Source organism: Virgisporangium ochraceum, assembly GCF_016863655.1.
GTDB lineage: Bacteria > Actinomycetota > Actinomycetes > Mycobacteriales > Micromonosporaceae > Virgisporangium > Virgisporangium ochraceum.
On record NZ_BOPH01000012.1, the window covers coordinates 1 to 43270 of the forward strand.

Sequence of the window (43270 nt, forward strand, 5' to 3'; positions counted from 1 at the left end):
GCAGAGCGCCCTAACGCACGGTGACACCCATGACTGCGTACGAATCAACGACTCGGGACGCTAGTGGTGCTCTGTCGGGTCCCAGAGATGCCGTGTCCCGATCTTGCACTTGTGGCCGCCCTCAAAACATGACATTTCCGCAAATAGAGGCGGCCACAACTGCAAGATCGGCGTGCATCCTCGACAACGGCGCGGCGGCCGCGGAGCGGCCGTAGGCTGCCGGCGGGGTCGCCAGGAAACGGCGGAAGTGCCGGGTCAGGTGTGACTGGTCGTAGAAGCCCACAGCCGTGGCGGCCTCGGCCGGGCGCATGCCGGCGAGCAGCAGGGCGCGGGCACGCTCGACGCGGCGGCCGGTCAGGTACGCGTGCGGGGGCAGGCCGTACGCCCGGCGGAACGCGCGGACCAGGTGCGTCGGGTGGGCGTGCAGCACGGTGGCGGCTTCGGCCAGGCTCACGCCGGTCACCGTTCGCTCGTCCAACAGGTCACGGAACGCGGCGGCCAGGCCGCGGGCGGCCTCGACCCCGGCGGGCGCCCGCCGAAGGTGCGACCGCAGCCGCTCGCCGACGAACGCCAACCGGCTCTCGGCCTCGAACGTGTCGGCGGGGTGCGCCAGCGCCGCGTGCAGCGCCGACACGCGGGTACGCAGCGTCCCGTCGCGCAGCGTGGGCGTGTCGACGGCCGCTCCGGCCAGGGCCGGGTCGAGCACCGACGGCTCCAGGTACAGCACCCGCTTGCGGAACCCGTGCGGGGTGGCCGACCGACCGTCGTGCGCCACGCCGGGTGGCAGCAGCGTCACGGCGGTCTCGACCGCGCCGTGGTGGTTACCCGATTTGTCCAGGTCATACCTGATAGCGCCGTCGTCGACGATCAGGAGGGCCCACGCGTCGTGCGTGTGCATGGGGTACGCGTGGTCGACGTACCGGGCGTGCAGCACCTCGCTGATCCCGGCCACCGCTGGGCGCCAGGCCGTCACGGGGCTCACGCTCAGAACGTACAAGACCATCGTGGACCGGCGGGAGCACGCTCTTTTCCGTGACGCGCTTCGATACCAAGATCGCCGTGCTGCTCCGGGACGACCTGGCCACCTGGCAGCGGCTGAACGTGACCGCCTTCCTGGTGAGCGGCATCGCCTCGCCGTCGCTCCTCGGCGAGCCCTACCTCGACGCCGACGACACCCGCTACCTGCCGATGTTCGGGCAGCCGGTGCTGGTCTTCGAAGGGTCCCCGGAGGTGCTGACCCTGGCCCACCAGCGGGCCCTGGGCCGGGGAATGATGATGTCGATCTTCACGTCGGAGCTGTTCGCGACCGGCAACGACGTCGACAACCGGGCGGCGGTGCGGGCGGTGCCGCGCGACAAGCTCGACCTCGTCGGGCTGGCCGTGCACGGGCAACGCAACGCCGTCGACAAGGTTCTGAAGGGTGCCGCGCTGCACCGGTGAGCCAGTTCGCGCCCGGTGGCCTTCGCGCGGGCTCGGGCCCGCTCCGGCCGTGTCAGACTTCTCCGCGTGCCGCGACCGATCACGTTCGTAGACGTCTTCACCGACACGCCGTACCGGGGCAACCCGGTTGCCGTGGTCCACGACGCCACCGGCCTGTCGACCGACGACATGCAGCGCGTCGCGCAGTGGACGAACCTCTCCGAGACGACGTTCCTGCTGCCGCCCACCGAGCCCGGCGCCGACTACCTCCTGCGGATCTTCACGCCGGCGGCCGAACTGCCGTTCGCCGGGCATCCGACGCTCGGCTCCTGCCACGCGTGGCTGGCCCGCGGCGGCACTCCGGCCGGTGAGCAGGTGGTGCAGCAGTGCGGCGCCGGCCTGGTGAAGATCCGGCGGGGCGAGGTGCTCGCGTTCGCGGCTCCGCCGCTGGTGCGGTCGGGGCCGGTGTCGGATGAGCTGCTGGCCGACGTGGTCGCCGCGCTGGGCGTTTCGCCGTCAGCGGTGGTCGACTCGGCGTGGGTCGACAACGGGCCGGGGTGGCTCGCCGTCCAGCTGGGTAGCGCCGAGGAGGTGCTCGCCGTGCGGCCCTCGTTCATCGACCAGGACATCGGGCTGGTCGGCCCGTACCCGCCCGGGTCGCCGTCGGCGTACGAGGTGCGGGCGTTCTTCCCGGTCGGCGCCGAGATGCGGGAGGACCCGGTGACCGGCAGCCTGAACGCGTCGGTGGCCCAGTGGATGCTGGGCGACGGACGCGTGTCGGCCCCGTACGTGGCGAGCCAGGGGACGGTGCTCGGCCGGGCCGGCCGGGCCCACATCAGCCGCGACGACGACGGCACCATCTGGGTCGGCGGCGGCACGGTCACCTGTGTCTCGGGTGAGGTTCAGCTTTAGGCACCTGGCGTTCCGGCTGATCAATTGGCACAGTGTGTGATCGATGCCAACAGCCGCCAACTCGTGGGCCCGCCGCCGCACCGTCCTGCTGGCCCTGGTCCTTCTCCTGGGTGCCGTCTCGGCCGTTCTCGCGGTGCGCTCACGCGCCGGTGAGCCGGCCCGCACCGCCGAGGTCGGCTCCGGCGCGGCGCCGGCCGAGGCGCCCGGTGCACCACCGGCGGTCGCCGGGCTCGGTGCGGTGTCGGCCAGCCCGTCGGTGTCCGTCGGTGCGAGCGCGCCGGCTTCGGCCGGCTCCCCGTCCAGTTCGCCGCGCGGCAGCCGGATGGGCGGCAAGAAGGGCGTGAGCACGTACGAGTGGAGCGGCAACCGCGCCGCCCTCGCCGACGTGCGGGCGTCCTGGTACTACAACTGGTCGCCGCGGCGCGAGAGCACGCCCGGCCCGGCGACCGTCGAGTTCGTCCCGATGATCTGGGGCGCGTCGTCGGTGACCGACGGCAACCTGGCCCAGGCCCGACAGGACGGCAACGTGCTTCTCGGCTTCAACGAGCCCGACCTCGGCGAGCAGGCCAACATGTCGGTCGAGCAGGCCCTCGACCTGTGGCCGCGCCTGGAGGACACCGGCATGCGGCTGGGTAGCCCCGTGGTCGCCTTCGGCGGCGACAAGGCCGGGGGCTGGCTCGACCGGTTCATGTCCGGTGCGCGTGCGCGCGGCTACCGCGTCGACTTCATCGCCCTGCACTGGTACGGCAGCGACTTCCGGGCCGACGCGGCGACCGGCCATTTGCGCGGCTACCTGCAGGCGGTGTACCAGCGGTACCGGCTGCCGATCTGGCTCACCGAGTACTCCCTGATCAACTTCTCCGGCAGCCCGAAGTTCCCCAGCGGGGCGGAGCAGGCCGCGTTCGTCCGCGCCTCGACGGCGATGCTGGGCAACCTGTCGTTCGTGGAGCGGTACGCGTGGTTCGCGCTGCCGTCGACGCGGGGCGCCGGCACGGGGCTGTACCGGGACAACGGCACCCCGACGGAGGCGGGCGCGGCCTACCGGTCGGCGTAGGGCTCCGCGCCGCCGGCCTCGTCGCGGGCTGTGTCGCGGGCTGTGTCGCGGGCTGTGTCGGGAGCCTGGTCGCGGGCTGTGCGGGTCTCCGCGAGCGGGCGCCGGTGGGTGACCAGCGCGACCGCCGCGACCAGGCCGATCACGGCGAGCGCCTGGGCGGCGAACGCGGCGGTCCGGTAGCCGACCGCGCCGTCGGCCCACGCCGCGAACAGGCTCGCGTCGGCCCCGGCGACCGCGACGCCGATCGCCGCCGCGAACACCACCGGCACCGTGCGGGCCGCCCGCCGCAGGGCCGCGATCGTGAGGACGCCGGACGCGCCCACCAGCGCGGCCGCCAGCCCCAGCACCAGGACCAGCACGGGCAGGGTGGCGTTGGTGTCCCGCCAGCCGAAGCCGCCGGCGAGGGCGAGCAGTCCACCGATGCCGAGCAGGGCGGCGGCGCCACCGACCGACCATCGGACGACCCGCCATGCCGCCGCCGACCCGGCGACCGCCATCACGGCGAGGCCGGCCAGCAGCCCGGCGACCATCTGCGGTGCGGCGTCGCGGGCCGACTGCTCCTCGATCGGCGGTGCCGGCCTGACCTTGCTCCGGGCCCGGCCGGACGGGTCGATGGTGGTGCCGAAGCCGGTGCGGGTCCAGGTGCCGTCGGGGGCGCGCACCGCGTACCCGTCCCGGCCGTTGGCGACGACCACCGAGTGACCACCGTCGACGGCGACCACCGCCAGCGCCCGCGACGCCAGGTGCTCGGCCGGTTCGCCGAGGTTCTCGTAGCAGCGGGCGAGACGGCGCCGCTCGTCGTCGGGCACCGACCAGGCGATCCACCAGGAGTGGCCGCCGTTGAGTGACTCCTCGACGCGCAGGTGGCCGGGGACGATCCGGTAGCAGTGGCTTGGCTGGTCGGGCGCACAGGCCTGGGTGGGCAGGACGACGTCTTCGGTGAGTCCGAGCTCGTCGCGGCTGGTCGGCCGCCAGGTGAGGCCGCCGTCGGCACTGATGCGCCACTGGGCCCGGCCGGCGCCGGACCCGCTCTCGGCGGCGACGATCTGGGCCCGCCACTCCACCACCGAGACCGCCTCGGGGTACCGCTTGTCGCTGGCCGCGTCGACCCCGAGCAGGGCGACCGGAGCGAGGAAGAACACCGCCAGGGCCACGACCGCGAGCGGATGCGCCAGCCACGGTCTTCGCCGCGCGCCGGAGGACCCTGTCTCGCTCATGTTCAACACCGTGGCATCGGGCCATCACGACCTGGCCTCGATCCGGTGACGAGTATTGTGCATTGGCCCGATTTGCGAACCAGATCGTCTCGACGGCTTGCGGTGCCCAAGATCGAGGCTCCGGGTGAAACCGACCGCCGAGCGGATAGCCTGGCGATCATGGCCATGAAAGTAGTTGAAGTGCGGGAATGCGACCGGTGCGGGAAGGAGCCCGCCCATACGTGGGTGATCACCGGCCCGGAGGGCGCCACCCGAGAGATCGAGTTGTGCGACCGTCACGCCGCCGCGGTCGCGAACGCGTTCGCCCTCGGACGGGCCGTTGCTGCACGCGCCACGCGGGGGCGTCCGGCTCGGCGTGCCACGACCACCCGCACCGGGCCCGCCAGCCCCAACGGTTCCGCGAGCCCCAACGGCAAGGCGAAGGCTGCGCCGCCCGAGCCGGAGCCGATCTGGCGCTGATTGTGCTGGCCCCGGCACGGCGCGGGATCACCGATCAACGACCGTGGGGCGTGGAACGCCGACGACCTGGGCCTGTGCATCCGGGCGTCATGGGACGAGGCGCCACGAGTTACCGATGACGGATCGCGTGGCCGCGGAATGCCATTCGTCACGGGTTGGCGAGACCACGACCCATCCCCGGGCACGCGGTTGGCGGTAATCGGACCCGTGACCCTGTGTCCACCCACCGGCCGGCCAACAAGCTCCGATCTTGGACTTCTGTGCACCGTATGCGGTGTGGAAGTATCCAAGATCGCCGGCCCTGGGGATGCCGAGACGCCGAAGCAGCAGCCGGAAGGACCCTGACTCCGAAATGCCTCTGGCGGCCGAGCAACCGCAATCGACCAACGCAATCGAGCAACGGCCCGGCCCTGGGCTTCGAGTTGGCCGCCTCTGGCGCCGGCCGCAGTTCCGGGGAAGTGCCGCGGGAAGTGCCGACATGCCGCGGTAGTGAGGTCGGCGGCCCGGTAGCACGGGGGCGTGGTGTGGGCGCTTACTCACGGTTCGCGGGTAGAGATGATCGAGGAAGAAAGGGATGGCTGGAACCGGCCGGATCTTCCTCGATCAACTGCGTGGGTCACGGTCTGTGCGCTAATCCGGCCGTGGCCAGGTTGTAGTGACGGCGACCCCTGGGCGGCAGGCCGGCAGCGTGGGGTCACGCGTTCGACCACCCGCCCCAGGGCGGGGTTGTGGCGGGTCAGGCGGTTGTGGTGACCGGGACCGGTTGTTCGAACTGGGTGCGGTAGAGCTCCTCGTACCGACCGCCCCTCGCCAGGAGGTCGGCGTGGGTGCCGCGTTCGAGTATGCGGCCGTCCTCGATGACGAGGATCTGGTCGGCCGCCCGCACGGTGGACAGGCGGTGGGCGATCACCAGGGCCGTGCGTCCCGACAGGGCTTCGCCCAGGGCTGCCTGGACAGCCGCCTCGGAGGTCGAGTCGAGGTGGGCGGTGGCCTCGTCGAGGATTACGACCTTCGGCCTGGCCAGCAGCAGTCGGGCGATCGTCAGGCGTTGGCGCTCGCCGCCCGAGAGGCGGTAGCCGCGTTCGCCCACCACGGTGTCGAGGCCGTCGGGGAGGGACTTGATCAGCGTGTCGAGCCTCGCCCGGCGTAGTGCATGCCACAGCTCGTCGTCGGTGGCGTCGGGACGGGCGAACAGCAGGTTGTAGCGCACCGACTCGTGGAACAGGTGGCCGTCCTGGGTGACCATGCCCAGCGTGGCGCGGATCGAGTCGCCCGTGAGATCGCGCACGTCGACGCCGGCCAGGCGGACCGCACCGGCCTCCGCGTCGTAGAGCCTCGGCACCAGGGACGCGATCGTCGACTTGCCCGCGCCGGACGAGCCGACCAGCGCCACCAGCTGACCCGGGTCGACCCGGAACGACACGTCGTGCAGCACCGGAGCGCCGCCCCGCCCGTCGAGGACGGCGACCTCCTCCAGCGAGGCCAGGGACACCTTGTCGGCCGCCGGGTAGCTGAAGGAGACGTCGTCGAACTCGATCGACACGGGCTCGTCGGGCACCGCACCCGCGTCGGGCCGCTCCTCGATGAGCGGCTTGAGGTCGAGGATCTCGAAGACCCGGTCGAAGCTGACCAGCGCGCTCATCACCTCGACCCGGGCGCTCGCCAACGCGGTGAGCGGCGCGTACAGCCGGGTGAGCAGCAGCGCCAGGGCCACCACGGACCCGGCGTCGAGCTGACCGCGCAGCGCGAACCAGCCGCCCAGCCCGTAGACGAGCGCGAGCGCCAGCGCCGACACCAGGGTCAACGCGGTGATGAAGATCCACTGAACCATCGCGGTGCGCACCCCGATGTCGCGGACCCGCCGGGCACGCGCCGCGAACTCCGCGGACTCCTGCGCCGGCCGGCCGTACAGCTTGACCAGCGTGGCGCCGGGCGCCGAGAACCGCTCGGTCATCTGCGTGCCCATGGTGGCGTTGTGGTCGGCCGCCTCGCGCTCGAGCCGGGCCAGCCGCGACCCCATGCGCCGCGCCGGCAGCACGAACACCGGCAGCAGCACCAGCGCGAGCAGCGTGATCTGCCACGAGATGCGCAGCATGACCGCCAGCGTGAGCGTGAGCATCACGAGGTTGCCGACGACGCCGCTCAACGTGTCGCTGAACGCCCGCTGCGCGCCGATCACGTCGTTGTTGAGCCGGCTGACCAACGCACCCGTGCGCGTGCGTGTGAAGAACGCCACCGGCATGCGCTGCACATGGTCGAAGACCGTGGTGCGCAGGTCGAGGATCAGCCCTTCACCGATGGTCGCCGACAGCCACCGGGTGGCGATGCTGCCGGCGGCCTCGGCGACCGCGATCACCGCGATGACCGACGCGAGAAGGATGACGGTGTCGCTGGACGCGCCACCGACGATCTCGTCGACCACCCGGCCGGCGAGCACGGGCGTGGCCACGGCCAGCAGCGCGCCGACGACGCTGAGCAGGAGGAACAGCACGAGGTGACGCCGGTGCGGCCGCGCGAACGACGCGATGCGCTTCAGCGTGGCGCGGGAGAACGGACGTTTCTCCTCCTGCGCCGTCATCGCGCTGTAGAGCGAGTTCCACGCGGCCATCTCCATGCTCATGACAACGTCCTATCAGTCGGCTACGACAAAAACGATGCAAGCTCAACAGAGGTTGAGGTCAACCGGCGTGATAGGAACTACAACCGTGAACATCGTTTCGCCGGGGTTCTCGGGGCGGCGCAGGTCGGCCGACACCCGACTCCCTCCGGGCCAGTACCTCACACACGACTTCCCGGTGCTGTCCGCGGGGCCCACGCCCCGCGTGAGCACCAGCGAGTGGGAGTTCACGATCACCACCGAGGCCGGGCAGGCCCACCGGTGGTCGTGGTCGGACCTGATGAACCTCACCAACGAGGAGATCACCACCGACATCCACTGCGTCACCAAATGGTCCAAGCTGGGAACGACCTGGCGCGGCGTCCCGCTCGACACGTTCTTCGAGGACATCGACACCGCCGCCGACTACGCGTTGGCCTACTCCTACGGCGGCTACACCACGAACCTCCCGCTCGACGACCTGCTCGAGCACCGCGCGTGGATCACATGGGAGTTCGACGGCGAGCCGCTGGCCCCCGAGCACGGCGGCCCGGCGCGGCTGCTGGTCCCGCATCTGTACTTCTGGAAATCGGCGAAGTGGGTCCGCGGCATCCGGCTGTCGTTCGAGGAGGACCTCGGCTTCTGGGAAACCGTCGGCTACCACGAGTACGGCGACCCGTGGCGCGAGCAGAGGTACCAGGGCGATTGAGAGCCAGGATCACGTGGCGGATCGGCACGCTGGTGTCGGTCCACCGCGAAACTGACACCGCGCGGACGCTCGTGCTGAACGTTCCCGACTGGCCCGGCCACGACGCGGGCCAGCACATCGACGTGCGACTCACCGCACCCGACGGCTACCGCGCGCAGCGCAGCTACTCGCTCGCCGCACCGGCCGACGGCGACCGCGTCGAGATCACCGTGCAGCACGTCGACGACGGTGAGGTGAGCGACTACCTCACGCAGACGTTCACGCCGGGCGACGCGGTGGAGATCAGGGGCCCGGTCGGCGGCTGGTTCGTGTGGCGACCGGCGCAGACCGAACCGGTGCTGCTGGTCGCGGGCGGATCGGGGATCGTACCGCTGATGGCGATGGTCCGGGCGCGCAAGGCCGCGGGCAGCCGCACCCCGTTCCGCCTGATCTATTCGGCGCGCTCGCCGAAGGAGACCATCTACGGAGACGAGCTGCGCACGCGCGCCCGCGACGATTTCGGGCTCGATGTGTCCTATGTGTACACCCGCGAACCGGTGCGGAGACGGATCTCCCTCGCCGACGTGAACACCCACGGCTGGCCGCCCGACCTCAACCCGACCTGCTTCGTCTGCGGGCCAACGGGTTTCGTCGAGACCGTGGCCGACATGCTGGTGGCCCTCGGCCACGATCCCCGACGGGTCAAGACCGAAAGGTTCGGATGATGGCCGATCACCTCGACGGCAACGACATGCTGGGCGCGCTGGCCGAGATCTTCGCGGTCGACGTGAGCACCGCGGTGGCGCCGTGCACGAACTGCCGGCAGCGGAACGTGGTGGCCGCACTGCGGGTCTACGGCGGGCCGAACGCGCCCGGACTGGTGGCGCGCTGCCCCGGCTGCGAGCACGTGGTGCTGCGGCTGGTGCGCGGACCCGAGTCGGCGTGGCTCGAAGTCAGCGGCACATTACGCATATCGATGGGATGACCTACTCGGAACCTTCCTCAAGGGGTGCGCGCGCGGATACCGTACGCGCACCCCGTGCATTGAGGAGGTTCCATGAAGCTTCCCAGACTCCTGGCCGCCGTCGGTCTGGCGGTCGCGACGACCACCGTCGTCGCGGCATCCCCGGCATACGCCGCGCCACCTGACATCTCGCTCACCGCGGTCAAAGCGCACCTCACGCAGTTGCAGAGCATCGCGACCGCCAACGGCGGCAACCGCGCGCACGGCCGGCCCGGTTACCTCGCGTCGGTCAACTACATCAAGGGCCAGTTGGACGCCGTGGGCTACAGCACGGTCATCCAGTCCTTCACCTACAACGGGGCCACGGGCTACAACCTGATCGCCGACTGGCCCGGCGGCGACCCGAACCAGGTGCTGATGACCGGTGCGCACCTCGACAGCGTCACGGCGGGTCCCGGCATCAACGACAACGGATCCGGCTCGGCGGCCATCCTCGAGGTGGCGAAAGCCGTTGCGTCCACCGGCTACCAGCCCGGCAAGCATCTGCGGTTCGGCTGGTGGGGCGCCGAGGAGCTGGGTCTGCGCGGGTCGCAGTTCTACGTCAACAACCTGCCGTCGAGCGAACGCACGAAGATCAAGGGCTACCTGAACTTCGACATGGTCGGCTCGCCGAACGCCGGCTACTTCGTGTACGACGGCGACAACTCGGCCGGCACCGGCGCGGGTCCCGGACCCGCCGGATCGACGCAGATCGAACAGGTCATCCGGGCGAAGTTCACGTCGTACGGCATCACGATGGACGACACCGACTTCGACGGCCGCTCCGACTACGGTCCCTTCATCGCGGTCGGCATCCCGGCCGGCGGCACGTTCACCGGTGCCGAGGGCACGAAGTCGAGCTCGCAGGCCTCGCGCTGGGGCGGCACGGCGGGGCAGGCGTTCGACGTCTGCTACCACCGGTCCTGCGACACCACGTCGAACATCAACGACACGGCCCTGGACCGCAACGCCGACGCGATCGCCCACGCCGTGTGGACGCTCAGCGAGGTGCCACCGACCGGGACGACGCTCTGGTCGGACACCTTCGAGACGGCCACCGGCTGGACCGTGAACCCCGCCGGCACCGACACCGCCACCACCGGCGCGTGGGAGCGCGGCAACCCCGCCGGTACGTCGTCGAGCGGCGTCACCACGCAGCTCGACGCCACGGTGAGCGGGGTCAATGCCCTGGTGACGGGCGCCGCGGCCGGAGCCTCGGCCGGCGCGAACGACCTCGACGGCGGCACGACCACGGCGCAGAGCCCGACGATCGCCCTCCCGTCGGGTGCGACGCTGCGCCTGACGTTCCAGTACTACCTGGCGCACCTGAACAACGCGACGAGCGCCGACCTCCTGCGGGTGCGCGTCGTCGGCACGACGTCGACGACGGTGCTGACGGTCACCGGAGCCGCGTCGAACCGCGCCGCGGCGTGGGCATCGTCCAGTGTGGACATTTCGGCCTTCGCCGGCCAGACGGTACGGATCGTCGTGGAAGCCGCTGACGCCTCGACCGCGAGCCTCGTGGAGGCCGCGATCGACGACGTCGTGATCGCCCGGCTGTAGATCGAGCTGCCCGGTTACCCACCGGCTCGCGGCGGGTAACCGGGCAGAATGGCGAAGTATCACCTCAACGAGGCCGCTGTGGCCAAGGCGCGGCGCCTGATCGACGCCCGGCAGTACGTGTTGAAGAGCGACTGGGGTGACGTGCAGCCCAACGCCGAGGCGCAGAACGCGTACCTGAAGAACCATTCGTGGGACGAGTACGCCGAGTGGCACCTCGGCCTGACCGACGGTGCCACCGACGAGACGAAGGCCCGGTACGCGTTCGTGTACGGCGACCTGCGTCGCATCCATCGCACGGGGCTGATCGCGTGCGTGTACCGCGCGTCGGAGTGGCACCACAAGGATGTCGAGCTCGCTGCCCACGACCTGCTCCAGTACCTGGACCAGAAGACCGCCTAGCGCGGTTCACCACCAACCAACGTGGTGCTAGCCGAGCCGGTCGGCGCGGATCGCAGCTATCAGGGCGCGCCAGGACTCGTGGGAGAAGCGCAGAACCGAAACGGGATTCTTCGAGTCCCGGACCGTGACCGCATCCGAGCCGCGGGCGATCTCGACACAGTGTCCATTTGCACCACTGCGAGTGGATTTCGTGAACACCGTGTCTCCCGAACGCGTCTGTGACACAGTGCCCCCCTCGCTGTCGACAGTCTGGGCGCAGCATATTAGGCCCCCCGCTACCCCTTTCGGCAGCGTACCTGGATCACTCCTCTGACGGGGAGATACTGTCCTCGGCGCCATCGGGCGACGGCACCGGCGGCGCCAGCACACCCGCGATCTCCCGCACCAACGGCACCGCGACCATCCCGGGTGATCGCGTTCGTGCTTGATGCTCATCGGCAAGTGCGTTCGACCGCGGCAGCAGAACGCCTTCCACCACCGCGAGCGGACCGTCTCCTCCCGCCGGCAGGTGGCCGGTCCGGATACGTACCGCAGCACAGGTCGGCAGCGTGACCGACGGCGATGGCCGCACCGGGTACATGATGCCGCATCAACCTACGCCCATGCGGCCTCGTCGACCGGTGACAGCAGCGGCTCCCACCACGACCGGTGCGACGCGTACCAGGCGACGGTCGCCGCCAGCCCCGACGCGAAGTCGACCGTCGGCGCCCAGCCGAGCTCGCGCCGGAGCCGGCCCGAGTCGAGGAGGTAGCGGCGGTCGTGGCCGGGGCGGTCCGGCACCGTCTCGATCATCGTCGGTGGCAGGCCGAGTTCGGCGAGGATGAGCCCGGCCAGGTCGGCGGCGCTCACCTCGACGCCGGAGCCGACGTTGTACGTCGCACCGACGGTGCCGGCGTCCAGCACCCGCTCGATGGCGGCGCAGTGGTCGGTGACGTGCAGCCACTCCCGCCGGTTGGCGCTCGACCGGTACAGCGGCAACGGCTGCCCGCGCAGCGCCCGCGTGGTGAAGAGCGGGATCACCTTCTCCGGGAACTGGTACGGCCCGTAGTTGTTGGCGCAGTTGGTGATCGTGACGGGCAGCCCGAACGTCTCGTGGTACGCGCGGACGGCATGGTCGGCGCCCGCCTTGCTGGCGTTGTACGGCGTTCGCGGCCGGTACGGCGACTCCTCGGTGAACGTCTCATCGGAGTCCAGCGGGAGGTCGCCGTACACCTCACACGTCGACACGTGGTGGAACCGGGCCAGCCCGACGCGTCGGGCGGCCTCCAGCAACCGCTGGGTGCCCAGCACGTTGGTCTCGAAGAAGCGGCCCGGGTCGAGCACGGCCAGGCTGTTGTGCGACTCGGCCGCGAAGTTCACCACGACGTCGACGCGGTGCTCGCGCAGCAGCTGCTCCATTGTGGACAGTTCGCGGATGTCGGCGTGCACGAAGACACAGTCGACGCCGTCGAGGGTCGACCGGTTGCCGGCGTAGGTGAGCGCGTCGACCGCGACGACGCGGTCGCCCGGACGACGTAGACGCCAGTAACGCACGAAGTTCGCGCCGATGAACCCGGCGGCGCCGGTGACGAGCAGATTCATGAAATCTCCATCACTCCGGGCGGATCGGAACCCGGCCCGCCGCGGAACTCGACCTCGAGCCGGAACCGGTGCCCGAGATACCGGTGTTCGGACAGCGCGAGCGGACGTCCGTCGGGCAAAAGCGCCAACCGCCGGATCAACAGCAACGGGACGCCGGCGGCCGTGTCGAGAAGCTCGGCCACGGCCGCGGAGGCCGCCGCCGCGGCGATGGTCTGCCGCACGACCTCGATCTCGTGGCCCTTGCGCCGCAACGTCTCCCACACGCCGGGGTCCTCGGCATCGGCCCGGCTCACCGGCGCCGCGAAGGACAGGGACACCCATTCGGTGACCACGTCGAGCGGCAACTGTCCGGCCCGCCGCACCGCACGAACCCGCAGCACCTCGGCCCCGTCGGCGACGCCGAGCACCTGCGCGACGTCGGCCGGAGCGGGCCGGTACTCGTAGCCGGTGACCCGGCGCACCAGTGCCATGCCCGCCTCGGTGACCGCCGACCGGGCGTGCTGGAAGCTGCCGAGCGCCAGCGTCTGCCCGAACGAGGCACCCGAGACGACGTACCACCCCGAGCCCTTGCGGGCCGCGACCAGCCCCTCGGCCCGCAGCTGCTCCAGGGCCCGCCGGACGGTCACCCGGCTGACGCCGTACCGCCGGCCGAGCTCGGCCTCGCTCTCCAGCGCACCCGACCGCGCGTAGTCGCCCATCGCGACGCGTTCCCGCAGCTCAGCGGCGAGAACCTCGAAGCGTGGACCTGTCATAAATCTGTATGCTACAGGACCATACGAAAAATGAGGGGGAACTCTTCGGCCCCTTTTGCCGACTTCGTTAGGAAACGGGCACCCAGGAATATCGAGGAGAACTGATGCGTACGCGGACCGCACTGCGAGTGGCCCTCGCGGTCGCCATCGGCGCGCTGTCGACCGCCGTCACCGGCGTCGGAACGGCCTCGGCGCACGTCACGGTCAACCCGAAGGACGCGACGCAGGGCGGGTACGCCAAACTCGCGTTCCGGGTGCCGAACGAGAAGGACGCCGCGTCGACCACCAGGCTCGAGATCGTCATCCCGACCGACCTGGCGCCGATCGCGTCCGTGTCGACGCGCCCTGTACCGGGCTGGACCGTCGCGGTCGAGAAGACGACGCTCGCGACGCCGTTGAAGGTCCACGACAGCGAGGTCACCGAGGTGGTGTCGAAGCTCGTCTGGACCGCCGACGGCGACGCCACCCAGATCAAGCCGCACACGTTCCAGGAGTTCGAGGTGTCGGCCGGGCCGCTGCCCGAGGTCGACCAGATCGCGTTCAAGGCCCTGCAGACCTACTCCGACGGCGAGGTCGTCCGCTGGATCGACGAGGGCGCCGACGCCGACCGGCCCGCCCCGATCCTGAAGCTGTCCAAGGCGACCGCCGCTCCGGCGGCCCCCGCCCCGGTGAACGCGGCCGCCACCGAGGAGACCGGCGACGACGCGGAGTCCGGCCTCGCGCTCACGCTCGGGATCGCCGGTCTGGTCGCCGGCGTCGCGGCGTTGGTGGTGGCCCTGCTCGCGTACCGCCGCCGCGCAGCGGCTTAGCATCAAACGGATGGACCGGATCGGCGCGCTCGTCGAACAGGGCTGGGGAGTGGCCGTCGCGGCGGTGCGGCGGCTCGACGGCGGCCTCGACCGGAACGCGACGACCTACGAGGCGACCGGTCTCGACGGCCGGCGCTACTTCGTCAAGCTGCGCACGGGGCCGGCCGAGGTCGCCGTGCCCCAGCACCTGCACCGCACCGGGGTAACCGCGGTGGTGGCGCCGACCGGTGCGCCCCTCCTGGCCGACGACGGCACCCAGGTGCTGCTCTATCCGTTCGTCGACGGCCACGGCTGCTGGACCACCGGCTTCACCGACGAGCAGTACGTTGCCTACGGGCGCATCATCGCCGCGGTTCACGCCGCCACCGTGCCGCCGGGGGTTCCGGTGGAGACGTTCGATCCGTCGTCGGTCGCGCTGCTGCGGTCACTGGCCGGGCGGGCGGAGGAGAACGACGAACTCGCGGCCCTCTGGCGCGCTCACGCCGGTCCCATAGAGCTTTTGTGTGACCGCGCGGAGGCGTTGCGGGCCGCGGCCCGTGCCACCCAACCCGTGCTGTGCCACGGCGACATCCACACCGGAAACGTTCTCGCCGGGCCCGACGGGAAACTATCCATTGTGGACTGGGATGCGCCGCTGCACGCCCCACGCGAGCGCGACCTCGTGTTCGTGCTCGCCGGGCCGTGGGGCGAACAGGTGGTGACCGAGCGGCGCAGAGCCTTGTTCTTCCAGGGATACGGCCGGTACGAGGTGCACCGGCCGACCCTCGACTACTACCACGCCGAACGCGTCGTCGACGACCTCGGGCAGTTCGCGCTGAGCGTTCTCGACCCGGCCAGCGACGAGGAGACCCGGCGCACGGCGCTGCACTGGATGCGCCGCAACCTCGGCTAATTAAGAAAGGCGCTTCTGGATGCGGCGCAGCGCGAGATACAGCAGCGCCACCGACAGAACCACGTAGATGCTCGACTCCACCCACTGGAACAGCCAGAACCGGCCACCGGGCTGGTAGGTCCAGTGGTTGAACGCGTTCGGGTCCATGCCGTTGCAGGTGCCGTCGCCGCCGCCGGTAACGCAGTAGCCGGTGCTGCCGTCCTGCAGCACACGTCCGTCACCCGTGCGGATGCTGGTCTCGGTGATCCAGTTGCCCACGGCCGGATTCGGCATGACGTGCTCGGTGCCGGCCACCAGGCCGGTCCTCGTCTCGGAGGCCCGGATGTTCGGCCGCACGAAGACGGCGATGGCGATCCTGGCGAACAGGAACGCCACCAACGTGGTCGCCATCGCCGGAAGCACCCTCGGCACCACGGTGCCGGCGAAGATGCCCACGGCCACGGCGAACACCGTGTACGCGACCGGCACCACACCCTGCTGGTCGAAGAAGATGTACGAGAACCGGACCGCGATCGTGTCGTTGAGCGGCTCCATCCACCAGGTGACGAGCGTCGAGTACACGGCCGCCAGCACGACGACGGTCGCGCCGACGAGCCCGACCTTCGTGAGCGCCCACTGCCGCCGCGTGATCCCCTGTGTCCACACCAGACGGTGGGTACCGTGCTCGACCTCGCGGGCCACCAGAGGCGCACCCCAGAACAGCCCGACGAGCAGGGGCAGGACCAGGAGCAGGATGCCGGCGTACGCCCACGACTCGTGGGTGGCACCGAACGACTCGGCGAGGACGTCGCACTTCTCGCCGGCCGCGAGCGGGACGAAGTCGGCGGTACCCAGCGCGTCGACGCACCTCGAGTAGGCGGCGATCGCCTTGTGCGTCGAGAGGCCGGTGGGAACGAGCGCGAGGGCCAGCACCGCCAGCCCGATCAACGCGGCGAACAACTGCCTGCGGTGCTGCCGCCAGACCAGCCAGATCACGGCCGCACCCCCACCGGACCGGGCAGGGCATCGGCCGCACCGTTGGCGAGATAGGCGAGCACGAGGTCCTCCAGGCTCACGTCGTGGACCGTCCACTGTGGATCGATGTGGGTGACGGTCGGGTCGTAACCGCGCACGAGCAGGCTCGCCTGCCGGTCGGTGCGGCGCTCCTGCACCACGGTGAGGCCGTGCGGCGCCAGGTCGGCCGCACCCACCAGCAACCGGTGGTCGGCCACCAGTTCCTCGACGCCGCCGAGCACCTGCACCCGGCCGGCGTTGAGCACGATGAGGTGGTCGCAGACCCGCTCCAGGTCACCGAGCAGATGTGAAGAAAGGAGCACCGTAGTGCCCTCGTCGGCCACCCCGCCCATCAGCGCCTGCAGGAACTCCCTGCGCGCCAACGGATCCAGGCTCGCGACCGGCTCGTCGAGCAGCAGCAGCCGCGGCCGCTTCGCCAGTGCGAGCGTCAACGCGACCTGAGCCCGCTGGCCGCCCGACATCTTGCCGACCGCGCGGTCGGCGGCGATCCCGAGTTGGTCGAGCCGGTCCCTCGCCAGGCCGACGTCGAAGGCGCGATTGAGCCGGCGACCCATCTCGATCAGCTCGGCGGGCGTGAAGTCGCGGTACAGCGGTGTGTCCTGCGCGACGAACCCGATGCGGTCGAGTACCTCGCGGCTGCCCGGCGCCTGGCCGAACACGGTGACGCTGCCCGCCGACGGCTGGCTCAGCCCGACGAGCAGGTGCAGCAGCGTGCTCTTGCCGGCGCCGTTCGGCCCGACGAGCGCGGCGATCCGCCCGGCCGGCAGCCGCAGCGAGCAGTCGCGTAGCGCCCAGTTCTTCCCGTACCTCCGGCCGAGGCCGGTGGTCTCCACGGCGGTGTCGGTCACGCTATCTCCCTTCCGGTGCCCGGCTGTTCGTCGGTTTCGGCTTCCTGTTGTTGAAACGTGGCCCGCATCGTCGTCTCCACGATCGCGACGATGTCCTCGCGGCCGAGCCCGGCGGTGCGCGCTTTGCGCAGCCACGACTCCAAGCCGCGCCGCAGGGCGGCCTGGTTCGCGAGCGACGGCCCGGCGAGCGTGCGGGTCACGAACGTGCCGACCCCGGGTCGACCCTCCACGAGCCCTTCGATCTCCAGCTGGCGGTAGGCCTTCAGCACCGTGTTCGGGTTGATCGCCAGCGACTCCGAGACCTCACGCACCTTCGGGAGCTGGTCGCCGGGGCCGAGCACCCCGGTGCGCAACGACTGTTTGACCTGCTGCACGAGCTGCATGTAGGTGGCGACCTTCGAGTGGCCGTCCAAGTGGAACTCGATCAACCCCACTCCTCTATTTATCTACGACAGTAAGACAATGGAGAAAGGGTGCGCCGCGGCACGGGCTGTGTCAACCCCTCAGCGGTGAAGCCAGGCGAGAAGGTCCGGCGCGGCCAGCTCCCGGGTACGCCGGTCGTACGCCGCGAGCCCGGCCTCACCGAGCGCCTCACGTCCCGCACCGGAGGAACCGCGCCGGAAGAAGGCCCGCGGGCTCTTCAGTACGCCCTGCGCGTTGGGGGCCAGTTCGGTGGCGCGCACCCGCATCCGCTCGAAGGTGGCCGCCTCGACCAGGTCGGGCGTCGGCGGGTCGAGGTGCAGCCGCGCCGCCAGTTCGGCCATCCGGCCGGCGAGGTCGGCCCGGAGGTCGTCGTAGTGGACGAGCACCACGTTGGGCTCGTGCCGCCGGTGCCACGCGTCGGTGAGGTGCGCCAGGACGCCGGGCAGCGAGTCGAGGTAGCCGCTGTCACGGGTCACCCAGCGCGGTAGCCACTCGTCCAGAGGGGGCAGCACCCGCGCCTCCCCGGCACCGGTGAGCTCGCGCAGCCGTTCACGGTCGATGTTCGCGCTCTGGTGGTACATCGACACGGCCATGTCGAGCGGATGCCTCGCGACCACGACGTAGGTGGCGCGGGCGTCGACCGGCACGCCGTCGAGCGGGGTGTGGGTCTTGATGACGCGCCGGAACGGCTGAGCCTCCAGTGCCGCCACCACCTCGTCACGCGGACGGATCAGGTGGTCGAGCCACGGCGAAAGCTCCGACAGCGGTGCCGGCAGGTCGGGCGTGCGGTGCACGAGCAGCGCGCAGATCATCTGCATCCACGTGGTGCCGCTCTTCGACCGGGTGCTGATCACGATGTCGCCGGCCCGGAACGGGAAGCCCTCCCAGCGGGAGCTGTCTTCGTCGTCCGACCGGTAGGTCCGCACGGCGGCAGCCTACTGTTGGCCGATGGGACGGCGCACGCGCAATTCACCCGGGGTCACCGAACGGGTCGACTCCGGCGACGCCACGCTCGCGCCCGATCCCGACCACCCGGTCTGCTGGACCCTCGCCGTCGACGGGCTGCCACAGTCCTATGTGGACACCGCGAATCCGCGGAACCTCCGCTACCGCTACATGCGCCGCCTCGCCGACGTCGTCGACGCCGCCGCGCCGGCGGACCTCCTGCACCTCGGCGGCGGCGCGCTGACCCTGCCGCGATACGTCGCCGCGACGCGGCCGAGCGCCCGCCAGCGGGTCGTGGAGAAGGACGCCGCCCTCACCGATCTCGTGCGCCGGGTGCTGCCGCTGCCGCGTGGTGCCCACGTCCGGGTCCGCGCCGCCGACGCCCGCGCGGCGGTCGAGGCCACCGGGGACGCGCGCTTCGACCTCGTCGTCGCCGACGTGTACAGCGCCGCCCGGGTACCGGCCAGCCTGGGGACCGTGGAGGCCGCCGCCCACATCGCCCGGGTCCTCCGCCCCCACGGCTGGTACGCGACGAACCTGGCCGACGGCCGCGACCTCGCCTACACCCGCGGGCAGGTGGCCACGCTGAAACGGGTGTTCGCCGACCTGTGCCTGATCGCCGAGCCGGGCGTGCTGAAGGGCCGCTATTTCGGGAACCTGGTGGCCGTCGCCGGGCCGGAACTCCCCGTGGCGGACCTCGCCACGAACGCGGCCGCGGACCAGTTCCCGTGCCGCCTCCTGCACGGTGCCGACCTCGACAACTTCGTGGCCGGCGCCCGCCCCGTCACCGACGCGGACGCCCGCGAGTCACCGGCACCGCCGGCGAGCCTTTTCCGCTGAATTGCGGTGGTCTGCGGCGCACCAAGCGGTGCACAAATGGGGCTTTCTCGCGAAGGGGGAGCGATATGCCGCAGTCAGGTTGCGCGCCCGCTGATGGACCAGTATTCCGCAAGTCCACCCGAAGCACGGTCAACGGAAACTGCATCGAGGTCGGCATCGACGAAGATCACGTTCAGGTGCGCGACTCGAAGCTCGCCGGCAGCCCGGTACTGACTTTCACCCGGGCAGCCTGGTCGGACCTTCTTTCTGATCTCCGGTGCTGCGGGATCAGCTGAATGCGCTACTCGACCACGCCCGCGAGCCACACATCGACCTCAGCGTGATTCCAACAAACATAGACGGATACCCCGGTGTGTCATTCGGCTTTGTGATCTTGGAGTTCGCCGACCGTCGCGACTCACCGATCGTCTTCCACGACCAGCACGGAAGCCACGTCGCAGCGGAGTCACCCGACGAGGTGAAGCGCTATTTCAAGAGCTTTGACCAGATCCGTTCTCTGGGCCTGCACGGTGCCGACGCCATTGCTGCCATCAAGGCCGCCCGCGACAAGGCCGTATGACTCGATGTTGCCCGAGATCGGGGGGCGACGTTCAGCCGGCGGCCACCTTTCCGCTCATTTCCCGGGCCCGGATCAGGGCTCGGGCCACTTTGCGGATGGTCGACTCGTCGTTGCCGCAGTACAGTTCGACGTCGACTCCGCGATAGCTGGCCCTTAGCGAATATCTCGGCGGCCAGCGGAATGCGCAGAACGTGGCCGCCGCGGCCGGCACCACAACCGCCATCCCACCGATCGCGAGCGGTGCCGACGACTGTGCCAGGGCAGCGACGGCGATCACCCCGATCCCCGTGGTGGCGGCGGTGACCAGCGATACCAGCACCGGCGTGCGGTGCTCCTCTTGCCTCTACCAGGTGGCCCAGTTCAGCCACCGGATAGCGCCTACCCTCAGCGGCGACGACCCAGGCCGTCGTCACCGTTACCTCGTCGTCCTGATAGAGGCGCACAATGCGCCTCGGCCCAGGTCTTCCATCCGTCATGACCCCTCCCCAAAGCCGACGGTGATGGTACTTCGGAGACAGCGGGCCAGCAGGGGCGTCAATACCTCGGCGGATCGTGTCACCAATGACCGTCTTACTCAGTGTCACGGGAGGGGTTGCTTGATTCGCAAGAGTCAAGTTGCCTCTTGCAGGATGCATGGTACCGCCTGGTACATGCTGCAAAGAACCGACCTCGCACAGCACTTGCAAACCTGGCCCCGGCTGGACGGGATACCTTGCAGCCATGAGGGTGGTCTCGCTGGTTCCGTCGTTGACCGAGGCGATCGCCGTCACCCTGCCCGGGCTGCTCGTCGGTGCCACCGACTTCTGCACCCACCCCGCGGACCTCGATGTTGCCCGCGTCGGTGGCAGCAAGTACCCACGCCTCGACGAGGTGTTGGCCCTGAAGCCCGACGTCGTGGTGATGAACATGGAGGAGAACCGGCGCACCGACGCCGACGCGCTGGCGGACAAGGGCATCCGCGTCCACGTCACCTATCCGCGTACCGTGGGCGCGGCGCTCGACGAGCTGGGCGTGATGCTCCAGGCGTTGGGCGCTGACGGCGAGCCGCAGTGGCTGCGGCAGGCCCGCACCGCTTGGGCGCGACCCGCACCGGAACAGACAACAACGGCGATCGTCCCCGTGTGGAGGCGGCCGTGGATCGTCGTCGGTGGGGACACGTTCGCGTCTGATGTGCTCGGGCGGCTCGGGGTCCGCAACCTCTACGACGACCCGGACGAACGGTACCCGCGACCGAGCCTGGAGGAGCTGCGGGGCAAGCAGCCCGACCTCGTCGTCCTGCCCGACGAGCCGTACCTGTTCACCGCGGACGACGGACCGGAGGCGTTCCCGGAGCAGAGGTGCGTGCTCGTCTCCGGACGCGACCTCACCTGGTACGGCCCGTCGCTCGCGGGAGCGCGCGAACGGCTCGAACAGCAGCTTCACGGCGCGTAGCGGTAGCCCATCCCCGGCTCGGTGAGCAGGTGGCGCGGATGCGCCGGGTCGTCCTCCAGCTTCGCCCGCAGCCGGGCCATGTACTGGCGCAGGTAGTTCGTCTCCGTGGAATACTGCGGGCCCCACACCTCGTGCAGCAGCTGGCGTTGGCTGACCAGCTTGCCGGGGTTGCGCAGCAACAGTTCCAGCAGCTGCCACTCGGTCGGGGTCAGGCGCACGGCACCGCCGTCGACGGAGTGGGCGGCCAGATCGACCGTGTACCGGCCGACGCGGCACGACGGCGACTCGGGTGCCGGCGCCGAACGGCGGGACACCGCACGGATGCGGGCCAGCAACTCGTCGATGCCGAACGGCTTGACGACGTAGTCGTCGGCGCCGGCGTCCAGCGCTCCCACCTTGTCGGAGCTGTCGGCCCGGCCGGACAGGACGATGATCGGCACCGCGGTCCAGCCGCGGAGGCCGCGGATCACCTCGACGCCGTCGAGGTCGGGCAGGCCGAGGTCGAGCACGACCAGGTCGGGGCGGAACGACGCGGCCAGCCGCAGCGCGGTGGCACCGTCGGCGGCGACCTCGACCTCGTACGAGCGGGCCTTCAGGTTGATGCGCAACGCCCGCAGGATCTGCGGTTCGTCGTCGACGACCAGGACGCGGGTCATGAGGCCGAAGGCAGAGTCAGGACCATCGTCAGGCCGCCGCCCGGTGTCGCCTCGGGGCGCAGCGTGCCGCCCATCGCCTCGGCCAGGCCGCGCGACAGTGCGAGCCCGAGCCCGACGCCGTTGTCATTGTCGCGGTCGCCGAGGCGTTGGAACGGCTGGAACATCCCGTCCCACAGCTCCTCGGGCACCCCCGGGCCGTGGTCGATCACGCGAAGCTCCACAGTGGACCCCAGTGCCGAACCGGTGACCATCACCCGGGAACTGACGCGCAACGCGTTGCCGATCACGTTGACCAGTACGCGTTCGAGCAGGCCGGGGTCCGCGCGGACGGCGGCCAGGTCGGGAGGAATCCTCACGGTGACCGAACGCGCGCGCAGTTCGTCGAGGGCGCGCGGAACGACGTCCTCCAGCCCGAGCGCGACCGGGGTCATCCCGAGCGCGCCGGCCTGCAACCGGCTCATGTCGAGGAGGTTCGCCACCAGGCCGGCCAGCCGGTCGAGCGACTCGTCGGCGGTCGCCAGCAGCTCGGCCCGGTCGGCCTCGTCGAAGTCCACGTCGGCGCTCCGCAACGACGTCACCGCCGCCTTCGCCGACGCCAACGGCGTCCGCAGGTCGTGGCTCACCGCGGCGAGCAGCGCGGTCCGCATCCGGTCGGCGGCCGCGAGGGGACGCGCGGTCGCGGCCTCGTCGGCCAGCCGCTCCTGCCGCAGCGCGAGCGCCGCCTGCGCCGCGAACGCCTCGATGATCCGCCGGTCGCCGGCCTCCAGGCGGCGCCCGCGCAACGCGACGGTCAGGGTGTCGTCGGCGGTCACCTCGGCGTCGGCCTCGCCGGGCGCGGCGCACGGCGGGTCGCCGACGGACGTCACCACCCGCCACGGGCCGTCGGGAGTGCGTTCCAGGAGCGTCACCGACGCCAGCGCGAACGTCTCCCGGAGCCTTTCCAGAAGGGCTTCGAGGGGACGCGCACCGCGCAGCACGCTGCCCGCGACCGTCGCCAGCGTCTGGGCGTCGGCGCTGGCCCGCGCCGCCTGCCGGGTGCGCCGGGCGGCGAGGTCCACCACGGCCGACACCGCGACCGCGACCAGAACGAACACGCCCAACGCCAACAGGTTCTCGGCCTCGGCGATCGTGAACGTGCGCGTCGGCGGCGTGAAGAAGTAGTTCAGCAGCAGCGAACCGGCCACGGCCGCCACCAGCGCCGGGTACATCCCGCCGACCAGGGCCACCCCGACGACCGCCAGCAGGAAGACGAGGATGTCGTTGGTCAGGGACAGCCCGGGAAACGCGTGGAGGACGAGCGTCAGCACCGGCAGTCCCGCCGCTGTGAGCGTCCACCCGAGAAGCCGGCGGCGGCGCGACAACGCCGCCGGAGGGCGGCCCATGCGCCCGCCCGCGGCGGCGCGTTCGTGCGCGACCAGATGGACGTCGATGGCGCCCGAACGGGCGGTCGTGGTGACACCGACGCCCGGCGACAGCATCTGCGCGACGCGACCGCGCCGGCTCGCGCCGAGCACGACCTGCGTCGCGTTGGCGCCCCGGGCGAACGCCAGCAGCGCCTCCGGGACGTCGGCGCCGATCACCTCGTGGTAGGTGCCGCCGAGGCTCTCCGTGAGGACCCGTTGCCGCGCCAGGTGCGCCGGGTCGGCACCCGCCAGGCCGTCGCTGCGGGCGACGTGGACCGCCATCAGATCGGCGCCCCGGGTACGTGCCGCGATGCGCGCGGCCCGACGGATGAGCGTCTCGCCCTCCGGCCCGCCCGTGAGCGCGACCACCACGCGTTCCCGGGTCTCCCACGTCTCGTCGATGCTGTGCTCGGCCCGGTAGCTGTCGAGCTCGTCGTCGACCCGGTCGGCCAGCCACAGCAGGGCCAGCTCGCGCAGCGCGGTGAGGTTGCCGGCGCGGAAGTAGTTGCCCAGCGCGGCGTCGACCTTCTCCGGCGCGTAGATGTTGCCGTGCGCCATCCGCCTGCGCAGCGCCTCGGGCGTCATGTCTACGAGCTCGACCTGCTCCGCGGCGCGCACCACCCGGTCGGGCACGGTCTCGCGTTGGGTGGTGCCGGTGATCCGGCCGACCACGTCGTTCAGCGACTCCAGGTGCTGCACGTTCACCGTCGACAGCACGTCGATGCCGGCGTCGAGCAGCTCGCGCACATCCTGCCAGCGCTTGGCGTTACGGCTGCCGGGAACGTTGGTGTGCGCCAGCTCGTCGATCACCGCGACCCGGGGGGCGCGGTCGATGACCGCGTCGACGTCGAGCTCCTCGAAGTCGGCGCCGCGGTAGCGGACCGTGCGCCGCGCGACGACCTCCAGGCCGTCGAGGAGGGCGGCCGTGTGCCTGCGGCCGTGGGTCTCGACGTAGCCGACCACGAGATCGGTGCCGCGCTCGACGCGGCGGTGCGCCTCCTCGAGCATCGTGTACGTCTTGCCCACCCCGGGTGCCGCACCGAGGTAGATCCGCAACTGTCCGCGCGCCAACGCAGCCCGTCCTCCTGTTGTTCTCCCTGCAAGAGTGGCGCACGCGCGGCCGGGCGGCCCGCGCGCCGGCGTACCAAACGCGTCAAAAAGCCGTCGGGCGGCCCGGAGGCCGCCCGACGCTTGGTGATGGGACCGCGATCAGAAGATCGCCGTGAACATGTTCCAGCCGGACCCGATCGTGATGCCGACCCCGTTGTTCAGCCAGTTGCCCTGGCCGTCGCTCGGGTAGAGCATCAGCGCGCCCGACCACTTGTTGACGCCGATCATGTCGACCTGGTTGTCGCCGTTGACGTCGCCGGGAGACATGAACCGGCTGAAGATGTTCCAGCCGGTGCCGATCTGGACGCCGGCGCCGTTGACCCAGCCGCCCATGCCGTCGCTCTGGTACAGCCGCAGCGCGCCCGCCGGCGTGCGCCCGATCAGCGCCTGCCGGCCGTCACCCAGCCAGGTGCCCGGCGTGAGGATCGTGTCGAAGATGTTCCAGCCGTTGCCGATCTTGATGCCGGCACCGCCGTTCATCCAGCCACCGCTGCCGTCGCTGGTGTAGAGGTACAGGTCGCCGTTCGTGGTGCGGCCGAGCAGGTTCGGACGGCCGTCGCCGGTCCAGTTGCTGGTGACCACGATGTCGTTGAACACGTGCCACCCGGTGCCGATGAGGTCGCCCATGCCGCTGGTGAAGTTGCCCTCGCCGTCGGACTTGTACTGGTACAGGTTGCCGTTGGGCAGGCGGGCGAAGACCGACTCGGTGCGGTCGCCGTTCCAGTTCTTCACCCGGAAGACCTTGTTGAACGACTGCCAACCGGTGCCGATCTCGGTGACGGTGCCGCCGATCGCCGGCATCGACGGCTGGCGGAGCAGGCCGGTGCCGTAGTAGAGCAGCAGCTTGCCGCCCGGGGTGCGCCCGATCAGGTCGCTGTGCCCGTCACCGGTCCAGTCGAGGTTGTTCGGGTCGGAGCGGGTCAGGTCCTCGTCGATCAGCGTGTTGAACGCGTTCACCTGGGCGTAGGCGCCGTAGCTCGACCCGCACGCCACCGGTCCCCAACTCGTGACGCCCACCTGCACCGGCGTGCCGTTGTCGTCGACGAGCAGCGGACCACCGGAGTCGCCGCCACACGTGTCGATGCCCACGTCGCCGGCGCACAACGTCGTGGCCGCGTCGAACTTGCTGCCGAGCGAGGTGGTGCAGTTGGCGTCGGAGCGGATCGGCACGTTCGCCGTGTGCAGGCGCCCGGCGTCGTTGACGTTGGGATCGGTGACGCCGTAGCCGAGGATCGTCGAGGGGTCGGTGTCGGCCTGACCGGTCGAGTCGCCCTGCGCAACCAGGTTGATCGGCGTGTACGAGTTCGGCAGCGCCTGCTTCAGCGTGAGCACCGCGACGTCGTAGCGCGGCACGTCGCTGTAGTAGCCGAACTGCTGGTGGATCCACGTCGACGCCACCTCGGCGACGAACCCGCCGCTGTTGTTGTCGTCGAGGTTGTTGCGACCGGCGATCACCCACGTGGTGCCCAGCGGCAGGTCGTACGTGCAGTGCGCCGCCGTGAGGATCTTCGTGGCGCTGAGCACCGTGCCGGTGCACGTGCTCTCCCACGCCTCGAGGCCGCCGTCTCCGTCGTCCTCCCAATAGACGCTGCGAATACCGACGACGTACGGGTGGTCGACCGCGTTGGCCGGCGTGCCGCCGACGACCGAACCACCGGCGCCGGGCTCCTGGAACGCCGGGCCGGTCGGCCCGACCGGGTACGACGTCACCGTCGCCTTGACCGCGTTCGGCGGCTTCCTGGTGCTCTCCGTTCTGGTCGCCCGCTCGGCGGTGCCCCGCGGCACATCGCCGGTGGCGACCCTCCGTTCCTTCAGACCGACCGCGTCGGGCCCGTCTTCCGCGCTCGCGACGGAGCCGGGCCCGAAGGCCGCACCGCCGATCACGATCAACCCGGCCAGCACGCTGGTAACCCGGATGGCTTTCGTCACTGGGATCGACCCTTTCCGCTTCCCCTGCGTCGAGATGTCGTCCCCATATCGGCCGGTGCCCCCGACCGGTTTACAAATCCTGCTCGCGTCTGTGGGCCCAGTGGTCACGGCAGACGCGCGAAGGGCCCCACGACACACGGTCGCGGGGCCCTTTCGCGGTTGTCAGAACACTGTGTTGAACATGTTCCAGCCCGACCCGATCGTGATGCCGACGCCGGAGTTCAACCAGTTGCCGCGCCCGTCGGTCGGGTACAGGCGCATGTTGCCGTTCGGCTCGATCCCGATCATGTCGACCAGGTTGTCGCCGTTGAAGTCGCCCGGCGACATGAAGATGCTGAAGATGTTCCAGCCGGTGCCGATCGGCACGCCCAGGCCGTTGACCCAGCCGCCCTGGCCGTCGCTCTGGTAGAGGCGGAGGTCGCCGCCGGGCGTACGGCCGATCAGGGCCTGCCGGCCGTCACCCAGCCAGTCACCCGGGGTCAGGATCGTGTTGAACATGCTCCAGCCGACGCCGATCCGCAGGCCGAGCCCGCCGTTCTCCCAGCCGCCGTTGCCGTCGCTGGTGTAGAGGTACAGGTCGCCGTTGGCTTCGCGGCCGAGCAGGTTCGGCCGGCCGTTGCCGGTCCAGTTGTTTGTGATCATGATGTCGTTGAAGCGGTTCCAGCCGGTGCCGATCAGATCGGCGACGCCATTGTTGGCGAACTCGCCCTCGCCGTCGCTCTTGTACTGCATGAGGTCACCGTTCGGGCTCACCCCGAAGATCGACGGTCGGTTGTCGTTGTTCCAGTTCCAGACCCGGAAGAGCTTGCGGTACCCGCCGAAGCTGACGCCGATCCGCGACGACTCGTTGAAGGCGTAGTCGACCTCACCGTTCAGCAGACCGGTACCCGAGTAGAGCACCAGGTCTCCCCCGGCGTTGCGGCCGATCAGGTCGCTGTGCCCGTCGCCGGTCCAGTCGAGGTTGGCCGGCGACCTGCGGGCGAGGTCGGCCCGGATCAGGTTTCCGTACGTGCTGACCTGGGCATAGGCGCCGTAGCTCGACCCGCAGTCGATCGGTCCCCAGCTGGTGATGCCGACCTGGGTCCGCACGCCGTTCTTCGTGACGATCAGCGGCCCGCCGGAGTCGCCGTTGCAGGTGTCGACGCCGGCGGCGCCCGCGCACGCCATGATGTCGCCGCGGTAGTCGGCGAACGCGCCGGCACAAGCGCTGTCGGACCGGATCGGCACGGCCCCGTGCCGCAGGATCCCGTGGTCGCCGGCGCCCTGGCCGGTGACGCCGTACCCGACGATCTGGGCCGGCGTGTTGTCGGCGTACACCGACTCGTCGCCCTGCGCCGCGACGGCGATCGGGGTGTAGACGTCGGGCAGCGCGTCGCGCAACGTCAGCACCGCGACGTCGTTGAGCGGGGTGCCACCGTCGCTGTGCGCCGGGATGCGGGCGAAGCCCTGGTGGGTGTACGTCGACCGGACGATCGTCGTGAAGCCCGCGGTCGTTGTCTTCAGGTTGTCGCGACCCGCGATGACGTACGTGGTGCCGAGCGGCGAGTTGATCGCGCAGTGCGCGGCCGTGAGCACCTTGGTCGGGCTGATCACCGTGCCCGTGCAGGTGGAGATGAAGCCGACGAACTGGCCGTTCTGCAGGACGTGGAACAGCGTCTCGATGCCGACGATGTACGGGTGCTGGGAGACGGAGGCCTTCTCGCCGCCGACGATCCGCGGCTGCACCTTCGGCTGCGATTCGAACGCCGGCCCGTTCCTGCCGAGCTTGTAGTCGGTGTTCGTGGCCTGCCGGACGTTCGGCAGGGACTCCAGGACGTCGGGGGTGACGACGCCCGCCCGCGGACCGGCGTCGCCGGCCGGCTGGTACGAGGCGAACGTGCGCGGCACCGGCTGGTTGTCGGCACCTGCGCCCCCGCTGGCGAAGAACGCGGCACCGGCGAAGACCGCGGCGCCGGCCAGCACGCTGGTGACGCGGTAACTGGGCCGGATCCTCTTCAGGCTTGCGGGAATCCCCATGGGTCCTCCGTCGTCGGGGTCATGCAATCCGGCAACCGACCGTTCCGGGCGCCTTGAGGCACTTTCGGGGCACGCAACACCGTCCCGACCAGGCCAGGTGCCCGACCGGGATAGGTGAGAGTTGATCCCCGTTACCGAATCGTCATCGGTTGCCACGTGACAGAAGCAGGAATGCGGTGCTCCTCCCCCCGAGGCCGCCAAAGGCTACCAAAGCCGAAAGGTCAAGCACCAGGGTCGATTTGGCTCGATGTGACTTGTACGTCCGGCCTGGTCAGGGGCCATATTTGAGGTCAGTTCCACTGTTGGTTCACGGTCGGCGACGGCCCTGATGCAACACCCGTCCGGCCCTGTTTCTGTCCCACCCCTCGCGTACGGTTCTAGGGCAATGAACCTCATCGGGCGCGAGCACCAGGTCTCGGTGCTGCGGGCGGAGATCACGCGGGTCACGCAGAGCCATGGCGGGCTGGTGTTCGTCACCGGCGAGGCCGGCATCGGCAAGACCACGCTGGTCACCGGCGCGGTCGACGATGCCCGGCAACAGGGTGCGCTGGTGCTCAACGGGTCGTGCTGGAACTCCGACAGCACGCCCGGCTACTGGCCCTGGGTGCAGGTGGTCCGCGGGCTGCGCCGGGGAGTACCGGCGGCGGAATGGGCCGCTGTCAGTGAGGCGGCGGGCGACGGCCTGTGGGTGCTGCTCGGTGAGGGCGTGGGCCAGTCCGCCGATACTTTCGAGCTGTACGACGCGGTCACCACCGCGCTCGTCTCGGTGTCGCACACCCGCCCGGTCGTGGTGGTTCTCGACGACCTCCACTGGGCCGACCCGGCGTCGCTGCGCCTCCTTGAGTTCGCCGCGCAGCACACCTGGTTCGAACGGCTCCTCGTGATCGGCACGTACCGCGACGTCGAGGCCGAGGCGCCCGACCACCCGCTGCGTCCCCTGCTGCTGCCGCTGCTCGGCCGGGCCACCACGGTGAGCCTCACCGGGCTGTCGGAGCGGGAGGTCGGCGCGCTGATCCGGCGCACCGCCGGCCGCGAACCGGGCGACGACCTCGTCGCCGAGGTGCACCGGCACACCGGTGGCAACCCGTTCTTCGTCGAGCAGTCGGCCCGGTTGTGGCACAGCGGCGGGTCGGCCACGGCCGTCAGCCCCGGGGTGCGCGACTCGTTGCAGCGGCGGCTCTCGATGCTGCCGCCGCCGGTCCGCGAGCTTCTCACCGGCGCCGCGGTGCTCGGCCGGGAGTTCGAACGCGAGGTACTGGCAGCCACCGTGGCACCGGTGCCGGAGCCCGCGCGGGCGGAGGCGAGTGCGTCGAGCACCGTCGATCGGCTGCTCGATCACGCGGTCACCGCCCGGCTCGCGGTCGTGCACGCGCCGGGCCGGTTCGCGTTCGCGCACGACCTGGTCCGGGAAACCCTCTACGACGACCTGGCGGCCGCCGACGTGCGCCGCCGCCACGCCGACGTCGTGCGGGCGATCGACCGCACGCCCGGGCTCGCCGACCGCATCCTCCCGGCCGACCTGGCCCGGCACGCCTATCTCGCGGGCGCCGACCTCGACCCGGACCGGGCCGTCGACATCCTCCTCGCCGCGGCGCAGGACGCGAGCAACCGCATCGCGATCGAGGAGGAGATCGGCCACCTGCGCCGGGCGCTCGAACGGGCCGCCGCCGTTCCGCGCCGGCTGGTGCGGGTCGGTCTCGACCTCGGCGCCGCCCTGCTGATGAACGGGCTGGTCGAGGAGGGCTGGCAGCGGTACGCCGACGCGGTCACGGCGGCGCGCGAGGTCGACGACGACCTCCTGATCGCCCGGGTGGCCCTCACGCTCACGCGCAGCGAACGGGAGCGCGCGCCCACCGGCACCCACACGATGATCGCGGCCCTGATCGGCGAGGCGTACCGCCGCCTCGTCGGTCCCGTGTCGCCGGCCGACGAGGCCGCCCTGGCCGCGGCGGGCAGCGCGATCGCGGCGGCGGTGCCGAACGGGGTCGGGTTCTTCACCGGTTCGGTGCTGCACCGTCAGTCCGACCAGGACACCGTCGCCCGGCTCTCCGACGAGCTCACCCACCGGTTCGTCGCACTCGCCCGCGCCAACGGCGACGACGACGCGCTGCGGTTCGGGTTGTGGGCCCGGCACAACACGATCTGGGGCCTCGGCACCGCCCGTGAACGGTACGAGCTCACCGACGAGATCATCGCGGTCTCCCGTCGCCTCAACGACCCGGTGGCCGGACACATCGCCACCTCGTTCCAGTGGGTGTCGCTGCTGGAGCTCGGCGACCCGCGCTACCTGGAGCGGTACCACGCGTTCGTCGCGATGGCCGAGCGCATCGGCATGCCCACGGCCACGTTCAGCTCGCTCGTCGACCAGAGCATCATCCTCACGCTGCTCGGCCGCTTCGACGAGGCGGAGAAGTGCCTCAACCAGGCCGACGAGTCGTTCTCGCACCACCACGCGCACTTCCACTACATGGCACACCACCTGCGGTGGGCGCTGCTCGTCATGCAGGGTCGGTTCGCGGAGACGGCCGATCTGCTGGTCACCATCGCCGCCAGCGAGCACCCGTGCCCGAACCTGCTCGCCGCGGTGGTCGCGCTGCAGCGGGGCGACCCGCCACCCGACACCAGCACCGACAACCTCCAGCACACGTTCGACTTCCGGCCGCTGACGCTGCGGGTGGAGGCGCAGGCCGCCGCCGCGAGCGGTGATCCGGAACGGTGCGAGCGCGCCCACGCGGCGCTGCTGCCGTACTCGGGCGAGTGGCTGGTGTCCATGTACGGGTGCGACATCAGCGGGCCGGTCGACCTGTGGCTGGCGATCCTCGACGCCGCGTTGAAGCGGTGGGAGCCGGCGTTCGAGCGGTTCACCGCGGCGCTGGAGTCGGCGGACCGGCTGCAGTCGCGTCCGTGGGCGGTCGAGGTGCGCGTGCGGCTGGCGGCCGCGCTCCGGGCGCGCGGCGGGCCGGGTGACGGGGAGGCGGCGGCCACGGTGCTGGCGGCGGCCATCGCGGAGGCGGCGGAGATCGGTCTCCGCCACGTCGTGGCGCCCGCCGACCCGCCGCCGGTCCGCGCCCCGTCCACCGGTGCCCGCTTCCAGCTCGACGGCCAGGTGTGGAACCTCGGCTTCGCCGGCCACGTGATCCACTTCCCCGACGCGAAGGGCCTGCACGATCTCCATCACCTCCTGAGCCGTCCCGGCGACGCCGTCTCCGCGGTCGATCTCCTGAACCCGTCCGGCGGCGACGTGGTGCGGGCCGCCCGTTCCCTGGGCGGCGACCCGGTCCTCGACGACGAGGCGAAGGCCCGCTACAAGCACCGCCTGACCCAGCTCGACGACGAGATCGACCGCGCCACCCTCCGCGGCGACACCGCCCGCGCAGCCACCCTCGACCACGAACGCGACGCCCTGCTCACCGAGCTTCGGGCCGCCGCCGGCCTGGCCGGCCGCACCCGCCGCCTGGGCGACGAGGCCGAACGCGCCCGCAAGACGGTGACCGCCCGCATCCGTGACACGCTCCGCAAACTCGACGAGCAGCACCCGGCCCTGGCCGCCCACCTCCGCGAGTCGGTATCCACGGGCGCGACGTGCGTCTACCAGCCGCCCACCCCGGTCCCCTGGGCCTTGTGAGCCGGCGGCGCGTGTCTGCCAATCCGGCTCACGGCGGCGGCCGACGTCAGCCGCGTCGTCTACGTTCGGTCACCAGACCGCCTGAGGTCGAGACCCAGAAAGCTGATCCGGAAGCGTGATCAACTGGCCACGATGGGCTGATGCATCCGGCTCCCGATCCCCATGGACGCCCGCCATTTCTCGAGAAGGCTGATCCGGGAATCACGCCGCCCGGCTGGTACACGGTCGCCGACGGCCGTGAGCTGTGGTGGGACGGCGACAGGTGGATTGTCGTTCCGCCTCGAAACACCGGCGCAATGGCTCCGTACCAGCCGCACTATCCGACCCACATTGTCACGACGTCTCCGGTTCAGACCAACCACCTACTGCATCTGGTCCTGACACTTGTGACATGCGGGTTCTGGGCGCCGGTGTGGGCGCTGGTGTGGATCCTGAACTACTTCAGTGAAAATCGCTCGGTCTCACGGATGCAGTGAGCGGCTCACTCGCGGGCTTGGGTGCCGCCCACCACGAAGGTCACCGAGCCGTCTTCGCGTTCGACGGTGAACAGGGTGCCTGGCGGGAACGCGCCCAGCACGTCGGGCGGTAGCTGCACCGTTCCGTCGCCCGCCACCACCGCGAAGTCCTGGCCGTCGCGGCCTTCGGCGCCGACGCGACCGTCTCGGATGGTGACCGCCCGGCCCAGGCGGGCGCCGACCGCGGCGTCGTGCGTGACCACCACGATCGTCGTGCCGCGCTCCTCGTTGACGGTTTCGAGCGCGGTGAGCACCTCGTCTCGCCCGGTCGTGTCGAGCTGGCTCGTCGGCTCGTCGACCAACAGCAGCCCGGGACCGCAGGCGATGCCCACGGCGAGCGCGGCCCGCTGACGGGCGCCCGGAGCCAGGTCGTCGATCCGGGCCCGGCCCTGCCCGGGCAGGCCGACCAGGTCGAGGATGCGGTCGGGGTGGTCGAGTTCGATGCCGGCCGTGCGGGCGGCCCGCCGCTGCGCCAGCCAGATGTTGCGGTGCAGCGTGGTGTACGGCAACAGGTTGCGGGCGGCGCCCTGGAGCACCACGCCGATCAGGGTGCCGCGCAGCCGGGCCAGCTCGGCCTCGGTGAGCTTGCCCAGGTCGTAGGTGCCGACGTTGACCCGTCCCGCGGAGGCGCGCATCAGCCCCGACAGCAGCGCGACGAGCGTCGACTTCCCCGAGCCGGACGGGCCGACCAGCGCCAGCATCTCGCCCGGACCGATCGACAGGTCGACGCCGGCGAGCGCCACCACGTCGCCCGCCTCGGCGCGGTAGATGTGCACCACCCGGCGGCACGCCACGGCCAACCCGTTCATCGGAACCCCCTGATCGATCGTCCCCCGGCCGACACGACCGCGGCCCCCGCCAGCGCGACCGCGCTGACCACCGCCACCACCAGCAACGCGGCCGGAGACGGCCAGTACAACGCGCCGTCCGGGGCGCGGTCGGCGAACTGCGGCACGAACGGCCCGATCGTCACCCACGCCAGCACCGCCGCGAAGGTTCCGGCGACGACCGCGACCGCGACGACCCACAGATAGCCGCGCCGCGCGTACACCGCGGCGTCGCGTCGGCGCAGGCCCTGTGCGCGCAGGGCACGCAGTTCATCGGACCGGTCGGCGCGGTCGATCGCGGCAACCAGCAGAACCGCGCCGACCGCGAGCAGCAGCGCCAGCCCGCCGGTGGCGACGTGGAACCGCAGCGCCACCGCGGGACCCTGCTGGCTCAGCGCCTCCTGCGTCCTGGCCAGGCTGCGCTCGGTGCCCAGCACCAGGCCGGCGGCGCGGAGCCGGTCGAGCGCGTCGGCCGGCGCACGCGGGCCGAGCCAGACCTCGGCGTCGGTCGCCACCGCGACGTTGCGGGCCACGCGGTCGATGAACTCGAGGTCGACGAGCGAACCCAGGGCGCCGACCCGCGGCAGCCGCGGCGAGCGTCCGACCAGGGCCGCGGGTTCGGCGCGCCGGTCGAGGCCGCTGAGGCCGGTGAGGTCGGGACGGGATCGCCCGGCGGCCAGCGCCGGCACCGGGTACACCGCGTCGGGTGGCCGGACGCGGCCGTCGAGCGTGCCGAGGGTGCCGGCGGTGACCTCGACGGCCAACCCGTCGGCCACCCGCGAGACCGAGAGCTTGTCGACCGGGCGGGTCTGCTTCGTCGGCAGCCAGGCGGCGAGCTGCTCGGCGGTCACCAGCTCGCGATCGGGGCCGGCCTGCCCGATCCCGTGCACCACGAGCCGGACGTCGAAGTCGACCTGGCCGGGTTGGCGGACCTCCACCGACGCCAGGCGGCAGCCGGCCTCGCAGCCTCCGATGTCCGCGGTGTACGTCGCGCGGCCGGGCCGGAGCTCGCCCAGCTCGACGAGCTTCTCGGGCCGGCCGTCGCCGGTGGTCAGCGTCGCGCGGAGCGGCACGGTGGGCTGCTTGGTCAGGGTCGTCACGGTGACGTCGACGCGCAGGGCCGTCCCGGTGACGACCACCGGCTCGGCGGTGGCGGGCCGCAGCCGACGCGCCGCCTCGGCCGCCCCGATCGACGCGCCGTCGGGCCACGCCGTCACCGCCGCCAACCGTCCGCTGTCGACAGCCACGACCGGGTCGGCCGGCATGCCGTCGGGCTGTTCGGTCATGACGACGGCCATCGCGAACCGGCCGTCGGGGTCGGCCCGCCGGGTGGCCGCGAGCAGCGCCGCGGCGGTCATCGGCGCCACCGGCACCACCCGGGGTGCGCCGAGTTCGGTGCCGGCCCGGTCGGTCCGCCGGTCGGCGCCGACGCTGGCGGCGATGACCGCGAACCCGAGCAGCGCCACCGCGACCGTGACGAACGCGAGCAGCCGCTGCGTGCCCGGCCGGCGCGCCATCCGCAGCGCGGCGAGGGCCGCACCGAGCCGTCCCCGGCGCAGCGCCCGCCGACCGGCGCGACGGCTGACCGGCACCAGCAGGTGCGCCACCGCCAGCGCCACGGCGAGCGCCACGAGCGCCGGACCGAGCAGCGCCACGCCGGCCAGCTCCCCACCGGACGCACGCAGCTGGGCCACCGCGACCGCCGCGAGGACGACCGTCACCACCACGGCGGTCAACGAGCCGACCGTGCGCACCCGGGGCGGCACCCGCCGGACCAGCGGCCCTACCGACGAGCGGAACAGCTGCCGCTGCGCCCACGCGCCGGCGAGCAGCGCACCGGCGACGGCCAGCGCGGCGTACCCGAGGTACCCGGTGCCGACCGGAACCGGCGCGCTCACCGGCAACGTCGCCGCGCCGAACGCCGAGACCGCGACGTGGCCGAGCACGTACCCGATCGGCGCGCCGACCAGAACGGGCACCACTGTGGGTCCGAACGCCAGCGCCCACCGCTGACCGAGCGGCAGGCCGCGCAGCGCGAACAGGCCGAACTCGGCCCGCCGCTGCTCGGTGGAGTACGCGACGGTCAGGTAGACGATGAACCAGCAGAGCAGGATCAGCGGTACCGCCGCGATCGGCACCACCCGGCCCACCAGGGCGATGCTGCTGTCGATCCGGGTGACCAGCGCCGGCACGTCGGTGATGACGGTCGCGCGCGTCGCGGTCATGCGCTGCCGGAGCTGGTCGAGGTCGGTCTGTAGGGTCGCGATCCGCGCGGGCGTGAACGTGTCGGGACCGGCGACCAGGTCGGCCGTGTAGCTGACGACCGCGTGCTCGACGAGTTCGAGGGTGGGCTCGGCGACGAACGCCGGCTCGGGCGCCGCGCGTTCGGTGCCGCCGAAGTACGTGCGGCCGGCCCAGTACGGCTCGCTCGGGTCGACCGGGTCGTAGATGCCGACCAGCGTCAGGCTGGTCCAGGTCTTACCGGCCTGCCAGCCGTCGCCGACGATGTACGTCGCGGACGCGAACGGCACCTCGGCGCCGACGTCGACACCCAGCCCTTCGGCGGTCTGCCGGCCCAGGATCACCTCCCGGGCACCCGACGGGCAGCGGCCCGCCCGGACCACCACGTGGGCGCACACATCGTCGCGGTAGGAGAAGCGCGGAATCGCGACCCGGGTGCCGAACCTGGCCGCGACGTTGTACTCCGCCGCGTAGACCGTGGTGAACCCGGCGAGCGCGACCTGCGACTCGATCCGGGAGGTGAACTCCTGAGGGGTCCAGCGGGTGACCCCGGAATTGATCTGCACGCTGCGTTCCAGCGGAGTCGACGTGCTCACCTCGGCGTCGACCACGGCCCGCTCCGCCGTAACCCGGTAGGCCGGGCCGGCCACCGCGCCGGCCGTCGCGAGCACCGCGAGCAGCATGACGATCAGCGTCTGCGCGCGCCGGGCCGCCAGCAGCGCCAGGATCAGCGAGGTCACCGGTCACCTCCGCGGGCGGCGAGAACCACGGCGCCGCCGAGGACGCCGCCGAGGGCCACGGCGAGCAGCGCGATGGCCGGCCAGCCCGGGCCGGTCGGCGTCAGCAGTTCCCAGCCGTCGTCGAAGATGGGCCGGTCGCCGGCGAGCCGGTGCGCGACGAGGGCCGCCAGCACCCCGAGCGCCGTCGCCACGCCCGTGACGAGCGCGTAGCCACCGGTCACCGACCGGACCACCGCGCGGGCCGGCACCCCCTGCACGCGGAGCGCGGCCAGTTCGGCCGTGCGGACCGGGCGGTCGATGGCGGCGACGAGCACCACCGACGCGGCGGCCAGCAGCAATCCGGCCAGCGCGACGACGAGGTGCAGGCGCAGCACCGCGATTCCACCCTGGGCCGCGTACCGGTCGGTGGCGTCCGCCAGGGTGTCGGTCCGGAGGATCTCCAGTCCCTCGGCGCGCAGCCGCTCGACGAGACCGGCGGGGGCGCCGTCGGCGAGCCACACCTCGCGGACGCCGTCGACACCGACGAGCAGCCGGTCGGCGTACTCGAGGTCGACGACGAGTCCCCGGGTGCCGATGCGGGGCAGCACGGCCGGCGTGGCGATCCGCCGCAGCGGGATCCCACCGGCGCCGAGCAGTTCGCCGGGCTGTCCGCCGGCCCGCCGCACCTCGCCCCGCGCGTCGTTGATCACCACGGGCAGCGGCAGCGGCGCGTCGACCACCTCCAGTCGCAGCGGGTCGGGGACGCCCGGCCGGACCTGGGTGGAGGACTCGCCGGGAACCGACTCGCCCTGCTGCACGACGCGGTCCATCCGCAGCGCGAGACCGTCACCGGCGTTGCTGGCCAGGAGGAACGGCTTGCGGGAGATGAGCGGCTGGCGCCAGCGGGCGAGGTCGGCGAAGCCCTTCCCGTCGATGAGCGGCGCGGGCGGATCGAGCTGGCCGAGCCGGTGCAGCACCACGGGGTCGGTGCCCTCGGAGCCGCCGATCAGCTCCAACCCGACCAGCCGGCAGCCGTGGCCGGCGCAGCCCGGTGTGTCGGCGCGGACGGTGTGCCGCCCCGGCCCCGGCGTCTCGAGGAGCGCGGTGACCCGGTTGCCCCGCGGGCCGACCAGCAACGCCGCGACCGTGATCCGCACCGGCGGGTCGGCCAACGGGGCCGTGACGTCGAGCTCGAGCGCACCGCCCGCCGCGACGACCGGCGCGCCGGCGGCCGGCCGCAGCCACGCCGCCAGGTCACCCGGCTCGACGCCCTGGCCGGCGCCGCCGCCCGTGGGCCACCCGGCGACCGCCACCAGGCGGGTCGAGTCGACCGCGACCACCGGCCACGCGTCGGCCGAGGAGCCGGTGCTGCCGACCACCACCGCCATCGCGTGCCGGCCGCCCGGGTCGGCGGCACGCACCGCCGTGAGCAGGTGCGCGGCGCTCTCCGCGCCGACCGTCAGCACCCGGTGGGCGCCGAGGTCGAGCGCGGCCCGGTCGGCCCGGGTGGAGGCGCCCGTCGCCCATCCGAGGGTCGCGGTGACCAGCAGCGCCGACGCCGTGACCAGCAGCGCCGCCAGCCGCCGCGCACCCGGCCGCCGGGCCAGGTCGAGCAGCGCGAGACCGGTCGACAGCCGGCCGGCGCCGAACGCCCGCCGGGCCGCCACGGCCGCGGTCGGCACCAGCAGGCGCGTACCGGTCAGGGCGACGGCCAGCGCGACCAGCACCGGCACGAACAGCGTGAGACCGGCGGCGGCCGGATCGTCGTCGGGCGCGGAACGCACCTGGTAGACGGCCGCGAGCGCCAGCGTGGCGACCAGGATCTCCGCGACACCGGCCCGCCACCCGCCCTGCCGGGCCGGCACCCGGCGCAGCAGGTCGACGACGGGTTCGCGCAGCATGCGCCGCTCGGCGACGAACGCGATCGCGAGCGAGCCGAACACGGTCAGGAGAGCGGCACCGAGGCCGCCGAGCAGCACGTACCGGTCGGACACGACCAGTTCCGGCTGCGCCTCCGCGCGTCCCAGAGCGCTTTTGACCTGACCCCGCAGCGCGACCGCCGCCACCACACCGACCACGGCGCCGGCCACGATCGGCACCGCCGACCGCCCGACGGCCAGCGCGGTGACGCGGCCGCGCGGCACCCCGCGCAGCTTGAGCAGGCCGACGTCGGGCCGCCACGCGGCACCGGCGTGCCGGACCGCGAGACCGAGCGCGAACCAGCACAGGAGCAGCAGGGTGAACCCGGCGACCGGAACGCCGGCGGCGATCACCCGGCGGTTGATCGTGACCCGGTCGGCGAGCGCGTCGAGCCTGGTGTCGATGTCGTAGCCGTCGCGGGCGAGCCGGTTCAGGCGCGAACCCACGGCACGGGCGTCGACCAACGCTTCGATACCGGAGAACAGCTCCGGGGTGGCCCGCGCCTCGGCGTGGACGCGCGCGTCGGTCGACTTGAGCAGCGTGATCGTGCCGGCGGTGGCGAAGACCGGCTCGCCGCGGATGAGCCCGCCACCCGCCCAGAACGGGTCGTCGGGGTCGCCGCCCTGGTAGCGGCCGACGACCGTGACCCGGATCGGGGTGCCCCGGTTGGGCGAGTAGGTGGCCTGGGAACCGACGTCGACGCCGAGGCCGGCGGCCATCCGGTGGGAGATCATGACCTCCCGGTCGCCCCGGGGGCAGGACCCGGTGATCCGCAGCCGCTCGCACACCCCTTCGCGGACCGCGATGTCGCGGTCGACGCTGGCGTCCGGACCGGTGCCCAACCTGCCGGTCGTGTACGCGCTCACCACCACGCGCAGCCCCGGCCGGTCCAGCGAACCGCCGACCGCGGCCTCGGCGGCACGGACCTCCCGCCCGATGTCGGCCGCGGGAATCTCCTTCGACACGGTGACCTGGCGCAGGCTCGGCGGTGCCGAGTCGACGGCCGCCGACGTGCCGACCTCGGCGGCGCCGACCAGGTAGGTGGGCACGGCCGCGGCCATCCCGGCGGCGAGCGCGGCCAGCACGGCAACCGCGGCCACCTGCGCGGGATGACGTCGGAGGGCGGCCAGGACGATGCGGAACATCCGCTACCGCCCCTTGAAGGTGGCTCGGCCGTCGCTGAGGTGGACCTCGGCGTCGCACGCCGCCGCGGCCTCGGGGTCGTGCGTGGCCAGCACCACGGCCGCTCCCCGCTTCGCCTCGCCCTGCAGTAGCTCGATGACGCGTTGCCGGTTGCCGGCGTCGAGCTCGCTGGTGACCTCGTCGGCGAGCAGCACGTTGCCGCCCAGCGCCAGGCCCCGGGCGATCGCGGTGCGTTGCTGCTGGCCGCCGGACAACTCCTCCACGAGCTGGTCGGCCTGGCCCGACAGCCCCAGCTTGTCGAGCGCGATCGCCGTGTCGCGGCGGGCCTCCGCCGGCGTATGGCCGCGCGCGATCAGCACCACCTGCAGGTTCTCCTGCGCGGTGAGGATCGGCGCCAGGCCGTTGTCCTGCGGGATCAGCACGATGCCGTGTGCGACGGCCCGGTCGCGGTCGTGCAGCGCGGCGCCGTCGATGGTCACCGTTCCGCTGCGCGGCGCGAGGAGACCGGCGAGAGCGGACAGCAGCGTGGTCTTGCCCGCGCCCGACGGACCGGTGACGGCGAGCAGCCGGCCCGGCTCGACCGTCAGGGTCACCTCGGACAGCACCGGATCGGCCTGCCCGTAAGCCAACGTCGCCCCCGTGAGCGTCAGCATGGCTAGATGTCGGCGTAGTGCTCGACGTGCGGGGCACCTGCGAAGTACGGGCCGATCAACCGGCGCCACTCGGGAAAGCTCGGCGACCCGCGGAAGTTCACCTCGTGCGCCTCCACCGAGTCCCACTCGACCAGCAGGACGAACCGGCTGGGTGACTCGATGCCGCGCGTCATGCGGACCGAACGGCAGCCGGGCGTACCGGTCACCAGATGCCGGGCTGTCTTGTAGGCGGAAGCGAAGTCCTCCTCCTGCCCGGGGGTGACGTCGATCAGAGCGACCTCGAGAACCATGGCGGACAGCGTTCCATAGAGGTGCGTTTCGGCCGAAGGTCCGAGACTGATTCGTTGATTTTCCGCCGGACTCAGGTAGCAAAGTGGACAATCGGGACGTGGCGACGGTGGAGGAGTCGTGGACGCGGATCGTGACCTGGCTGGGCGACGCCGCTCCGGCGACGGCCACCGGTCTCCGGTCCACGACACGCGGCCACGCCACGGCGGACCGCGCGCTCGACCGCGCAGCGGTGGAGCGGGCGCTCGACCGGCCGCTGACGCCCGACCTGGCCGAGTGGTGGTCGCTGGCCGGCGACGCCAGCGGCGCCGAGCGGCTGATCCCGCTCGAACACACGCCCCTGTCGGTGGCCGCCGCGCTGGAGGTCCGGCGCGAGCGGCTCGACCAGCACCTGCGCCGCGGCGAGTCCATTGTGGACGGCGAAGCCGGCGAACCCAGCCGCGGCTTCCAGAGCGCGTTCGTGCCGATCGCCGGCGACGGCCACGGCCGGTACCTGTTCGTCGACCTGCGCGGCGGCCCCTTGCACGGCTGCGTGGGTGAGTGGGACGACGTCGGCAGCTTCGTCGACGTCATCTCCTGGCCGTCGGTGGCCGAGATGCTGGGAGACGTCGCCGACGCCCTGGTGCACGGCGTGCCCGCGCTCACCTTCCACGCGGCCGGGCGCCTGCGGCACAACGCCTGCCACCCCGAGGTCCCGGTGCTCACCTGCCGCGCCGCGGTGACCCCTACCGGTCACCTGACCTGGGCCACCTGAGAGCTACGGTCGTTCCATGGAGGTGGTCGTGTACGCCCGGCCGGGCTGTCCGTTCTGCTTCATGCTCCGGCGCGGCCTACGCAAACGGAAAATCGAGTTCACCGAGGTCGACATCTGGAAGGACCCGGCGGCCGCGGCAACGGTCCGAGCCGTGGCCAACGGCAACGAAACCGTCCCGACGGTGCACGTGGCGGGCCAGTGGCTGGTCAACCCGAAGGCCGACGTCGTGGCCGAACTGGCCCGCTCGTGAGCGCGCGGCGAGTTCCAATGTCAAACCCACTACGAGCCGACCCCCACCGCCCGGTACCCTGACAGCCGCGGGCTGCTAGCTCAATGGCAGAGCTGTGGACTTTTAATCCATAGGTTCGGGGTTCGAGTCCCCGGCGGCCCACCGATTGACCTGCGGAAACGCGGGCATCGTACGTAAAGGGCCGAGTGCTGCGCGTCCGAGTCGCCGATGCGGAGGTCGGCGCACGGAGGCCATCGCCTTCGTGTCTCGTCGAGGACGATGCCGGCAGCTTCGCGCCTGGCGCAAGCTCGCCGGATGCCACCGTTCAGGCTCGGGCCGCGCCACGGTCGCGCGTGGGCTCGAGCGCCGCTTCGATCTGATCTGGACCCACCCTCACGCTGCCCGGTACCTCGCTCGTCACGAAGCGGACGATCTGCAAGGTGGAGCGAGACCGGTGGTCGCGGACTACTTGCCGTCGTAGGCCTCGAGGCCGTCCAGGATGCTGTCGAGATAGTCGGTCCAGTTCTGGTTGTTCTTCAGGAAGGACGCCAGGAGCCACGCCCCCACAAGGAAGACCAGAACCGAGATCTGCTCCGGTGGAAGCACGTCCTCGACCGGAGACCGATTCGCCAGGGCCTCCAGGAACGGTGTCACCGCCGCGGGGTCCGGCACGGCCCACTTCTCCATCTCGCAGAATTCCCTGCCGAGCTCACGGAGCTGCGCGCCGTCAGGCTTGGCGCCCTGGTGGATATCAAGGAGAGCGTAGGTATCTATGACCAGGGCCAGATGTACAGATTCGCTCGCGACGCTGTCGTCCGCCGACCCTATGGCAGTGAGCGCGGCACGGAACCGGTCCGCATCGCGGGCCACCGCGGCGCCGAATGCCTCCCGAACCAGCGGTTCGATCCGGCCGTCAATCCTCATGCGGTTGCCCTTCTCCGTCGTTGCGCTCGCGCCGTCGCGCTTCGAGTTTGGTCTTTACGGCTTGCCAAGCGGTGACGCCCAGGATGACGACGGCGCCAGTGATGTTAGCCGGCCGGGGCATCTCCATAGCCGCCCCGACGACCCCCCAACCCGCCGCGCCCAGCCCGCCACCCAGGCCGATGTTTTCGGCACTCAGCCGTTGCCGCCGCGGCCGAGTGGGCTGGCCCTGCTGGTCGTCGCGGCCTGAAGGCGAGGGCCTCGGTCCAGACGGCGTCGGAGATCCCCGCGCCCGGTTCGCGCCCGACCCGGCCGAGTTACCAGCCCTTCAAGTGCCGTCGGCGATGGCTTGCGCGTGGCCGATCGCCTCGGTGGCGACGTCGTTGGCGGCAGCGATCTGCTGGGTGAGTTTGTCGATGGTGTCTTTGACGACGTTGTAGCCGGCCACCGTGGCTCCGCCCCCTGCGGCTACGGCATGGCCGAGGCCTTCGTTGGCGGCATTCAGCGCGGCGCCGGCCGCGTTGGTGGCGTCGTCGAGCTCGTCGACGGCTGATTGGAGTGCGGTGATGACCTCATCGATGGATGACACAGTTCCTCCCCTGGCCGGCGGGACTCTCGTGGCTGCCCCGTACCCCTACGCCGGTTGACCCTGCCCGCGGCTCCTGGCTGCGGCTTCGATCGCCATGGCCCGCGTTCCGCGTCATGTGCCGACATGCACCGCAGCGTCTCCCTACGTGACCTGGGCGGCGTCAACCTCGCAGAACTTTATCGGACAGCTATCCGTCGGGCAGGTCATGACCTGGCGGTTCTTCGTCGCCGCCATTCTGCTGTCAGCCGGTCATGCGAGAGCGAGCAACCAGTAGTGCTTGTCAGGTTCGTGGACCGGTCGCGCCACTCGCGGTCGCGCCGTTGTCGAG

At 71.5% G+C, this 43270-nt stretch carries 42 protein-coding genes and 1 tRNA gene; 20 read left to right on the plus strand and 23 right to left on the minus strand.

The annotated features are described in order from the left end of the window. Window positions 1-121: 121 nt before the first annotated feature. Window positions 122-982, minus strand: coding sequence for an AraC family transcriptional regulator (locus tag Voc01_RS04325; protein ID WP_239159939.1), 861 nt, complete (start codon window positions 980-982; stop codon window positions 122-124). 50 nt (window positions 983-1032) lie between these two features. Between Voc01_RS04325 and Voc01_RS04330 the strand changes: the two genes are divergently transcribed. The 3 genes from Voc01_RS04330 to Voc01_RS04340 all read left to right on the plus strand — a co-directional run bounded on the left by Voc01_RS04330 (window position 1033) and on the right by Voc01_RS04340 (window position 3385). Continuing rightward, complete coding sequence (locus Voc01_RS04330) at window positions 1033-1440, plus strand: DUF2000 domain-containing protein (RefSeq protein ID WP_203925940.1); 408 nt, start codon at window positions 1033-1035, stop codon at window positions 1438-1440. Window positions 1441-1506: 66 nt separating this feature from the next. Next, on the plus strand, window positions 1507-2331 hold the full coding sequence (locus Voc01_RS04335; protein WP_203925941.1) for a PhzF family phenazine biosynthesis protein: 825 nt from the start codon (window positions 1507-1509) through the stop codon (window positions 2329-2331). Between the two features lie 43 nt (window positions 2332-2374). Continuing rightward, window positions 2375-3385 (plus strand): glycoside hydrolase family protein, encoded by a 1011-nt coding sequence (locus Voc01_RS04340; RefSeq protein WP_203925942.1) that lies wholly within the window; start codon window positions 2375-2377, stop codon window positions 3383-3385. On the opposite strand, the gene Voc01_RS04345 is transcribed toward Voc01_RS04340, so the two are convergent. Then, the gene (locus Voc01_RS04345) at window positions 3370-4602 is read right to left on the minus strand and encodes a hypothetical protein (protein ID WP_203925943.1); all 1233 of its coding nucleotides are present in this window, start codon (window positions 4600-4602) and stop codon (window positions 3370-3372) included. The genes Voc01_RS04340 and Voc01_RS04345 overlap by 16 nt on opposite strands. 102 nt (window positions 4603-4704) lie before the next feature. On the opposite strand from Voc01_RS04345, the gene Voc01_RS04350 reads away from it, so the two are divergent. Continuing rightward, window positions 4705-5061, plus strand: a complete 357-nt coding sequence (locus tag Voc01_RS04350; RefSeq protein WP_203925944.1) for a hypothetical protein — start codon at window positions 4705-4707, stop codon at window positions 5059-5061. 736 nt (window positions 5062-5797) lie between these two features. Here Voc01_RS04350 and Voc01_RS04355 read toward each other — a convergent pair. Continuing rightward, a complete protein-coding gene (locus Voc01_RS04355; RefSeq protein ID WP_203925945.1) occupies window positions 5798-7681 on the minus strand; it encodes an ABC transporter ATP-binding protein in 1884 nt (627 codons plus the stop codon). A gap of 85 nt (window positions 7682-7766) precedes the next feature. Between Voc01_RS04355 and Voc01_RS52795 the strand changes: the two genes are divergently transcribed. From Voc01_RS52795 to Voc01_RS04375, 5 genes are all read left to right on the plus strand, one after another. Further along, window positions 7767-8366 (plus strand): sulfite oxidase-like oxidoreductase, encoded by a 600-nt coding sequence (locus tag Voc01_RS52795; RefSeq protein WP_239159940.1) that lies wholly within the window; start codon window positions 7767-7769, stop codon window positions 8364-8366. Next, window positions 8363-9070, plus strand: coding sequence for a ferredoxin reductase (locus tag Voc01_RS04360; protein ID WP_239159941.1), 708 nt, complete (start codon window positions 8363-8365; stop codon window positions 9068-9070). The genes Voc01_RS52795 and Voc01_RS04360 overlap by 4 nt, the downstream gene beginning before the upstream one ends. After that, a complete protein-coding gene (locus Voc01_RS04365; RefSeq protein ID WP_239159942.1) occupies window positions 9070-9330 on the plus strand; it encodes a DUF6510 family protein in 261 nt (86 codons plus the stop codon). The genes Voc01_RS04360 and Voc01_RS04365 overlap by 1 nt, the downstream gene beginning before the upstream one ends. Window positions 9331-9402: 72 nt before the next feature. Then, window positions 9403-10911, plus strand: a complete 1509-nt coding sequence (locus Voc01_RS04370; protein WP_203925948.1) for a M28 family metallopeptidase — start codon at window positions 9403-9405, stop codon at window positions 10909-10911. Window positions 10912-10959: 48 nt separating this feature from the next. After that, the gene (locus Voc01_RS04375; protein WP_203925949.1) at window positions 10960-11310 is read left to right on the plus strand and encodes a hypothetical protein; all 351 of its coding nucleotides are present in this window, start codon (window positions 10960-10962) and stop codon (window positions 11308-11310) included. Between the two features lie 27 nt (window positions 11311-11337). Here the strand turns inward: Voc01_RS04375 and Voc01_RS04380 are convergent, their stop codons facing one another. From Voc01_RS04380 to Voc01_RS04395, 4 genes are read right to left on the minus strand one after another with little or no spacing between them, the layout of a single operon-like run. Beyond that, on the minus strand, window positions 11338-11649 hold the full coding sequence (locus Voc01_RS04380) for a DUF397 domain-containing protein (protein ID WP_203925950.1): 312 nt from the start codon (window positions 11647-11649) through the stop codon (window positions 11338-11340). Then, entirely contained in the window at window positions 11612-11890 is a 279-nt protein-coding gene (locus Voc01_RS04385; RefSeq protein WP_203925979.1) for a hypothetical protein, read from the minus strand. Before Voc01_RS04385 ends, Voc01_RS04380 begins: the two co-directional genes overlap by 38 nt. Before the next feature lie 14 nt (window positions 11891-11904). After that, on the minus strand, window positions 11905-12891 hold the full coding sequence (gene rfbB / locus Voc01_RS04390) for a dTDP-glucose 4,6-dehydratase (RefSeq protein ID WP_203925951.1): 987 nt from the start codon (window positions 12889-12891) through the stop codon (window positions 11905-11907). Next, on the minus strand, window positions 12888-13643 hold the full coding sequence (locus Voc01_RS04395) for a GntR family transcriptional regulator (protein ID WP_203925952.1): 756 nt from the start codon (window positions 13641-13643) through the stop codon (window positions 12888-12890). Before Voc01_RS04395 ends, rfbB begins: the two co-directional genes overlap by 4 nt. A gap of 101 nt (window positions 13644-13744) precedes the next feature. On the opposite strand from Voc01_RS04395, the gene Voc01_RS04400 reads away from it, so the two are divergent. Both Voc01_RS04400 and Voc01_RS04405 read left to right on the plus strand, forming a co-directional pair. Then, window positions 13745-14452 (plus strand): YcnI family copper-binding membrane protein, encoded by a 708-nt coding sequence (locus Voc01_RS04400; RefSeq protein ID WP_239159943.1) that lies wholly within the window; start codon window positions 13745-13747, stop codon window positions 14450-14452. Window positions 14453-14462: 10 nt separating this feature from the next. Beyond that, window positions 14463-15344 (plus strand): phosphotransferase enzyme family protein, encoded by an 882-nt coding sequence (locus Voc01_RS04405; RefSeq protein WP_203925954.1) that lies wholly within the window; start codon window positions 14463-14465, stop codon window positions 15342-15344. Here Voc01_RS04405 and Voc01_RS04410 read toward each other — a convergent pair whose 3' ends face one another. The 4 genes from Voc01_RS04410 to Voc01_RS04425 form a co-directional block, all read right to left on the minus strand. Then, on the minus strand, window positions 15345-16319 hold the full coding sequence (locus Voc01_RS04410) for an ABC-2 membrane transporter-related protein (RefSeq protein WP_203925955.1): 975 nt from the start codon (window positions 16317-16319) through the stop codon (window positions 15345-15347). Further along, window positions 16316-17206 carry an ABC transporter ATP-binding protein gene (locus tag Voc01_RS04415; protein ID WP_203925956.1) on the minus strand — a complete coding sequence of 297 codons (891 nt, stop codon included), beginning with the start codon at window positions 17204-17206 and terminating at the stop codon, window positions 16316-16318. The genes Voc01_RS04410 and Voc01_RS04415 overlap by 4 nt, the downstream gene beginning before the upstream one ends. After that, a complete protein-coding gene (locus tag Voc01_RS04420; RefSeq protein WP_203925957.1) occupies window positions 17203-17634 on the minus strand; it encodes a GntR family transcriptional regulator in 432 nt (143 codons plus the stop codon). The genes Voc01_RS04415 and Voc01_RS04420 overlap by 4 nt, the downstream gene beginning before the upstream one ends. A 75-nt stretch (window positions 17635-17709) precedes the next feature. Then, entirely contained in the window at window positions 17710-18555 is an 846-nt protein-coding gene (locus Voc01_RS04425) for a sulfotransferase domain-containing protein (protein ID WP_203925958.1), read from the minus strand. 22 nt (window positions 18556-18577) lie between these two features. Here Voc01_RS04425 and Voc01_RS04430 point away from each other — a divergent pair, with 22 nt between their 5' ends. The 3 genes from Voc01_RS04430 to Voc01_RS04440 all read left to right on the plus strand — a co-directional run bounded on the left by Voc01_RS04430 (window position 18578) and on the right by Voc01_RS04440 (window position 19973). Next, a complete protein-coding gene (locus Voc01_RS04430) occupies window positions 18578-19414 on the plus strand; it encodes a spermidine synthase (RefSeq protein ID WP_203925959.1) in 837 nt (278 codons plus the stop codon). Between the two features lie 65 nt (window positions 19415-19479). Beyond that, window positions 19480-19689, plus strand: coding sequence for a DUF397 domain-containing protein (locus tag Voc01_RS04435; protein ID WP_203925960.1), 210 nt, complete (start codon window positions 19480-19482; stop codon window positions 19687-19689). Continuing rightward, window positions 19671-19973 carry a Scr1 family TA system antitoxin-like transcriptional regulator gene (locus Voc01_RS04440; RefSeq protein ID WP_203925961.1) on the plus strand — a complete coding sequence of 101 codons (303 nt, stop codon included), beginning with the start codon at window positions 19671-19673 and terminating at the stop codon, window positions 19971-19973. The genes Voc01_RS04435 and Voc01_RS04440 overlap by 19 nt, the downstream gene beginning before the upstream one ends. A gap of 31 nt (window positions 19974-20004) precedes the next feature. On the opposite strand, the gene Voc01_RS04445 is transcribed toward Voc01_RS04440, so the two are convergent. Continuing rightward, window positions 20005-20292, minus strand: coding sequence for a DUF6232 family protein (locus tag Voc01_RS04445; protein ID WP_203925962.1), 288 nt, complete (start codon window positions 20290-20292; stop codon window positions 20005-20007). Between the two features lie 401 nt (window positions 20293-20693). Between Voc01_RS04445 and Voc01_RS04450 the strand changes: the two genes are divergently transcribed. Beyond that, window positions 20694-21404, plus strand: a complete 711-nt coding sequence (locus Voc01_RS04450) for a helical backbone metal receptor (RefSeq protein ID WP_203925963.1) — start codon at window positions 20694-20696, stop codon at window positions 21402-21404. Here Voc01_RS04450 and Voc01_RS04455 read toward each other — a convergent pair. The 4 genes from Voc01_RS04455 to Voc01_RS04470 form a co-directional block, all read right to left on the minus strand. Further along, complete coding sequence (locus tag Voc01_RS04455) at window positions 21392-22060, minus strand: response regulator (protein WP_203925964.1); 669 nt, start codon at window positions 22058-22060, stop codon at window positions 21392-21394. The two genes, Voc01_RS04450 and Voc01_RS04455, sit on opposite strands and share 13 nt — an antisense overlap. Then, on the minus strand, window positions 22057-24534 hold the full coding sequence (locus tag Voc01_RS04460) for a sensor histidine kinase (protein WP_203925965.1): 2478 nt from the start codon (window positions 24532-24534) through the stop codon (window positions 22057-22059). Before Voc01_RS04460 ends, Voc01_RS04455 begins: the two co-directional genes overlap by 4 nt. 138 nt (window positions 24535-24672) lie before the next feature. Further along, complete coding sequence (locus Voc01_RS04465) at window positions 24673-26502, minus strand: trypsin-like serine protease (RefSeq protein ID WP_203925966.1); 1830 nt, start codon at window positions 26500-26502, stop codon at window positions 24673-24675. A 162-nt stretch (window positions 26503-26664) separates the two neighbouring features. Further along, window positions 26665-28518 (minus strand): trypsin-like serine protease, encoded by a 1854-nt coding sequence (locus Voc01_RS04470; protein WP_203925967.1) that lies wholly within the window; start codon window positions 28516-28518, stop codon window positions 26665-26667. A 385-nt stretch (window positions 28519-28903) separates the two neighbouring features. Between Voc01_RS04470 and Voc01_RS04475 the strand changes: the two genes are divergently transcribed. Beyond that, the gene (locus Voc01_RS04475; protein WP_203925968.1) at window positions 28904-32143 is read left to right on the plus strand and encodes an ATP-binding protein; all 3240 of its coding nucleotides are present in this window, start codon (window positions 28904-28906) and stop codon (window positions 32141-32143) included. A gap of 140 nt (window positions 32144-32283) precedes the next feature. Next, complete coding sequence (locus Voc01_RS04480; RefSeq protein WP_203925969.1) at window positions 32284-32619, plus strand: hypothetical protein; 336 nt, start codon at window positions 32284-32286, stop codon at window positions 32617-32619. A gap of 5 nt (window positions 32620-32624) precedes the next feature. Here the strand turns inward: Voc01_RS04480 and Voc01_RS04485 are convergent, their stop codons facing one another. The 5 genes from Voc01_RS04485 to Voc01_RS04505 are packed head-to-tail and all read right to left on the minus strand — an operon-like array spanning window position 32625 to window position 40451. Then, window positions 32625-33467 carry an ABC transporter ATP-binding protein gene (locus tag Voc01_RS04485; RefSeq protein ID WP_203925970.1) on the minus strand — a complete coding sequence of 281 codons (843 nt, stop codon included), beginning with the start codon at window positions 33465-33467 and terminating at the stop codon, window positions 32625-32627. Beyond that, entirely contained in the window at window positions 33464-36466 is a 3003-nt protein-coding gene (locus Voc01_RS04490; protein ID WP_203925971.1) for an FtsX-like permease family protein, read from the minus strand. The genes Voc01_RS04485 and Voc01_RS04490 overlap by 4 nt, the downstream gene beginning before the upstream one ends. Next, a complete protein-coding gene (locus Voc01_RS04495; protein ID WP_203925972.1) occupies window positions 36463-39510 on the minus strand; it encodes an FtsX-like permease family protein in 3048 nt (1015 codons plus the stop codon). Before Voc01_RS04495 ends, Voc01_RS04490 begins: the two co-directional genes overlap by 4 nt. A 3-nt stretch (window positions 39511-39513) precedes the next feature. Beyond that, window positions 39514-40161 (minus strand): ABC transporter ATP-binding protein, encoded by a 648-nt coding sequence (locus Voc01_RS04500; protein ID WP_203925973.1) that lies wholly within the window; start codon window positions 40159-40161, stop codon window positions 39514-39516. A gap of 2 nt (window positions 40162-40163) precedes the next feature. Beyond that, window positions 40164-40451 (minus strand): antibiotic biosynthesis monooxygenase family protein, encoded by a 288-nt coding sequence (locus tag Voc01_RS04505; protein ID WP_203925974.1) that lies wholly within the window; start codon window positions 40449-40451, stop codon window positions 40164-40166. Between the two features lie 98 nt (window positions 40452-40549). On the opposite strand from Voc01_RS04505, the gene Voc01_RS04510 reads away from it, so the two are divergent. From Voc01_RS04510 to Voc01_RS04520, 3 genes are all read left to right on the plus strand, one after another. After that, window positions 40550-41203, plus strand: coding sequence for an SMI1/KNR4 family protein (locus Voc01_RS04510; protein WP_203925975.1), 654 nt, complete (start codon window positions 40550-40552; stop codon window positions 41201-41203). Window positions 41204-41219: 16 nt separating this feature from the next. Further along, on the plus strand, window positions 41220-41453 hold the full coding sequence (locus tag Voc01_RS04515; RefSeq protein ID WP_203925976.1) for a glutaredoxin domain-containing protein: 234 nt from the start codon (window positions 41220-41222) through the stop codon (window positions 41451-41453). A gap of 69 nt (window positions 41454-41522) precedes the next feature. Next, window positions 41523-41594: transfer RNA gene (locus Voc01_RS04520), tRNA-Lys, on the plus strand. Window positions 41595-41897: 303 nt separating this feature from the next. Here the strand turns inward: Voc01_RS04520 and Voc01_RS04525 are convergent. Together Voc01_RS04525 and Voc01_RS04530 are read right to left on the minus strand one after the other, a co-directional pair. Then, window positions 41898-42356: a hypothetical protein gene (locus Voc01_RS04525; protein ID WP_203925977.1), complete on the minus strand. Its 459-nt coding sequence runs from the start codon at window positions 42354-42356 to the stop codon at window positions 41898-41900. A 325-nt stretch (window positions 42357-42681) separates the two neighbouring features. Next, entirely contained in the window at window positions 42682-42942 is a 261-nt protein-coding gene (locus Voc01_RS04530) for a hypothetical protein (protein WP_203925978.1), read from the minus strand. Window positions 42943-43270 lie beyond the last annotated feature (328 nt).

Bases quoted from the DNA above. Each gene is read 5' to 3' on its own strand.
- Voc01_RS04340 (WP_203925942.1), top strand. From the start codon at position 2,375: ATGCCAACAGCCGCCAACTCGTGGGCCCGCCGCCGCACCGTCCTGCTG.
- Voc01_RS04345 (WP_203925943.1), bottom strand. From the start codon at position 4,602: ATGAGCGAGACAGGGTCCTCCGGCGCGCGGCGAAGACCGTGGCTGGCG.
- Voc01_RS04355 (WP_203925945.1), bottom strand. From the start codon at position 7,681: ATGAGCATGGAGATGGCCGCGTGGAACTCGCTCTACAGCGCGATGACG.
- Voc01_RS04365 (WP_239159942.1), top strand. From the start codon at position 9,070: ATGGCCGATCACCTCGACGGCAACGACATGCTGGGCGCGCTGGCCGAG.
- Voc01_RS04370 (WP_203925948.1), top strand. From the start codon at position 9,403: ATGAAGCTTCCCAGACTCCTGGCCGCCGTCGGTCTGGCGGTCGCGACG.
- Voc01_RS04375 (WP_203925949.1), top strand. From the start codon at position 10,960: ATGGCGAAGTATCACCTCAACGAGGCCGCTGTGGCCAAGGCGCGGCGC.
- Voc01_RS04380 (WP_203925950.1), bottom strand. From the start codon at position 11,649: ATGGCGCCGAGGACAGTATCTCCCCGTCAGAGGAGTGATCCAGGTACG.
- Voc01_RS04385 (WP_203925979.1), bottom strand. From the start codon at position 11,890: ATGTACCCGGTGCGGCCATCGCCGTCGGTCACGCTGCCGACCTGTGCT.
- rfbB (WP_203925951.1), bottom strand. From the start codon at position 12,891: ATGAATCTGCTCGTCACCGGCGCCGCCGGGTTCATCGGCGCGAACTTC.
- Voc01_RS04395 (WP_203925952.1), bottom strand. From the start codon at position 13,643: ATGACAGGTCCACGCTTCGAGGTTCTCGCCGCTGAGCTGCGGGAACGC.
- Voc01_RS04405 (WP_203925954.1), top strand. From the start codon at position 14,463: ATGGACCGGATCGGCGCGCTCGTCGAACAGGGCTGGGGAGTGGCCGTC.
- Voc01_RS04430 (WP_203925959.1), top strand. From the start codon at position 18,578: ATGGGACGGCGCACGCGCAATTCACCCGGGGTCACCGAACGGGTCGAC.
- Voc01_RS04435 (WP_203925960.1), top strand. From the start codon at position 19,480: ATGCCGCAGTCAGGTTGCGCGCCCGCTGATGGACCAGTATTCCGCAAG.
- Voc01_RS04450 (WP_203925963.1), top strand. From the start codon at position 20,694: ATGAGGGTGGTCTCGCTGGTTCCGTCGTTGACCGAGGCGATCGCCGTC.
- Voc01_RS04455 (WP_203925964.1), bottom strand. From the start codon at position 22,060: ATGACCCGCGTCCTGGTCGTCGACGACGAACCGCAGATCCTGCGGGCG.
- Voc01_RS04470 (WP_203925967.1), bottom strand. From the start codon at position 28,518: ATGGGGATTCCCGCAAGCCTGAAGAGGATCCGGCCCAGTTACCGCGTC.
- Voc01_RS04475 (WP_203925968.1), top strand. From the start codon at position 28,904: ATGAACCTCATCGGGCGCGAGCACCAGGTCTCGGTGCTGCGGGCGGAG.
- Voc01_RS04480 (WP_203925969.1), top strand. From the start codon at position 32,284: ATGCATCCGGCTCCCGATCCCCATGGACGCCCGCCATTTCTCGAGAAG.
- Voc01_RS04485 (WP_203925970.1), bottom strand. From the start codon at position 33,467: ATGAACGGGTTGGCCGTGGCGTGCCGCCGGGTGGTGCACATCTACCGC.
- Voc01_RS04495 (WP_203925972.1), bottom strand. From the start codon at position 39,510: ATGTTCCGCATCGTCCTGGCCGCCCTCCGACGTCATCCCGCGCAGGTG.
- Voc01_RS04500 (WP_203925973.1), bottom strand. From the start codon at position 40,161: ATGCTGACGCTCACGGGGGCGACGTTGGCTTACGGGCAGGCCGATCCG.
- Voc01_RS04505 (WP_203925974.1), bottom strand. From the start codon at position 40,451: ATGGTTCTCGAGGTCGCTCTGATCGACGTCACCCCCGGGCAGGAGGAG.
- Voc01_RS04515 (WP_203925976.1), top strand. From the start codon at position 41,220: ATGGAGGTGGTCGTGTACGCCCGGCCGGGCTGTCCGTTCTGCTTCATG.
- Voc01_RS04525 (WP_203925977.1), bottom strand. From the start codon at position 42,356: ATGAGGATTGACGGCCGGATCGAACCGCTGGTTCGGGAGGCATTCGGC.